Origin of the sequence: Jiangella ureilytica (genome assembly GCF_004348545.1) — a bacterium.
Lineage (GTDB): Bacteria > Actinomycetota > Actinomycetes > Jiangellales > Jiangellaceae > Jiangella > Jiangella ureilytica.
Genome location: NZ_SMKL01000022.1, coordinates 1 through 56,061, shown reverse-complemented (window position 1 = coordinate 56,061; position 56,061 = coordinate 1). Strand labels below are relative to the sequence as shown.

General features: G+C 73.1%; 55 protein-coding genes (1 of these 55 only partly in view). 23 read left to right on the top strand and 32 right to left on the bottom strand.

Annotated elements, in window-relative coordinates; all coding sequences use genetic code 11:
* From E1212_RS11980 to E1212_RS11965, 4 genes are all read left to right on the top strand, one after another.
* A protein-coding gene (locus E1212_RS11980; protein WP_131982634.1) for a fumarylacetoacetate hydrolase family protein crosses the window boundary here: on the top strand, window positions 1-480 show its 3' portion. It extends 444 nt beyond the left edge of the window; only the last 480 of its 924 coding nucleotides appear in the window; its start codon lies beyond the left edge, outside the window; its stop codon occupies window positions 478-480.
* The gene (locus E1212_RS11975) at window positions 477-1,475 is read left to right on the top strand and encodes a LacI family DNA-binding transcriptional regulator (protein ID WP_131982632.1); all 999 of its coding nucleotides are present in this window, start codon (window positions 477-479) and stop codon (window positions 1,473-1,475) included. The genes E1212_RS11980 and E1212_RS11975 overlap by 4 nt, the downstream gene beginning before the upstream one ends.
* A 24-nt stretch (window positions 1,476-1,499) precedes the next feature.
* Entirely contained in the window at window positions 1,500-4,268 is a 2,769-nt protein-coding gene (locus tag E1212_RS11970; protein ID WP_131982630.1) for an ATP-binding protein, read from the top strand.
* A 150-nt stretch (window positions 4,269-4,418) separates the two neighbouring features.
* Window positions 4,419-5,732 (top strand): FAD-binding oxidoreductase, encoded by a 1,314-nt coding sequence (locus tag E1212_RS11965; RefSeq protein WP_131982628.1) that lies wholly within the window; start codon window positions 4,419-4,421, stop codon window positions 5,730-5,732.
* Between the two features lie 130 nt (window positions 5,733-5,862).
* On the opposite strand, the gene E1212_RS11960 is transcribed toward E1212_RS11965, so the two are convergent.
* Window positions 5,863-6,843, bottom strand: a complete 981-nt coding sequence (locus E1212_RS11960) for an o-succinylbenzoate synthase (RefSeq protein WP_131982626.1) — start codon at window positions 6,841-6,843, stop codon at window positions 5,863-5,865.
* A 65-nt stretch (window positions 6,844-6,908) separates the two neighbouring features.
* On the opposite strand from E1212_RS11960, the gene E1212_RS11955 reads away from it, so the two are divergent.
* Window positions 6,909-8,357, top strand: coding sequence for a lipase maturation factor family protein (locus E1212_RS11955; protein WP_131982624.1), 1,449 nt, complete (start codon window positions 6,909-6,911; stop codon window positions 8,355-8,357).
* Window positions 8,358-8,388: 31 nt separating this feature from the next.
* Here the strand turns inward: E1212_RS11955 and E1212_RS11950 are convergent, their stop codons facing one another.
* Entirely contained in the window at window positions 8,389-8,676 is a 288-nt protein-coding gene (locus E1212_RS11950; RefSeq protein WP_131982622.1) for a WhiB family transcriptional regulator, read from the bottom strand.
* Between the two features lie 220 nt (window positions 8,677-8,896).
* On the opposite strand from E1212_RS11950, the gene E1212_RS11945 reads away from it, so the two are divergent.
* Both E1212_RS11945 and E1212_RS11940 read left to right on the top strand, forming a co-directional pair.
* A complete protein-coding gene (locus E1212_RS11945) occupies window positions 8,897-11,368 on the top strand; it encodes a transglycosylase domain-containing protein (RefSeq protein ID WP_131982620.1) in 2,472 nt (823 codons plus the stop codon).
* A 140-nt stretch (window positions 11,369-11,508) separates the two neighbouring features.
* Window positions 11,509-11,946: a hypothetical protein gene (locus E1212_RS11940; RefSeq protein WP_131982618.1), complete on the top strand. Its 438-nt coding sequence runs from the start codon at window positions 11,509-11,511 to the stop codon at window positions 11,944-11,946.
* A gap of 6 nt (window positions 11,947-11,952) precedes the next feature.
* Here E1212_RS11940 and bagB read toward each other — a convergent pair whose 3' ends face one another.
* The 5 genes from bagB to E1212_RS11920 form a co-directional block, all read right to left on the bottom strand.
* The gene (gene bagB / locus E1212_RS29980) at window positions 11,953-13,110 is read right to left on the bottom strand and encodes an ArsA family ATPase (protein ID WP_203416774.1); all 1,158 of its coding nucleotides are present in this window, start codon (window positions 13,108-13,110) and stop codon (window positions 11,953-11,955) included.
* Complete coding sequence (bagA, locus tag E1212_RS29975) at window positions 13,107-14,084, bottom strand: ATPase BagA (RefSeq protein ID WP_203416773.1); 978 nt, start codon at window positions 14,082-14,084, stop codon at window positions 13,107-13,109. The genes bagB and bagA overlap by 4 nt, the downstream gene beginning before the upstream one ends.
* A gap of 134 nt (window positions 14,085-14,218) precedes the next feature.
* Entirely contained in the window at window positions 14,219-15,034 is an 816-nt protein-coding gene (locus E1212_RS11930; protein WP_203416772.1) for a phosphatase PAP2 family protein, read from the bottom strand.
* Window positions 15,035-15,073: 39 nt separating this feature from the next.
* On the bottom strand, window positions 15,074-16,723 hold the full coding sequence (locus E1212_RS11925) for an ABC transporter permease (RefSeq protein WP_131982616.1): 1,650 nt from the start codon (window positions 16,721-16,723) through the stop codon (window positions 15,074-15,076).
* The gene (locus E1212_RS11920) at window positions 16,720-17,646 is read right to left on the bottom strand and encodes an ABC transporter ATP-binding protein (protein ID WP_131982614.1); all 927 of its coding nucleotides are present in this window, start codon (window positions 17,644-17,646) and stop codon (window positions 16,720-16,722) included. The genes E1212_RS11925 and E1212_RS11920 overlap by 4 nt, the downstream gene beginning before the upstream one ends.
* Window positions 17,647-17,733: 87 nt before the next feature.
* Here E1212_RS11920 and E1212_RS11915 point away from each other — a divergent pair, with 87 nt between their 5' ends.
* A complete protein-coding gene (locus tag E1212_RS11915; RefSeq protein ID WP_131982612.1) occupies window positions 17,734-18,258 on the top strand; it encodes a GbsR/MarR family transcriptional regulator in 525 nt (174 codons plus the stop codon).
* Here the strand turns inward: E1212_RS11915 and E1212_RS11910 are convergent.
* Entirely contained in the window at window positions 18,215-19,048 is an 834-nt protein-coding gene (locus E1212_RS11910; RefSeq protein ID WP_131982610.1) for a DMT family transporter, read from the bottom strand. The two genes, E1212_RS11915 and E1212_RS11910, sit on opposite strands and share 44 nt — an antisense overlap.
* Before the next feature lie 209 nt (window positions 19,049-19,257).
* Here E1212_RS11910 and E1212_RS11905 point away from each other — a divergent pair, with 209 nt between their 5' ends.
* Window positions 19,258-19,755 (top strand): GbsR/MarR family transcriptional regulator, encoded by a 498-nt coding sequence (locus E1212_RS11905; protein ID WP_131982608.1) that lies wholly within the window; start codon window positions 19,258-19,260, stop codon window positions 19,753-19,755.
* Window positions 19,756-19,794: 39 nt separating this feature from the next.
* Here the strand turns inward: E1212_RS11905 and E1212_RS11900 are convergent, their stop codons facing one another.
* From E1212_RS11900 to pdhA, 3 genes are read right to left on the bottom strand one after another with little or no spacing between them, the layout of a single operon-like run.
* Window positions 19,795-21,018, bottom strand: coding sequence for a dihydrolipoamide acetyltransferase family protein (locus tag E1212_RS11900; protein ID WP_131982704.1), 1,224 nt, complete (start codon window positions 21,016-21,018; stop codon window positions 19,795-19,797).
* A gap of 59 nt (window positions 21,019-21,077) precedes the next feature.
* Entirely contained in the window at window positions 21,078-22,088 is a 1,011-nt protein-coding gene (locus E1212_RS11895; protein WP_131982606.1) for an alpha-ketoacid dehydrogenase subunit beta, read from the bottom strand.
* The gene (pdhA, locus tag E1212_RS11890) at window positions 22,085-23,209 is read right to left on the bottom strand and encodes a pyruvate dehydrogenase (acetyl-transferring) E1 component subunit alpha (protein WP_131982604.1); all 1,125 of its coding nucleotides are present in this window, start codon (window positions 23,207-23,209) and stop codon (window positions 22,085-22,087) included. The genes E1212_RS11895 and pdhA overlap by 4 nt, the downstream gene beginning before the upstream one ends.
* A 113-nt stretch (window positions 23,210-23,322) precedes the next feature.
* Between pdhA and E1212_RS11885 the strand changes: the two genes are divergently transcribed.
* The 5 genes from E1212_RS11885 to E1212_RS11865 are packed head-to-tail and all read left to right on the top strand — an operon-like array spanning window position 23,323 to window position 25,936.
* Window positions 23,323-23,835, top strand: coding sequence for an Lrp/AsnC family transcriptional regulator (locus E1212_RS11885; RefSeq protein WP_203416771.1), 513 nt, complete (start codon window positions 23,323-23,325; stop codon window positions 23,833-23,835).
* Between the two features lie 25 nt (window positions 23,836-23,860).
* Window positions 23,861-24,019 (top strand): Sp36 family protein, encoded by a 159-nt coding sequence (locus E1212_RS11880; protein WP_119659507.1) that lies wholly within the window; start codon window positions 23,861-23,863, stop codon window positions 24,017-24,019.
* Window positions 24,016-24,480, top strand: a complete 465-nt coding sequence (locus E1212_RS11875) for a RidA family protein (protein ID WP_131982600.1) — start codon at window positions 24,016-24,018, stop codon at window positions 24,478-24,480. The genes E1212_RS11880 and E1212_RS11875 overlap by 4 nt, the downstream gene beginning before the upstream one ends.
* An 11-nt stretch (window positions 24,481-24,491) precedes the next feature.
* Window positions 24,492-25,178 (top strand): NUDIX hydrolase, encoded by a 687-nt coding sequence (locus E1212_RS11870; protein ID WP_131982598.1) that lies wholly within the window; start codon window positions 24,492-24,494, stop codon window positions 25,176-25,178.
* Between the two features lie 56 nt (window positions 25,179-25,234).
* Window positions 25,235-25,936: an MBL fold metallo-hydrolase gene (locus E1212_RS11865; RefSeq protein ID WP_131982702.1), complete on the top strand. Its 702-nt coding sequence runs from the start codon at window positions 25,235-25,237 to the stop codon at window positions 25,934-25,936.
* A gap of 7 nt (window positions 25,937-25,943) precedes the next feature.
* Here the strand turns inward: E1212_RS11865 and E1212_RS11860 are convergent, their stop codons facing one another.
* The gene (locus E1212_RS11860) at window positions 25,944-26,621 is read right to left on the bottom strand and encodes a Crp/Fnr family transcriptional regulator (RefSeq protein ID WP_238992323.1); all 678 of its coding nucleotides are present in this window, start codon (window positions 26,619-26,621) and stop codon (window positions 25,944-25,946) included.
* A gap of 360 nt (window positions 26,622-26,981) precedes the next feature.
* On the opposite strand from E1212_RS11860, the gene nth reads away from it, so the two are divergent.
* From nth to E1212_RS11845, 3 genes are read left to right on the top strand one after another with little or no spacing between them, the layout of a single operon-like run.
* Window positions 26,982-27,686 carry an endonuclease III gene (gene nth, locus E1212_RS11855; RefSeq protein WP_131982698.1) on the top strand — a complete coding sequence of 235 codons (705 nt, stop codon included), beginning with the start codon at window positions 26,982-26,984 and terminating at the stop codon, window positions 27,684-27,686.
* Window positions 27,683-28,360 (top strand): NUDIX hydrolase, encoded by a 678-nt coding sequence (locus E1212_RS11850; RefSeq protein WP_131982596.1) that lies wholly within the window; start codon window positions 27,683-27,685, stop codon window positions 28,358-28,360. The genes nth and E1212_RS11850 overlap by 4 nt, the downstream gene beginning before the upstream one ends.
* Window positions 28,357-29,550, top strand: coding sequence for a MarP family serine protease (locus tag E1212_RS11845; RefSeq protein ID WP_131982594.1), 1,194 nt, complete (start codon window positions 28,357-28,359; stop codon window positions 29,548-29,550). The genes E1212_RS11850 and E1212_RS11845 overlap by 4 nt, the downstream gene beginning before the upstream one ends.
* Window positions 29,551-29,557: 7 nt before the next feature.
* Here the strand turns inward: E1212_RS11845 and E1212_RS11840 are convergent, their stop codons facing one another.
* The 5 genes from E1212_RS11840 to E1212_RS11820 form a co-directional block, all read right to left on the bottom strand.
* A complete protein-coding gene (locus tag E1212_RS11840) occupies window positions 29,558-30,523 on the bottom strand; it encodes an aminoglycoside phosphotransferase family protein (protein WP_162605434.1) in 966 nt (321 codons plus the stop codon).
* Window positions 30,524-30,537: 14 nt separating this feature from the next.
* Entirely contained in the window at window positions 30,538-31,473 is a 936-nt protein-coding gene (locus E1212_RS11835; RefSeq protein ID WP_203416769.1) for an alpha/beta fold hydrolase, read from the bottom strand.
* Window positions 31,470-31,883: a phage holin family protein gene (locus tag E1212_RS11830; protein WP_131982590.1), complete on the bottom strand. Its 414-nt coding sequence runs from the start codon at window positions 31,881-31,883 to the stop codon at window positions 31,470-31,472. The genes E1212_RS11835 and E1212_RS11830 overlap by 4 nt, the downstream gene beginning before the upstream one ends.
* Window positions 31,884-32,005: 122 nt before the next feature.
* Window positions 32,006-33,295: a Na+/H+ antiporter NhaA gene (gene nhaA, locus E1212_RS11825; protein ID WP_131982694.1), complete on the bottom strand. Its 1,290-nt coding sequence runs from the start codon at window positions 33,293-33,295 to the stop codon at window positions 32,006-32,008.
* A 92-nt stretch (window positions 33,296-33,387) separates the two neighbouring features.
* Complete coding sequence (locus E1212_RS11820) at window positions 33,388-33,861, bottom strand: pyridoxamine 5'-phosphate oxidase family protein (protein WP_131982588.1); 474 nt, start codon at window positions 33,859-33,861, stop codon at window positions 33,388-33,390.
* A gap of 64 nt (window positions 33,862-33,925) precedes the next feature.
* Between E1212_RS11820 and E1212_RS11815 the strand changes: the two genes are divergently transcribed.
* The gene (locus E1212_RS11815; protein ID WP_131982586.1) at window positions 33,926-34,891 is read left to right on the top strand and encodes a helix-turn-helix transcriptional regulator; all 966 of its coding nucleotides are present in this window, start codon (window positions 33,926-33,928) and stop codon (window positions 34,889-34,891) included.
* A 333-nt stretch (window positions 34,892-35,224) separates the two neighbouring features.
* Here the strand turns inward: E1212_RS11815 and acs are convergent, their stop codons facing one another.
* The 8 genes from acs to E1212_RS11775 all read right to left on the bottom strand — a co-directional run bounded on the left by acs (window position 35,225) and on the right by E1212_RS11775 (window position 45,190).
* A complete protein-coding gene (gene acs, locus E1212_RS11810; RefSeq protein ID WP_131982584.1) occupies window positions 35,225-37,189 on the bottom strand; it encodes an acetate--CoA ligase in 1,965 nt (654 codons plus the stop codon).
* 149 nt (window positions 37,190-37,338) lie between these two features.
* The gene (locus tag E1212_RS11805) at window positions 37,339-38,955 is read right to left on the bottom strand and encodes a solute symporter family protein (RefSeq protein WP_131982582.1); all 1,617 of its coding nucleotides are present in this window, start codon (window positions 38,953-38,955) and stop codon (window positions 37,339-37,341) included.
* Complete coding sequence (locus E1212_RS11800; RefSeq protein WP_131982692.1) at window positions 38,955-39,230, bottom strand: DUF485 domain-containing protein; 276 nt, start codon at window positions 39,228-39,230, stop codon at window positions 38,955-38,957. The genes E1212_RS11805 and E1212_RS11800 overlap by 1 nt, the downstream gene beginning before the upstream one ends.
* Before the next feature lie 325 nt (window positions 39,231-39,555).
* Window positions 39,556-41,283 carry a sodium/solute symporter gene (locus E1212_RS11795; RefSeq protein WP_238992320.1) on the bottom strand — a complete coding sequence of 576 codons (1,728 nt, stop codon included), beginning with the start codon at window positions 41,281-41,283 and terminating at the stop codon, window positions 39,556-39,558.
* Window positions 41,280-41,639: a hypothetical protein gene (locus E1212_RS11790; protein WP_420814367.1), complete on the bottom strand. Its 360-nt coding sequence runs from the start codon at window positions 41,637-41,639 to the stop codon at window positions 41,280-41,282. The genes E1212_RS11795 and E1212_RS11790 overlap by 4 nt, the downstream gene beginning before the upstream one ends.
* Before the next feature lie 7 nt (window positions 41,640-41,646).
* Entirely contained in the window at window positions 41,647-42,384 is a 738-nt protein-coding gene (locus tag E1212_RS11785) for a LytR/AlgR family response regulator transcription factor (RefSeq protein ID WP_131982578.1), read from the bottom strand.
* 62 nt (window positions 42,385-42,446) lie between these two features.
* Window positions 42,447-43,634 carry a sensor histidine kinase gene (locus tag E1212_RS11780; protein WP_131982576.1) on the bottom strand — a complete coding sequence of 396 codons (1,188 nt, stop codon included), beginning with the start codon at window positions 43,632-43,634 and terminating at the stop codon, window positions 42,447-42,449.
* Window positions 43,635-44,200: 566 nt separating this feature from the next.
* Complete coding sequence (locus E1212_RS11775; RefSeq protein WP_131982574.1) at window positions 44,201-45,190, bottom strand: threonine ammonia-lyase; 990 nt, start codon at window positions 45,188-45,190, stop codon at window positions 44,201-44,203.
* 84 nt (window positions 45,191-45,274) lie between these two features.
* Here E1212_RS11775 and E1212_RS11770 point away from each other — a divergent pair, with 84 nt between their 5' ends.
* Window positions 45,275-46,246: a LysR family transcriptional regulator gene (locus E1212_RS11770; protein ID WP_131982572.1), complete on the top strand. Its 972-nt coding sequence runs from the start codon at window positions 45,275-45,277 to the stop codon at window positions 46,244-46,246.
* On the opposite strand, the gene E1212_RS11765 is transcribed toward E1212_RS11770, so the two are convergent.
* The 4 genes from E1212_RS11765 to E1212_RS11750 form a co-directional block, all read right to left on the bottom strand.
* Window positions 46,230-47,036, bottom strand: coding sequence for an ABC transporter ATP-binding protein (locus E1212_RS11765; RefSeq protein ID WP_131982570.1), 807 nt, complete (start codon window positions 47,034-47,036; stop codon window positions 46,230-46,232). The two genes, E1212_RS11770 and E1212_RS11765, sit on opposite strands and share 17 nt — an antisense overlap.
* The gene (locus E1212_RS11760; RefSeq protein ID WP_131982688.1) at window positions 47,029-47,997 is read right to left on the bottom strand and encodes a FecCD family ABC transporter permease; all 969 of its coding nucleotides are present in this window, start codon (window positions 47,995-47,997) and stop codon (window positions 47,029-47,031) included. The genes E1212_RS11765 and E1212_RS11760 overlap by 8 nt, the downstream gene beginning before the upstream one ends.
* Before the next feature lie 98 nt (window positions 47,998-48,095).
* Window positions 48,096-49,157: a FecCD family ABC transporter permease gene (locus tag E1212_RS11755; RefSeq protein WP_131982568.1), complete on the bottom strand. Its 1,062-nt coding sequence runs from the start codon at window positions 49,155-49,157 to the stop codon at window positions 48,096-48,098.
* A 68-nt stretch (window positions 49,158-49,225) separates the two neighbouring features.
* A complete protein-coding gene (locus tag E1212_RS11750; RefSeq protein WP_131982566.1) occupies window positions 49,226-49,951 on the bottom strand; it encodes a class I SAM-dependent methyltransferase in 726 nt (241 codons plus the stop codon).
* A gap of 94 nt (window positions 49,952-50,045) precedes the next feature.
* Here E1212_RS11750 and E1212_RS11745 point away from each other — a divergent pair, with 94 nt between their 5' ends.
* Complete coding sequence (locus E1212_RS11745) at window positions 50,046-50,663, top strand: PadR family transcriptional regulator (protein ID WP_131982564.1); 618 nt, start codon at window positions 50,046-50,048, stop codon at window positions 50,661-50,663.
* Window positions 50,660-51,235 carry a DUF1707 SHOCT-like domain-containing protein gene (locus E1212_RS11740; RefSeq protein ID WP_131982562.1) on the top strand — a complete coding sequence of 192 codons (576 nt, stop codon included), beginning with the start codon at window positions 50,660-50,662 and terminating at the stop codon, window positions 51,233-51,235. Before E1212_RS11745 ends, E1212_RS11740 begins: the two co-directional genes overlap by 4 nt.
* 125 nt (window positions 51,236-51,360) lie before the next feature.
* Here E1212_RS11740 and E1212_RS11735 read toward each other — a convergent pair whose 3' ends face one another.
* Complete coding sequence (locus E1212_RS11735; RefSeq protein WP_131982560.1) at window positions 51,361-52,368, bottom strand: phosphotransferase; 1,008 nt, start codon at window positions 52,366-52,368, stop codon at window positions 51,361-51,363.
* A gap of 76 nt (window positions 52,369-52,444) precedes the next feature.
* Between E1212_RS11735 and E1212_RS11730 the strand changes: the two genes are divergently transcribed.
* Window positions 52,445-53,161: a Fic family protein gene (locus tag E1212_RS11730; RefSeq protein ID WP_131982558.1), complete on the top strand. Its 717-nt coding sequence runs from the start codon at window positions 52,445-52,447 to the stop codon at window positions 53,159-53,161.
* Between the two features lie 232 nt (window positions 53,162-53,393).
* On the opposite strand, the gene E1212_RS11725 is transcribed toward E1212_RS11730, so the two are convergent.
* Complete coding sequence (locus E1212_RS11725; RefSeq protein WP_131982556.1) at window positions 53,394-54,308, bottom strand: hypothetical protein; 915 nt, start codon at window positions 54,306-54,308, stop codon at window positions 53,394-53,396.
* A gap of 101 nt (window positions 54,309-54,409) precedes the next feature.
* On the opposite strand from E1212_RS11725, the gene E1212_RS11720 reads away from it, so the two are divergent.
* The gene (locus E1212_RS11720) at window positions 54,410-54,874 is read left to right on the top strand and encodes a tetratricopeptide repeat protein (protein WP_131982554.1); all 465 of its coding nucleotides are present in this window, start codon (window positions 54,410-54,412) and stop codon (window positions 54,872-54,874) included.
* A 215-nt stretch (window positions 54,875-55,089) separates the two neighbouring features.
* Here the strand turns inward: E1212_RS11720 and E1212_RS11715 are convergent, their stop codons facing one another.
* A complete protein-coding gene (locus E1212_RS11715) occupies window positions 55,090-55,899 on the bottom strand; it encodes an HAD family hydrolase (RefSeq protein WP_203416768.1) in 810 nt (269 codons plus the stop codon).
* Window positions 55,900-56,061 lie beyond the last annotated feature (162 nt).

The following is a 56,061-nucleotide window of genomic DNA, read 5'->3' as shown; positions in this document are numbered from 1 at the left end:
GAGATCGCCGGCTACACCGTCTGCAACGACGTCTCCTCGCGCACCATCGAGGGCGAGAACCCGCTCTACCTGCCGCAGGCCAAGGCCTATCTGGGCGCGTGCGCCGTCGGCCCCGGCATCCGGCCCGCGTGGGAGGTCCCGGACCCGTACGCGCTGCCGGTGTCGATGTCGATCACGCGCGACGGCGCCGAGGACTGGTCGGGCACGGCGAGCACCGGCCAGCTGCGGCGGCGGTTCGACGAGCTGGTGTCGTACCTGCTGCGTGCCGACGTGTTCCCCGACGGCGCCGTGCTCACGACGGGCACCTGCCTGGTCCCGGCCGCGCCCTGGACGCTGCGGACGGGCGACGTCGTGCGCATCGAGGTCGGCGGCGTCGGTGTGCTGGCCAACCCCGTCGTCGAGGGCGTCGAGGCGATGTCGTGGCTGGTCGACGCGCGCGACGACGTCCGGCTGCGGGCCGCGGGCAGGCCGGCGCCGTGACGAACACGCGGGTGACCATCGCCGAGATCGCGCGCGAGGCCGGGGTCTCCGAGGCGACGGTCAGCAAGGTGCTCAACGGCCGCACGGAGGTCGCGCCGGCCACCCGCGCGCGGGTGCAGGAGCTGCTCGACGCGCGCGGCTACGAGCGCCGCGGCACCCGGGTCGAGGAGCGCACCGGCCTCATCGACCTCGTCATCTCCGAGCTCAACACGCCGTGGTCCATGGACGTGCTGCGGGGTGCGGAGCAGGAGGCCCGCCGGGCCGGCGCCGCCGTCGTCGTCACCTCCACCGAGGGCCGCAGCGACGAGAGCTGGCTCGACCGCGTCACCGAGCGGCGCTCCGACGGCGTGCTGCTGGTGCTGTCGCCGCTGCCCTCCGGCGCGGCCCGCCGGCTCACGGCGGCCGGCATCCCGTTCGTGCTGGTCGACCCGGTCGGCGGGTTCGACCCCGCCATCCCCACCGTCGGCGTCACCAACTGGGCCGGGGGGCTGGCCGCGACGGAGCACCTCATCGGCCTCGGGCACCGGCGCATCGGCATCGTCACCGGGCCCACTGACCTCGTCTGCAGCCAGCAGCGGCTCGAGGGGTACCGCGCGGCGCTCGGGCGGGCCGGGCGGCCCGTCGACGACACGCTCGTCCGTTACGGCGACTTCCGCGCCGACGGCGGTGCGCGCGAGGTGCGGGCCCTGCTGGACCTGCCCGACCCGCCGACCGCCGTCTTCGCCGGCTCGGACCTGCAGGCCACAGGCGTGTACGCCGAGGCGCACCGGCGCGGGCTGCGGATACCCGACGAGCTCAGCGTCGTCGGCTTCGACGACGTCGCGCTGTGCGAGTGGGTGTCGCCGACGCTCACCACCGTGCGGCAGCCGCTGCTCGAGATGGCCCGCATGGCCATCCGCTCCGTCCTCGACCCGACGGAGTCCGACCGGCCGCTGCGGCTCGAGCTCGCCACCAGCCTGGTCACCCGCGCGAGCACGGCGCCGCCTTCGGCGTGACGCCCGATGGGTGAGAATGGCGGCGTGGTGCGGCCGGAGATCTCCGCGCGCGAGGCCGAGGTCCTCGCCGCGCTCGGCGAGCACCTGACCAACGCCGAGATCGCGGCCCGGTTCGTCATCTCCGTCCGCACGGTCGAGAGCCACGTCTCCGCCCTGCTGCGCAAGTTCGGCGCGGGCGACCGGCGAGCGCTGGCCGCGCTGGCGCCGTCGGTGCCGGGTCCCTCTGATGCGGCGGCGGGTCCGGCGGCAGCTCCGGCGCTGCCGGTGCCCCTGACCTCGCTGGTCGGGCGCGTGTCCGAGCGCGCCTCGGTCGCGTCGGCGCTGGCGGAGCAGCGGCTGGTGACGGTCGTCGGTGCCGGCGGCGTCGGCAAGACCCGGCTGGCGCTGGCCGTCGCGGCCGACGTCGCGGACCGGTTCGGCGGCGGCGTCTGGTACGCCGACCTCGTCCCCGTGCCCGACGGCGAGGCGCTGCCGGCCGCGGTGGCGGCGGCGCTGGGCCTCGGCGAGCAACCGGGCCGCAGCGCGCTCGAAACCGTGCTCGCCTGGGCGGCCGGCCAGCAGGCGCTGCTCGTGCTGGACAACTGCGAGCACGTCGTCGACGGGGTGGTCGCGTTCGTCGAGCTCCTGCTGGCCGCGGCGCCCGGGCCGACGGTGCTCGCCACCAGCCGGTCCCGACTGCTGCTGCCGTTCGAGTGGGTGGTGCCGATCGGCGGCCTGGGCGACGACGCGGTGGCGCTGTTCGAGCAGCGTTCCCGGGCGGCCGGGGCGCTTCCCGTCGGTTCCGGCGCTGAGACCGAGCGGGTGGCGGCGATCTGCGCCGCGCTCGACGGCAGCCCGCTGGCGATCGAACTGGCCGCGGCCCGGCTGCCGTCCGTCGGACTGGACGGGCTGGAGCACGGGCTCGGCGACCGGCTCCGGCTGCTCGACGGCGCCCGGCGCGGCGGCGGGCGGCACGGGTCGCTGCGCTCGGCGCTGGACTGGAGCCACGACCTGCTCGACGAGCCCGGGCGCGTGGTGCTGCGCCGGGTCTCGGTGTTCGCGGCGCCGTTCTCGGTGGCCGCCGCGGACGCCGTCGTGGCCGGCGACGGGGTCGCGGCCGAGCTCGCGGCGCTGGCCGACCACAGCCTGCTGGTCCCGGTGGGCGGGCCCGGCGGGACCCGGTACCTCGCGCTGGAGACGATCCGCCAGTACGGCGCCGAGCGGTTGATCGAGGCCGGCGAGGACGCCGTCGTCCGGGCCGCTCACCTGCGCTGGTGCACGGACAAGGGGACCGCACTGCTGGCAGCCGATCCGGCCGCACCGGACTGGCGCGGCCGCGTCGACCGGCTCGCCGACGACCTGCACGCCGCGCTCGGCTGGGTGACGTCATCGGCCGCGGCATCGTCGGAACCGTCTGATCCGTCCGCCATGGAGGTGGCCCTGCTCGTCGGGCGACTCTGCCACCGGCGCGGGCTGCAGGGCGAGGCGCAGCGCCGGTTCGAACAGGCCGCCGACCTCGCCCCGGACGCCGCCGGCGAGGTGGGGGCGCTGCGGCTGGCCGCCGGCTCGGCCCGGGCCCGGCTGGCCGGCGGCGATGCCCTGCGGCTGCATCGGGCCGCGGCGGCCGTCGCCGAACGCGCCGGCGACGGCGTCACCGCGGCCGGCCAGCTGGCCCAGGCCGCCGAGCTGGTGCATCGCTCGGCCGGCATCCTGGCCGAGGTGCCGGCCGCCGCGACCGCCGCCGGCTGGCTCGCCGACGCCCGCCGGCTGGGCGGCGACGATCCCGGCGTGCTGGCCCGCATCGCCGTCGTCGAGGCGTTCGCCGCCGCCGATGACGACCGGGACGCCGCCGCTCGCACCGAGCGGGCGCTCGAGCTGGCCCGCGCGAGCGGCGACGCCGTCGTCGAGAGTGCGGCCCTGGACCAGCTCACCGGCCTGCGGCTGGCCCGTGGCGAGGCCCGGGCGGCGCTGGCGAGCGCGCTGCGGCGGACCGAGCTGCTGGCCGGGCCGCTCGACCCTCAGCAGGGCTTCGAGCTGTCCGACGCCTACGGCATGGCGACGGAGTCCGCGATCGCCGCCGGCGACCTGCGGCTGGCCCGGCAGACCGCCGAGACGCTGCGCGACCTGCCGTCGCAGCGCGAGGTCGCCCACGTCGGCACCGCCCGGCTCGCCGTCGTCATGGTGCTGAGCGGCGACTGGGCCGAGGCCGTCGCCGTCGGCGAGCTGTTCCGCGAGAGCTGGGAGCGGGCGGGCCGGCCGCGCATCCCGTCGATGCGCCGGGTCGCTGCCGCGCTCGGTTCCGTGCACGGCGCGCGCGGTGACGTCGCGCAGCAGGAGGTGTGGCGCGACGTCGAGGCCGGAGTGGCCTCGGCCGACCACCGCCCGCACGACCAACGCGCCGTCGAGAGCGTCTTCGCCGCGCTCGAGGCCCTGCACCGCGACCGCATGGACGACGCCGTCGCCGTCCTGCGCCGCGAGCCCGAGGAGTTCCGCGGCTGGTTCGAGCTGATCTGGCGGCCCTGGTACGCGGCCGCGTGGGCCGAGGCCGCGGTGCTGGCCGGGCGGCCCGACGCCGTGGAGCGGATCGACCGCGCGCGTCTGTTCACCACCGACAACGTCGTGGCCGCCGCCCTGGTCGACCGGGCCGCGGCGCTGGCCGCCGGCGACGTCGACGGCATCCTCGCCGCGGCCGAGACGCTCGACGCCGCCGCGTCCCGGTACCAGTGGGCGCGCAGCCTGCTGCTGGCCGGCGGCGCGCACCGGACCCGCGGCCTCGCCGCCCTGGCCGAGCTCGGCGCCCCCGTCACCTACTGACCACGTTCCGTGGTCGATCCGTGCTCGGCACGGATGTCCGTGCCCACCCCTCGGCGCGATCGTGAAGTCGCCGGAAGAAATCTCGCCGGCGATGTCGAAAACCGGTCCCGCCGCACGACGTACCGGTAGACCGCACCGAGGGAGCACACGATGACGATCACGATCCAGCACCAGCAGTCCACCGCCGCCGTCGCGCTGCGCGGCGCCATCGCGGGCACCGTCCACGAGCCGGGCGACGCCGGGTACGACGCGCACCGCAAGGCGCTGCTGCCGACGCTGGACCCGCGGCCGGCCGTCGTGGTCGAGGCGCGGTCGACGGCGGACGTGCAGGCCGCGGTGCGCACGGCCCGCGAGCACGGCCTGCCGTTCTCCGTGCAGTCGACCGGCCACGGCACGTACGTCCCGAACGACGGCGGGCTGCTGCTGAAGACGACGGCGATGTCCTCGGTCTTCGTGGACCCGCGGCGCCGGGTGGTCCGGGTCCGGCCCGGCACCGTCTGGGGCGACGTGCTCGAGGCGACCCGGCCCTACGGGCTGGCGCCGCTGTCCGGGTCGTCGCCGACGGTCGGCGTCACCGGCTACACGCTCGGCGGCGGCATGGGCTGGCTGGCCCGCAAGCACGGGTTCGCCGCCGACAGCGTCATCAGCGCCGACATCGTCACCGCCGACGGCGCCCTGCTGACGGTGACCGCGGACCGGCACCCGGAACTGTTCTGGGCGATCCGCGGCGGGGGCGGCGGCTTCGGCGTCGTGACGTCGCTGGAGTTCCGCGTGTACCCGGTCGCGCAGGTGTACGGCGGCATCTCCTGGTTCGACGTGGACAACGCCGCGGCCGCGCTGCGGGTCTACCGCGACTGGGCCGCTGCGGCGCCCGACGAGATGAGCAGCGCGGTCGTGCTGTCGCGCATCCCCGACGTCGAGTCGGTGCCGGCGCAGCTGCGCGGGCGCCGTGCCGTCGGCATCAAGGCCCTCTACACCGGCCGCGCCGACGACGCCGAGCGGCTGCTCCGCCCGCTGCGCCTGGCGGCCGGCCCGGCGCTGGTCGACGGCTACCGGAGCATGGACTACGCCGACGCGGCCATGGGCGGCACGCCGGCGCGGTTCTTCGACTTCTTCCCCGTCCTCGGCGACGAGGTCGTCGACACCGTCGTGGCCGCCGCCGAGGCGGGCTCGACCGTGGAGATCCGGCACTGGGACGGCGCCACCGGGCGTCCCGGCCCCGGAGCCGGCCCGGCCGGACACCGCGGCGTGCCGTTCAGCATCATCCTCGACCAGCCGAGGCCGGAGTTCGTGCAGCCGCTGCGGCCGCACGGCATCGGCGGTGCGTTCCTCAACTTCCTCTCCGACCCGGCCCGCACCGCCGACGCCTACACCCCGGCCGGCTACGCGCGGCTCTGCACGGTGAAGGCCACCTACGACCCGAACGGCTTCTTCGCCCAGGGCCACGCCGCCCTCGGCCACTGACCGCCGTACGACGAGTTCCGCCGCCCCGCCCCGGAATGATCACGTTCAGCACGGGATCTCGTGCCGCACTACGCCTGCAATCGTGGTGCGACAGGGGATTTCGTACTGAACGTGATCATTCCCAGGCAAGTCAGAGCGAGGCGAGGGCGCGGACGCGGGACAGGCGGTCGCGCCACCAGCGTTCGCGTGCGGGGTCGGCCAGGCGGTACTCCGCCAGCCGCGCGGGGTCGGGCGACGGCGGCGCCGGCGGGACGGGGAGCGAGCCACTGACCGGCCGCAGGCTGACGCCGTCGTCGACCAGGTCGCCGGTGAGCAGCGAGAGCGTGCCGAGCCCGCAGGCGTACGGCAGCTCCGGCAGTGCGCCGGCCAACGCCAGCTGGCCCGCCAGCCCGACGCTGGTCTCGAGGGCGGACGACACCACGCACGGCAGCCCGGCGGCCTCGGCCACCCGGAGCGCGCGCCGCACCCCGCCGAGCGGCGTCCCCTTGATGACCGCGATGTCGGCGGCGCCCGCGACGGCGACCTTCAGCGGGTCGTCGGCGCGGCGGATCGACTCGTCGGCCGCGATCGGCACGTCCACCGCGCGGCGCACGGCGGCCAGTTCGTCCAGCGTCCGGCAGGGCTGCTCCGCGTACTCCAGCCCACCCGCCGCCCGGTCCAGCGCGCGCAGCGACGTGATTGCGGTGTCGACGTCCCAGGCGCCGTTGGCGTCGACCCGGACCCGCCCGTTCCGCCCGAGCGCAGCACGCACCGCCTCGACCCGCGCCGCGTCCTCGGCCAGCGAGCCGGGGTGGTCGGCGACCTTCACCTTCGCCGTCGTGCAGCCGGACGCCGCGACGATCTCGTGCGCCCGCTCCGGCCCGACCGCGGGGACCGTGCAGTTGACCGGGACGCGGTCGCGGACCGGCGCCGGCGGCGGCACGGTGGCCTGTTCGACGGCGGCCCGGAGCCAGGGCACGCACTCGGCGTCGTCGTAGTCGGCGAACGCGCAGAACTCGCCCCAGCCGGCCGGACCACTGAAGACCAGTCCTTCGCGAACGGTGATGCCGCGGAACCGGGTGCGCATGGGGATCGCGTAGACCACCGCACCCGCGAAGTCGACGTCAGCCACCGGTCCATGCTGTCAGGGGTTTGCCTGCGTCGCGGCAGGGCACCCTACCGCTGAGGCGCATTGTCATGAACTGGTTCACCGCGGAGGGTTACTGGCTGAGCCGGCTGGTGTTCCAGCGGGCCCTGGCAGCGATCTACCTGGTCGCCTTTCTCAGCGCCGTCACCCAGTTCCGCGCGCTCATCGGCGAGCGCGGCCTGACGCCGGTGCCGAGGTTCGTCGGCCGGGTGCCGTTCCGCCGCGCGCCCAGCCTGTTCCAGCTGCACTATTCCGACCGATTCTTCGCCGTCGTCGGGTGGCTGGGTGTCGCGTGGTCGGCGGCGCTGCTGGTCGGACTCGCCGACGACCTGCCGCTGTGGGCGCATCTGCTCGCGTGGGCCGTGCCGTGGGCGCTCTACCTGTCGATCGTGCACGTTGGGCAGGTCTGGTACGGCTTCGGCTGGGAGACCCTGCTCTGTGAGGCCGGCTTCCTGGCGATCTTCCTGGGGCCGTCGACGGTGGCGCCGCCGCTGCTCGTGCTGGTGGCGCTGTGGTGGGTGCTGTTCCGGCTGGAGTTCGGCGCCGGGCTGATCAAGCTGCGCGGCGACCGGTGCTGGCGCGACCTGACCTGCCTGTACTACCACCATGAGACGCAGCCGATGCCGAACCCGCTGAGCTGGTGGTTCCATCACCTGCCGCGGTGGGCGCACCGCGTGGAGGCGGCGGCCAACCACGTGACGCAGCTGGTGGTGCCATTCCTGCTGTTCGCGCCGCAGCCCGTGCGCACCGGCGCCGCGGCCGTCGTCATCGTGACGCAGGGCTGGCTGGTCCTCAGCGGCAACTTCGCCTGGCTGAACGTGCTGACCATGGTGATCGCGACGACTGCGGTCGGCGGGGACGCGTGGGCGTGGCTGCTGCCGGTGACGGCGCCGGCCGGGCTCGACGACCCGCCGGCCTGGTACGCCGCCGTGGTCCTCGCCCTGGCGGTGGTGGTCGCCGTGCTCAGCTACTGGCCGGTGCGCAACCTCATCTCGCGCGAACAGGTCATGAACACCAGCTTCAACCCGTTGCTGCTGGTCAACACGTACGGCGCGTTCGGCAGCGTCACCCGGATCCGGCACGAGGTCGTCATCGAGGGGACCGCCGACGCCGTGATCCGCCCGGACACCGTCTGGCACGAGTACGAGTTCAAGGGCAAGCCCGGCGACCCGCGCCGGCTGCCGCGCCAGTTCGCGCCGTACCACCTGCGGCTGGACTGGCTGATGTGGTTCGCCGCCATCTCGCCGAGCTACGCGCAGGCCTGGTTCCCGGCGCTGCTGTCGAAGCTGCGCGACGACGACCCGGTGACCGCCCGGCTGCTGCGGCACAATCCGTTCCCGCACCTGCCCCCGGCGCACGTGCGGGCCCGGCTGTACCGGTACCGGTTCACCGACCGGGCCGAGCGCCGTGAGACCGGCGCCTGGTGGCACCGGACGCTGGTCGGCGACTACTGGAGCGTGGGCGAAAGCCCTGCGGACATACGCCGGCCCCGGGCGTGATGCCCGGGGCCTCGGCGTTCTCTGTGTGGGTCTAGCCGGCCTTGATCAGGTACTCGTCGCGGGCGGCCTCGAGCAGGCCCCGCCACGAGTCGACCTCAGGACGCCGCCGGAGCAGCGCACGGCGCTCGCGCTCCGTCATGCCGCCCCAGATACCGAACTCCGTCCGGTTGTCCAGTGCGTCGGCCAGGCACTCCGTGCGCACCGGGCAGCCGAGGCACACCGCCTTCGCCCGGTTCTGGGCCGCGCCCTGAACGAACAGCTCGTCGGGCTCGCTACTGCGGCACGCCGCCAAGCTGGTCCAGTCATCGATCCATGTCATCCGGCTGTCACCCCCGTCAACTTGGTGAGCACACCAAACCCTCTCTAGTTCACCCCGATGACGTGACGCTATGCAAACATGTGGGTCATGACCAGACCCTGATCGACCGAAAATAGATCAGCCGGTTGGACGATGGCCGCGGCGTGGCGATTCTGGTAGCTGCTGGCGCGCCGGCTGTCGGTTAGAGACAGTGTGGCATAACGACGTAAGCTTGCCGTCCATGGCGATACGTCCCTCCGCCGTCGTTGCCACGGTACGCCGTGTTCTCCTCGTTGCCGGGGTTGCCGCGCTGTGCGGTGTGCTGCTGGCCGGCCTTGCCCTGCCCGTGGTCGCGGGCCTCGGCCTGACCGCGCGTGAGAGTGCCGACACCTTCGCCGCCATGCCGGCCGACCTCGAGCCCGGCCCCATGGCCCAGACCTCCTACATGGTCGACGCCGACGGGCAGCCGCTCGCCACGTTCTTCGAGGAGAACCGCGTCGAGGTCGGCCTCGACGAGATCTCGCCGGTCATGAAGGACGCCATCCTCGCCATCGAGGACGACCGCTTCTACGAGCGCGGCCCCATCGACATCCAGGGCACCCTGCGCGCGTTCCTGCGCAACGTCGAGGCCGGCGAGACCCAGGGCGGTGGCTCCACGCTCACCCAGCAGTACGTCAAGCAGGTGCGCATCTCGCAGGCCACCTCACCCGAAGAGGTCGCCGACGTCCAGGCCAGCACTGGTGTCGAGGGCTACCGCCGCAAGCTCGAAGAACTGCGCATGGCCGTTCAGGTCGAGCAAGAGCTGACCAAGGACGAGATCCTCCAGCGTTACCTCAACATCGCCTTCTTCGGCTCCCGTTCCTACGGCATCGAGGCGGCGGCCAGGACGTATTTCTCCACCACCGCCGCGAACCTCACGCTCACGCAGGCCGCGCTGCTCGCCGGCATCGTGCAGCAGCCGGTCGCCTACGACCCCACCCGCGACCCCGAGGCCGCGCTCGGGCGCCGCAACGTCGTGCTCAACCGCATGGCCGCCACCGGCCGCATCACCGAGCAGGAGGCCGCCGAGGCCCGCGCCACCGACCTCGGCCTGGTGCCCAGCGCCACGCCCAACGGCTGCGTGCCGTCCTACGCCGGCTACTTCTGCGACTACGTCGTGCACGAGCTGCTCACCATGCCCGAGCTCGGCGAGACGCCCGAGGAGCGGCAGAACCTGCTCGAGCGCGGCGGCCTGCGGATCGAGACCACCATCAGCCCGGCGGCCCAGGCGGCGGCCCAGGACGCGGTGTCCGACCGGGTCGCGCCCACGGACGGTGCCATCGGCTCGCTGGCCACGGTGCAGCCCAACAACGGCTACATCCGCGCCATGGCCAACTCGCGCACCTACGGTGTCGAGGGCGACGGCGTCAGCAGCATCAACTACGCCGCCGACGAGGTCATGGGCGGCGGCAACGGCATCCAGTCCGGGTCGACGTTCAAGGCGTTCGTTCTTGCCGCCGCCATCGAGCAGGGCATCCCGCTCAACACGTCGATCAACTCGCCGCAGCAGGTGAGGCTGCGGGTGAACTCGTTCAGCACGTGCGAGGGCCGTATCCGCAGCAGCGAGGTCTGGGAGCCGAAGAACTCCACCGGCAGCGGGACGTTCAACCTGCGCACCGGCACCGAGCGCTCGGTCAACACGTTCTTCGCCCAGCTCGAGCAGCGCACCGGTCTCTGCCTCCCGGCCACCATCGCGCAGGGCGCCGGCGTCATGCGCGCCGACCTCGACGAGGCGAACGCGGTGCAGCCGCTCAACCAAGTGCCCTCGTTCACCCTGGGCGCCAACGAGGTATCGCCGCTGTCCATGGCCGCGGGCTACGCCATGTTCGCCAACCGCGGCGTGCACTGCCCCACCACTTCCGTCGTCCGGGTCACCGACAGCGCGGGCAACGTGCTGGTCGACCACACGCAGCCGACCTGCGAGAAGGTCATCGAGCCGGCCGTCGCCGACGCCGTCAACTCGGTCCTGCAGGGCGTCATCTACAACTCCGGCGCCACCGGCAACCGCATGCAGCTCGACGGCGACCGACCTGCCGCGGGCAAGACCGGTACCACCAACAGCGCCATCGCCGTCTGGTTCGTCGGCTACACGCCGCAGCTGTCCACCGCGGTGGCGGTCGCCGACGTCGACGGCCGGCTCGAGACGCTGGACGGCCGCACCTACAACGGCGAGCGCATCCGCGAAGCCTGCGGTGGCTGCATCCCCGGTCCCATCTGGAAGCAGATGATGGACGCCGCGCTGGACGGCGCTGATGAGATTCCGTTCACCGCTCCTGACCCGCAGACCATCCAGGGCGTGACGGTGCGCGTGCCGGACGTGCGCGGCATGGACTCCGACGCTGCCATCGAGACCCTTGCGGACGCGGGTTTCAGCGCCTCCGTCTCCGGTGAGGTGAACTCCGACTTACAGGAGGGCCTCGTCGTCACCACCGATCCCGGTGCCGGCGCCGAGGTCGCGTCGGGCAGCAACATCGGCCTCGTCATCAGCAACGGCGAGGCCCCGGCCGACGACGACATCTCCGGCGGTCCCGCCACTCAGCCGCCGACCTTCGGCGGCGAGGACGGCGACGAAGAGGGCGACGGCGACGGCTGGCGCGACACCTTCACGTTGCCGCCGGGCGAGGTGTTCTCGCCGGGCGGGGTGCTGCCAGGGGAGCTGCTGCCGGCGCGCTAGCGCCGACGGCCGTGCGGGGGTCGCGCCTCACGAGGCGCGGCCCCCGCGCCACCTCCCGGTCGCCGGCCCGGAGCGAAGCGCACCCGAGGGGGCCGACCGCCGCCGTGGACAGCCGCACGTGGAGACGCATCGGCCGCGCGATGGCCGCACTCGCGGTCGTCCTCGTGCTGCTCGTCACGACGCTCGTCATCGTCATCTGGTACCAGTGGCGGCAGGGTGAGCAAGAGGTCCTCGACGAGCAGGCGGCCGAGGCGGAGATCATGCGCGGCAGGCTGGAGCGAAACCGCGATGCCGGCGAGTTCGACGAGGCCGTCGGTGCCCGCCTCGAGGACATCGTCGAAGACCTCGTGACGCGCACTCAGGACGGCGAGCTGGTCTCGGTGACGGAGCGGCCGGACGACCTCCAGGTGGTCGCGGTGGTGGGCGTGCCCCCGGCCATCGCGATCAGTGCGCAGAGCGGCGTGGACAAGGCCTGCTTCGAGTTCACGGTGCCGCCGTCGCCCGCACCGGTCATCGTCGAGCGGCTGTCACCCGACGAGGGCCGCTGGCCGGACGAGTGCTACGGCTTCAGTAGCTGACAGCCGTCAGCCGGCGTCGAAGAGGGCGCCGATCTGGCGCAGGCCGTCGAGGTCGTGGACGTCGCCGGCGAGGGCCGGGATGCGCGTCACGGGCACGTCGGGGTGCGTCGTGCTGAACCGCTCGCCGATGCGCTCGTCGCGGGTCGCCAGCTTGAGCCGGTCGGCGTGCAGGCGCAGCAGGGCCGCCGTCAGCACATGGTCCTCGTCGGACGCCGACTCCAGCCGTTCGGCCGCGGCCACCGCCTGCTCCGCGCCGATGCCGGCCGCCCCCGACGCGTGCACCCGGTTGAGCAGCAGCCCGGCCAGCGGCATGGCGTCGCGGGAGAGCCGGTCGACGAAATAGGAGGCCTCGCGCAGGGCGTCGTGCTCAGGTGCTGCGACCACGATGAACGCCGTCTCGGGGCGCTTCAGCAGCGCATAAGTCTGCTCGGCCCGTTCGCGGAAGCCGCCGAACATGGTGTCGAGCGCGTTGACGAAGGTCGAGACGTCCTTGAGCAACTCGCCGCCGAGGATCTTGGTGAGAGTCGACGTCACGACGTTGAAGCCGGCGTGCAGCACCTTGAGGTAGGTGCGCCCGCCCGCCCGGGCCGTCCCGCCGAGCAACCGGATCAGGCGCCCGTCAAGGAAGGAGCCGAGCCGCTCCGGGGCGTCGAGGAAGTCCAGCGCCGACCGCGACGGCGGAGTGTCGACGACGATGAGGTCCCAGTCGGGCCGGGCGCGCAGCTGTCCGAGCTTCTCCATGGCCATGTACTCCTGCGTCCCGGCGAAGGACGAGGAGAGCGCCTGGTAGAAGGGGTTGGCCCGGATCTGCCTGGCCCGCTCGGGCGTGGTGTGTTCCTCGACCACCTCGTCGAAGGTCCGCTTCATGTCCAGCATCATCGCGTCGAGGCTGCCGCCGGCCTCGCCGTCGACGCCCTTGACGGCGCGCGGGGTGTTGTCGAGCTCGGACAGTCCCATGGACTGCGCCAGCCGCCGGGCCGGGTCGATGGTCAGCACGACGGCCTTGCGGCCCCGCTCGGCCGCCCGTAGCGCGATGGCCGCCGCCGTCGTCGTCTTGCCGACGCCGCCGGAGCCGCAGGTGACGACGATGCGGATCCGGCGGTCGTCGATGAGGCGGTCGACGTCGAAGTGCGGCGGCCGGGCCGCCCGAGGTCCTGGGTTCACACGGCACCCTGCTCGGCCAGGGCGTCGGCAAGCTCGTAGAGCGCGGTCGGATCGATGCCGTCGGCGATGCGGGGCAGCTCGTAGACCGGCCGGCCGAGGTCGTCGACCAGCGCGCGCTGGGTCTTCTCGAGCGCCGTGCGCTCGGCGTGGTCGGCGGCCTCGCGGGTGAGCAGGGCGACGACGGCGTCGGTGGCGGGCAGCCCGGCGGCGCGCAGGCCGGCCAGCACCGCCTCGTGGTCGAGCCGGCCCCGCCGGGCCGCGGGCAACGACCGCGCGGCGAGGTGTGGCGGCCGGACCTGGTTGACGACCACGGCGCCCACCGGGATGTGCGCGGCCTGCAGGTCGGCGACGGCGTCGGCGGTCTCTTGCACGGGCATGTCCTCGAGCAGCGTGACCACGTGCACGGCCGTGCGGGGGCTGTGGATGAGGTCGGTGATGGAATTGGCCTGCCGGTTGATGGGACCGACCCGGGCCAGCGACGACACCGACGTGGTGACGTCGAGGAAGCGGACCACCCGGCCGGTGGGCGGCGCGTCGAGGACGACGGCGTCGTAGGTGTGGTGGTCGGCGGTGCGCCGCCGGGTGGCCTCGTAGGCCTTGCCGGTCAGCAGGACGTCGCGCAGCCCGGGGGCGATGGTGGTGGCGAAGTCGACGAAGCCGAGCTTGTCGAGCGCCCGCCCGGCCCGGCCGAGCCGGTAGAACATGGCGAGGTACTCGTGCATGGCTTCGCGTGCATCGATGGCCAGTGCGTACACCTCGCCACCGCCCGGCGCCGAGGCCACCCGGCGCTCCTCGTAGCTCAGCGGCGGGACGTCGAACAGCTGGGCCAGGCCCTGCCGCTCCTCGACCTCGGCGACCAGCACGCGACGGCCCCCGGCCGCCAGCGCCATGGCGAGCGCGCCGGCCACCGTCGTCTTGCCGGTGCCGCCCTTGCCCGTGACGACGTGCAGCCGCACGCCCTCCCAGTCGCCCATGAACCGTGCCCCTACTCGAACCTCGTGTCATGCAAGGATACGAAACGCACCCTGGTCGACGTCCGGATGGACCGAAACCTCAGGGAGACGTTCCGGCCCCCATCGGCCGTCGGTTCGCATGACCCTCGTGAGGCCTACGGAACCGCCGCTACGTGCTGCGTGAAGGCGCGGACCGAACGGCCGTGCAGCAGCCGCTGCAGGGCGAACCCGGCGGCCAGCGTGGCCCAGCCACCGACGGCGTCGAGCACGTAATGGTTGGCGGTGGCGGTGATGACCAGCACGGTGGCCAGCGGGTACAGCACGCCCAGCACCTTCACCCAGTGCCGGCGGGCGAACATGACGATGGCGATGCCGCACCACATGGACCAGCCGGCGTGCATCGAGGGCATGGCGGCGTACTGGTTGGACAGGTTCTGCAGGTCGCCCGACGTCAGCGCGCCCACGGTCTCGTGCAGGGCGACGGTGTCGTAGAACAGCCCGGAGGGCAGCAGCCGCGGCGGCGCCAGCGGGAACAGGTAGTAGCCGAACAGCGCCAGCGCGGTGGTGACCGCCAGCACCGTCCGAGCGGCCCTGTAGCGGCCCGGATGCCTGAGGAACAGCCAGACCAGCACCGCGCCGGTGACCACGAAGTGCAGGAACACGTAGAAGTAGTTGATGGTGACGGTCAGCCACTCGACGGCGTGCACGGTGTGGTTGAGCCACAGCTCGAAGTCGATGTTGAGGCTCTGCTCGGCAGTCCAGACCTGCACGCTGTTGGCCATGGCGCGGGCCTGGTCGTCGGGCACGCTGTTGCGGATCAGCGAGTAGATGCCGTAGACGGCGGCGAGGATGACCATCTCGACGATGAGGACGGGGCGCCGCGGCGTGCGGACGCGCCGTAGTGCCCACCGGATGTAGTCGGACGGGGTGTGCGGAGCGACCGGCGCAGGAGCCTGCGCCGGTTCGTCCACGACTGACGGATGTGCCACCTGGCTCCCCCAGCTACCGGTTCAGGTCGTCGTCATGTCACGCCGGCGGAAGCCGAGCAGACCGATCCCGAAGAGGGCGACCGCTAGCACAACCATTATGACAACCGCTACCGTCCCGAGGTCTCCTCCTGGAAGAGGAGAAGCGGCCTGGAAGGGCGAGATCTTCGTCACCCAGCCGGGGAACTGGAAGAAGCCGCCCAGCACGCCCACCACCACACCGTAGGTCAGCACCACCCAGGACAGATGCACCAGCTGCGGCGCCAGGCCGACCAGCGCGACGGCGACGGCGATCACCAGCCAGATGCCCGGCAGGTGCGCCACGGCGGCGCCCAGCAGCGTGCCGAACACGCTCGCGTCGTCCAGCGCGAGCGACGCCGTCAGCGCCAGGCTCAGCCCGCCGGCCAGCATGAGCAGCAGGCTGCCGCCCACCGCGACCGCGAGATGGCTACCTGCGAACCGGACCCGCGACACCGCCGTCGCCAGCACCGGCTCGCCCCGGCCGGACGTCTCCTCGCTGCGCAGCCGCAGCACCGCTGTCAGCCCGTAGGCGGCCGCGAGCAGCGCCATCATGAGCACGACGATGGCCATGAAGCCGTCGATCAGGGTGCCGGAGTCGCCCAGCATGTCCTGCAGCGTCGAGTTGTCCGAGACGAACTCCTCGATCGACGACGCCAGGCTGCCGTAGGCGAGACCGAACACCACCAGGCCGACACCCCAGCCGATGAGGCCGCCGCGCTGCAGCCGCAGGGCCAGCCCGAACGGCGTTGAGAGCCCGGCGCGGCCCCGCGGACTACCGGGACGCGGCGGGACCAGCCCGGCGCCGACGTCGCGGCGGCTGGTCGTGGCGAACGCCAGGGCGACCAGCACCACCGTCAGACCCACCGCGAGCAGCAGTGGCCACCAGCGGTCGTCGACGTAGACCCGGGTGCGCTGGGCCCAGCCGATGGGCGACATCCAGGACAGCGCCGCGTTGCCGACATCGCCGATGGCACGCAGCGCGAACGCCACGCCCACGGCGGCCGCGCCGATCCCCGTCGCCGCCCGAGCGTGCTCGGTGACCTGCGCGGCCAGCGCACCGACACCGGTGAAGACGAGGCCGACGGAGGCCACGGCGGCGCCGAACAGCAGCGAGCTCGACGCGGACAGCTCGGCCAGCGTGGCCGGCATCAGCACCGCGAGCAGCAACCCGATCAGCAGGTTCGCGCCGGCGACGACGACGAATGCCGCGGTCGTGGGGGCGTGCCGGCCCAGGACGCCGGCGCGCAGCAGCTCGGTACGGCCGGTCTCCTCTTCGGCGCGGGTGTGCCGGACCATGAGCAGCACGCTCATCAGGGCGACGGCGATGGCGACGAAGCCGAGCAGCTCGTTCGCCGTCATGGCGCCGAAGGTGTAGTCGTCGGTGCCGTAGGCGGGGCCGGTCAGAGCGACGGTGGCCGGGTTGTCCAGCAGCGCGGCCCGGGCCTGCCGGTCGGCCGCCGTCGGGTAGGTCTCGGGGAACGCCGGCAGGCTGCCGACGACCGAGAGGACGATGGCGCCGATCCAGATGGGCAGCCGGACGCGGTCGCGGCGCAGGACGAAGCGGATCATCGTGCCGGTGCCGGTCAGCGTGCTCCCGCCGGACCTCGCGGCGGCGTGATGGCCGGGCCGCGGGCCGGCGGTCGCGACGCTCACGACGAGGCCCCTGCCTCGGCCACGGCCTCCTCGGCGGCGAGCTCGTCGCCGTAGTGGCGCATGAACAGTTCCTCGAGCGTCGGCGGCTGGCTGGTGAGCGTCTGGATGCCGAACTGTGTGAGGTGCTTCATGGCGCCGTCGAGCTGGGCGGTGTCGACGCTGAACCGCACCCGCCGGCCCTCGGCGTCGAGATCGTGAATGCCGGGCAGCCGCTCCAGCCCGGTGGCCGGCTGCTCGGTCTCGGCCGCGATGGCGGTGCGGGTGAGGTGGCGCAGCTCGCTCAGCGTCCCGGCCTCGACGATCGTGCCGGCCCGGATGATGCTGACGCGGTCGCACAGCTTCTCGACCTCGGTCAGGATGTGGCTGGACAGCAGCACGGTCTTGCCGTCGTCCTTCCACTCGTCGATGACCTCGTTGAACACGGCCTCCATCAACGGGTCGAGGCCGGAGGTCGGCTCGTCGAGGATGAGCAGCTCGACGTCGGAGGCCAGTGCCGCGACCAGCGCCACCTTCTGCCGGTTGCCCTTCGAGTAGGTGCGGCCCTTCTTCGCCGGGTCGAGGTCGAACCGCTCGAGCAGCTCCTGGCGGCGCTTCTCGTCCAGCCCGCCGCGCAGCCGGCCGAGCAGGTCGATCGCCTCGCCGCCGGTGAGGTTGGGCCACAGGTTGACGTCACCGGGGACGTAGGCGAGCCGGCGGTGCAGGGCGACGGCGTCGTTCCAGGGATCGCCGCCGAGCAGCCGCGCGGTGCCGGAGTCGGCCCGCAGCAGCCCCAGCAGGACCCGGATCGTCGTCGACTTGCCGGCCCCGTTGGGGCCGAGGAACCCGTGGACCTCGCCGGTGGAGACCTTCAGGTCCAGGCCGTCGAGGGCGCGGACCGGTCCGAAGGTCTTGACGACGCCGGCGACGTCGATCGCAGTGGTCATGCTCGCGACACTACACACTCTTCACATTTTTGTGAATTGCTTAAAGTCCGTTATGGTCGAGAACATCGTGATGGGGGTGGGAGGACCGTGACCGACGCCGCCGCCGAGCAGGCCCGCAGCCGGTTCGTCGAGCAGTTCGCCGTGCTCCTGAACGACGCCGGCCTGCAGCGCATGCCGGCCCGGGTGTTCGCCTACGTCCTGGCCTCCGACGCCGAGACGCATACGGCGGCCGAGCTCGCCGCGGGCCTGCGAGTGAGCCCGGCGGCCATCTCCGGCGCCGTACGAGTGCTGACCGGCATCGGCATGCTGGTCAAGGACCGCGTGCCGGGCGACCGCGCCGACCACTACCGTCTGTACAGCGACGACGTCTGGGCGACGATCATCGGCCGGCAGGAGCCGATGTTCAGGCGCGTCGACCAGCTGTTCGCCGAGGGCCAGACGCTGCTGCCGCACGACCGCGCCGGGTACCGGCGCATCCACGAGACGCGCGAGTTCTACCGGTTCGTGTCAGCGCAGCTCGAGGTCGCCGCCGCCCGGTGGCGCGCGCATCGGGCCGCGTTGGTGGAGCTCAGGTCGGAACCGGTACGCGCTCGCGTCGCGCCGGGCGGGTGACCGCAGCCCGGCTGCCGCGCGCCAGCAGCACGACGCCGGCCGCGGCGGTCAGCGCGGCGGCCACGGACAGCGTCACCTCGGCCGGGCCGCCGGAGAACCGCTCGCCGAGCAGCCCGATGCCGATGGCCGACGCCGTCACGGGATTGACGATGGTGGCGGTGGCCAGCGGGGCACCGAGGCCGCCGCGATAGGCGCGGCGCGAGAGCAGCAGCCCCGTGGCCGCCAGCACCAGCACGACGGCGCTGGCGGGCTGCAGGACGGCGGCGGTGCCGGTGTCGGTGACCCGGATGGTCACCGTCTGGGTCAGCGCCGACGAGACGCCGAAGGTCGTGCCGGCGGCCAGCGCGAACAGCAGGCTGCGGCGCACCGGCCGCAGCGGCAGCCGCGAGGCGCCGACGACGGCCACGGCGATGAGGGAGACGACGGCGAGGGTGAGGAGGAGGATCTGCGTGGAGCTCAGCTCGCTGCGTGGCCGCGTCGGCGCGGCCAGCAGCAACAGGGCGGCGAGCCCGGCCATGCTGAGCGCCATGCCGGCCCACTCGAGCCGGCTGACCCGGCGGCGCGTGACGGCCCACGAGAGGATCAGCGCGAACGCCAGGCTGAGCACTCCCAGCGGCTGCACCAGCGTGAGCGGGCCGAAGTGCAGGGCGCACACGTGCAGGCCCGACGCGGCGATGGTCAGCGCGGTCGGGTACCACCAGCGGAGCTGCGCGACCATGCCGAGGGCGGCCAGTGCGTGCAGGCCGGCGGCGCCGGCGGCGAACGCGACCGCCAGGCCCGTGCTGCTCACCGCGCGTCCTCCGATCCGATGCCGGTCGGGCGCGGTATGACCGCGGCGCCCCAGGCTCCACCGAGAATACTGCTTCGTCGAGAAGCCGGTGGCTCACCGGGGCGCGCGGTCTCGGGCACCCCCGCCTGGGTGCCAACCTAGTCGCCGTTCACAAAATTGTGAACTGGATAAAACGTATGATGGTGCTCACAGTGAAAGGGGACGGCCACATGACGGCTCCGGCCACCGGTCCGGACGACGACGCGTTGCTGCGGTTCGTGGAGCAGTTCGCCCTCGTCCTCACCGAGTCCGGGCTGCCCCGGATGCCGGCCCGGGTGTTCGCCTACGTGCTGGCCGAGGACGCGGAGCGCTACACCGCCGCGGAGCTCGCCGAAGGCCTGCGGGTGAGCCCCGCCGCCATCTCCGGCGCCGTCCGCACGCTGGTGCAGGCGGGCCTGCTGGCGCGCGAGCGCGAGCCCGGGTCGCGCGCCGACCACTACCGCATCTACGACGACGACGTGTGGGCGCACATCATCATGCAGCGCGAGCCCCTGCTGCGCCGCTACAGCGCCGTGCTCAGCGACGGCATCGCCAAGCTGCCGCCCGGGCGGGGCGCCCACCGGCTCGTCGAGACGCTCGACTACATGGAGTTCATGCGCGCCGAGCTGCCGCTCATGATCGAGCGCTGGCGCAAGCACCGCGCCGAACACCCCCTTCATCAGGACTGACGTCAGACCTCGGGGTCGGCGACAAGGCCTTCTGACCCCTCAGAGGTCGAGCAGTAGCCCCAGTGGCCGCTCGACGCAGTCGGCCACGTAGCGCAGGAACCCGCCGGCGACGCCGCCGTCGCACACCCGGTGGTCGAAGGTCAGCGAGAGCTGCGTCACCTTGCGCACGGCCAGCTGCCCGTCGACGACCCACGGCTTGTCGACGATGCGCCCGACGCCCAGCAGCGCCGCCTCGGGATGGTTGACGATCGGCGTGGAGCCGTCGACCCCGAACACACCGTAGTTGTTCAGCGTGAACGTGCCGCCGGTGAGCTGCTCCGGGGTCAGCGCGCCGGCCCGGGCCGCCTCGGTGAGCCGGGCCAGCTCGGCCGCGAGCTCGGCGGTGCTGAGCCGGTCGGCCTCGTGGACGACGGGGACGACGAGCCCGCGCTCGGTCTGGGCGGCGAAGCCGAGGCCGACGTGGCCGTGGCGGACGAGGACGAGGTCGTCGCCGTCGTGCTCCACCGACGCGTTGAGCTCGGGGAACCGGGTCAGCGCGGCGACGCTGATGCGGCCGAGCAGCGCCAGCAGCCCGACGCCGAGGGCCTCGCGCGCCTCCATCAGTCCGGTGGCGTCGACGTCGACCCAGGTCGTCGCATCCGGGATCTCGCGCCGGCTCCGGGCCGACTTCTCTGCGATGGCCCTGCGAATTCCGTGGAGGGTCTGTCTGCTTTGCACCGACGGCGTTGGGTGCGACTCCCGCTGTGGTCGTGCCGGGGGGCCGTTCGGGGAGCGCTCGGCCGCCGCCGCCGGGGCCGCTTCGACGTCGCGCCGCAGGATGACGCCGTCAGGCCCCGAGCCGCTGAGCACCCGGACGTCGACGCCGCGGTCGCGTGCCAGCCGGCGGACCACCGGCGATAGCACCCGCGGCGCACTACCGCCGGCCGCCACCACGGTCCGGCTGCGCGAGCGCCGTCGCATCGTCGCGTTCTCGGTGCCGTAGCCGACGAGGACCGCCCCTGACCCCGTCGCCGCCGGTTCGGCTGTGGCGCCGGCGACGGTGATGAGCGGCGCGCCGACGGCGACCATCGTGCCTGGCGCGCCGTGCAGCCTCGTCACCCGGCCGGCATGCGGGCAGGGCACCTCGACCGTCGCCTTGGCGGTCTCGACGTCGACCACCACGTCGTCGACACCGACCTCGTCGCCCTCGGCGACCCGCCACGCGACGATCTCGGCCTCCGTCAGGCCCTCACCGAGGTCGGGAAGAACGAAGGTGCGCTCCACCGGCTGTTCCCCGTCCTCGACGGAGGAGCGTGTCTCGGCCGCGGGGATCGGGTAGTCCGTCACGTCGCCTGCTCCGGCACCAGGAAGCGCGGGTCGGGCACGTCGTCCCACTGCAGCCGGTCGACGGTGTCGAGCACGCGGTCGACGCCGGGCAGGTGGTACTTCTCCAGCACCGGTGGGGGGTACGGCACGTCCCAGCCGGTGACGCGGAGCACGGGCGCCCACAGCGAGTGGAAGCAGCGCTCCTGCACGCGGGCGGCGATCTCGGCGGACACGCCGGCGAACCCGGTGGCCTCGGCGACCACGACGCAGCGGCCGGTCTTGCGCACCGACTCGGCCACGGCCGAGTCGTCGAACGGGACCAGCGTGCGCAGGTCGACGACCTCGAGCGAGCGTCCGTCCTCCGCCGCCGCGGCGGCCGCCTCGAGCGCCACCGGGACGGCCGGGCCGTAGGCGACCAGCGTCGCGTCGGTGCCCTCGCGCCGTACCTCGGCGGTCCCGAACGGCGCCGTCGTCACCGGCAGCGACACCTCGTCCTTGGCCCAGTAGAGCTTCTTGGCCTCCATGAACACGACCGGGTCGGGGTCGGCGATCGCCTCGCGCAGCAGCGAGTAGGCGTCGGCCACCGTCGCCGGCGTGACGACCTTGAGGCCGGGCGTGTGTGCGTAGTACGCCTCGGAGGAGTCCGAGTGGTGCTCGACGCCGCCGATGCCGCCCGCGTACGGCACGCGGATGACCATGGGCAGGTTGACGGCGCCGCGGGTGCGGTTGCGCATCTTGGCGACATGCGACGCGATCTGCTCGAACGCCGGGTAGGCGAACGCGTCGAACTGCATCTCGACCACCGGCCGGAAGCCGTTCATCGCCATGCCGACGGCCATGCCGACGATGCCGGCCTCGGCCAGCGGCGTGTCGAAGCAGCGGTCGCCGAACTCCGCCGCCAGGCCGTCGGTGACCCGGAAGACCCCGCCCAGCGCGCCGACGTCCTCGCCGAACATCAGCACGGTGTCGTCCTCGCGCATCGCGTCGCGCAGCGCCGCGTTGAGGGCCTTGCCAATGCTCAGCGTCATCGGGCGAGCTCCTCGGCCAGCCACCCGGCCTGCTCGCGCAGTTGCGGCGTCGGCGCGGCGTAGACGTGGGCGAACAGGTCGGCGGGGTCGCCAGAGGGCTCCTCGCCCAGCCGGGCGCGGACGTCGGCGGCGTACGCCTCCGCCGCCTCGCGCGCCGCGCTCACGTCGTCGTCGGTCAGCTCGCCCTGCGACCGCAGGTACGCCTCGAGCCGTGCGATCGGGTCGCGCCGCTTCCACGTCTCGACCTCGTCGTGGTCGCGGTAGCGGGCGTCGTCGTCGGCATTCGTGTGCGGCTCGATCCGGTAGGTGTGGGCCTCGACGAGGACGGGGCCGCCGCCGGCCCGCGCGGACTCGACGGCCTCGGTGAGCACGGCCAGGACGGCGAGCGGGTCGTTGCCGTCGACGCGCTCGCCGCGAACGCCGTAGCCGGCGCCCTTGTGCGCCAGCGACGGCGCCGCCGTCTGCCGGGACAGCGGGACGGAGATGGCGTATCCGTTGTTCTGCACGAGGAAGACGACCGGCGCGTGGAAGACGGCGGCGAAGTTCAGTGCCTCGTGGAAGTCGCCCTCGCTGGTGCCGCCGTCGCCGATGAGCACCAGCGCGACGGTGTCCTCGCCGCGCCGCCGGGCGGCGTAGGCGACGCCGACGGCGTGCGGGGCGTGCGTGGCCAGCGGCGTGCACTGGGGCGCGGTGCGGGTGGCCATGGGGTCGTAGCCGCAGTGCCAGCTGCCGCGCAGCAGCGTCAGCGCGTCGGCCGCGTCGATGCCGCGAGCGGCCAGCGCCATGGTGTCGCGGTAGGTCGGGAACAGCCAGTCGGCTTCGCGCAGCGCCAGCACGGCGCCGATCTGGCAGGCCTCCTGGCCACGGCTGGACGGGTAGACCGCGAGGCGGCCCTGTTTCGTCAGCGCCGTGGCCTGGGCGTCGAACCTGCGGCCGAGCACCATGGCGGCGTAGGCGCGGCGCAGCAGTTCCGGCGCCGGCCGCTCGTACCGGCCGTGGGCGTCGCCCGGCGCGGGGCCGCCGTCGTCGTCGAGGAACCGGATCGGTTCGGCCGACGGCAGCAGGTCGGCGTCGGCGGGCAGCGTGGCGGGAGGCATCCGGTGCTCGGCCTGCGTGGTCATGGGTCAGTCACCTCTGTCGGCAGGCGGACGCTGTATCCCTGAATGGTGCCCCTGTGAGATGGTCATCTCCAGATCCGGCAGAAATCGAGGACAGCTGGTAGTCAGGAGGCGCGATGAGCGACCAGATGTCTCAGAGTGACCGCGGTCACACCTGGAATACCGGCCGATCGTCCGCGCGCGACCTCGACGACGTCGACCGCCGCATCCTCGCCGAGCTGGTCGAGCAGGGCCGGCTGTCCATCCGCCAGCTGGCCGAACGGGTGCACGTGTCGCGTGCCAACGCCTACGCGCGGGTCGACCGCCTGCTCGCCGACGGCGTCATCACCGGGTTCGCCGCACAGGTCAACCCGGAGCGGGCGGGCCTCGCGACCAGCGCCTACGTCATGCTGTCGATCCAGCAGAACGCCTGGCGCGAGGTGGCGGCGGCGCTCGGCTCCCTGCCCTACGTCGAGCACTTCGCCCTGGTCGGCGGCGACTTCGACGTGCTGGCGCTGGTCCGCGCTCCCAACAACAGCGAGCTGCGCCACGTCGTGCTCGAGCACATCCAGGACGTGCCCGGAGTGCTGAGCACCCGCACCTGGCTGGTCTTCGACGAGCATCCTGGCCAGGGGTCGCGCTGGGCCTGACCCCCCGCCCAGTAGGCTCGCGCCCATGGCCAAGTGGGAGTACGCGACCGCGCCCGTGCTGGTGCACGCGACCAAGCAGATCCTGGACAACTGGGGCGAGGACGGCTGGGAGCTGGTCCAGATCGTGCCCGGCATGAACCCCGAGAACGTCGTTGCCTACTTCAAGCGGGAGAAGCCCGAATGACGGGGACTCCGGAGGAGCGGCTGACCGCGCTGGGCCTGAGCGTGCCCGACGTCGTCAAGCCGGTCGCCGCCTACGTGCCGGCCGTGCGCAGCGGCTCGTTCGTGTTCACCGCCGGCCAGGTGCCGGTCCGGGGCGGCGAGCTCATCCATAAGGGCAAGGTCGGCGCCGACGTCACGCCCGAGCAGGCGTACGAGTGTGCCCAGCAGTGTGCCCTCAACGCGCTGGCCGCCATCCGCGCCGAGGTGGGCGACCTGTCCGCCGTCACCCGCGTGGTGAAGCTGCTCGGCTTCGTGGCGTCGACGGTGGACTTCACCGGCCAGCCGCAGGTGATCAACGGTGCCAGTGACCTGCTCGGCAAGGTCTTCGGCGACGCCGGGCAGCACGCCCGCAGCGCCGTCGGCGTCCCGGTGCTGCCGCTCGACGCGCCGGTCGAGGTCGAGATGATCGTCGAGGTCGGCTGAGGTCCGTTCGAGTGAACGACGGCCGACGGCGGGCGCTGCCGGGTCCGCTCGCGGAGCGGGCCCGGGCGTTCCTGGCCGGCGGGCTGCCGGTCGTGGCGCCACGGCCGGCGTCGACGGTCGCACTCCTGCGCCCGGCGGGCTCGGGGGACGGCGTCGAGGTGTACGTCCACGTCCGGCACACCGGCATGGCGTTCGCCGGCGGCATGGTCGCCTTCCCCGGCGGAAAGGTCGACCCGGTCGACGGCGCCGATCCCGCGGAGGCGTTCGTGCGTACGGCCATCCGCGAGACGCACGAGGAGACCGGCGTGCTGCTGACGCCCGGCGACCTCGTTCCGTGGGCGCACTGGATCACGCCACGGTTCGAGGAGCGCCGCTACGACACCTGGTTCTACCTGGCGGGACTGCCGCACGGCCAGGAGGCGGCCGATGTCTCCGGCGAGGCGTCCGAGGTCGGGTGGGTGCGGCCGGCCGACGTGCTGGAGCGGGCCGCGCGCGGCGAGGTGGTCATGCTGCCGCCGACGGCGGTGGTGTTGACGTCGCTGCTCCCGTTCGCGACGGTGGCCGAGGCGCTCGCCGCGGGCGACGGCCGGCCCATCGAGACCGTCGTGCCCGGCTGGCTCGACGACGGCGCCGAGGTCTGGGGGCTGCTGCCCGACGACCCCGAGTATCCCGGCGACGACCCGGGAGAGCAGCCGTGACCGGCGTGGTCCTGCCGGAGTGGTGCCGGCTGGTGCTGGCGGACAACCCCGGCCCCATGACGCTCGACGGCACGAACACCTATGTGCTGCGGACGGGCGACGGGATCGTCGTCATCGATCCCGGGCCGTGGCTCGAGGAGCACCTCGACGCGGTCCTGTCGCTGGGGTCGGTCTCGCTCGCGCTGATCACGCACCACCACGCCGACCATTGCGGCGGCATCGAGCTGTTCCGCGAGCTCACCGGCGGCGCGCCCGTGCTGGCCCGCGACCCGGCCGCCAGCGGCGCCGACGCCGAGCTGCCCGCCCACGGCGAGCGGCTGGACGACCTCGGCCTGCTGGTGCTGGACACGCCGGGTCACACCGCGGACTCGGTCTCGTTCGTCGCCGACGACGGCGAGTCCGTGCTGCTGTTCACCGGCGACACGGTGCTCGGCCGGGGTACCACCATCGTGTCGCACCCCGACGGCGATCTCGCCGCCTACCTCGCGTCGCTGGAGCTGTTGCGCACGGCCGTACCGCGCGGGGCGCTGTTGCTGCCGGGCCACGGCCCCACGCACGCCGACGCCGTCGCCGTCGTCGATCAGTACCTCGCCCACCGGCGGCAGCGGATCGAGCAGGTGCGGGCCGCGCTCGACGGCGGGGCACGGACCGCCCGCGACGTCGTCGAGGTCGTCTACGCCGACGTCGACCGCGCGCTCTGGCCGGCCGCTGAGCGCACCGTCGAGGCGACGCTGGCCTATCTGCGTGCGACGGGCTGAGCCGGCGTCAGCGGGCGCGGCGGCGCAGGCGGTCGACGTCGAGGACGACGACGGAGCGCTGCTCGAGCCGCAGCCAGCCGCGCGACACGAAGTCGGCCAGCGCCTTGTTCACCGTCTCGCGCGACGCGCCGACCAGCTGGGCCAGCTCTTCCTGCGTGAGGTCGTGGACGACGCGCATGCCCTCTTCGGACGGCACGCCGAAGCGCTGGGAGAGGTCGAGCAGCTGCTTGGCCACCCGGCCCGGCACGTCGGAGAAGACGAGGTCGGTCTGGATGTCGTTGGACCGGCGCAGCCGCGACGCCAGCTGCAGCAGCAGGCCGCGGGCCACCTCGGGCCGCCCGGTGAGCCAGGGGGTGAGGTCGGCGTGGCTGAGGCTCCACAGCGTCGTGTCGGTGACCGCCGTGGCCGTCGCCGAGCGCGGGCCGGGGTCGAACAGCGACAGCTCGCCGAACATCTGGCCGGGACCGAGCAGCGCCAGCAGGTTCTCGCGTCCGTCGGGTGCGGTGCGGCCGAGCTTGATCTTGCCCTCGGTGACGACATAGACGCGGTCGCCCTCGTCGCCTTCGCGGAAGAGCGTCTCGCCGCGGCTCAGGTGCACCTCGGTCATCGACGCGCGCAGCGCGCCGGCGGCCTCGTCGTCGAGTTCGCGGAACAGAAGTGCGCTCCGTAGAGCGTCGTCAGACACTGCCAGATCCTCCTTGCCGTCGAGCCACGCGCGGTCAACCGTCCGGTGTTTCGCGTCACGTCGGCCGCGACCTATTGTGCCTGCGGCCCATCATGGCTCACCATGCACCCCTACGACTGCGAATCGCCCCGCGGGACCCGCACGGATGCACGCCGAGTCCTCGGGCGACTGCGAATCGCCCCGCGGGACCCGCACGGATGCACGCCGAGTCCTCGGGCGACTGCGAATCGCCCCGCGGGACCCGCACGGATGCACGCCGAGTCCTCGGGCGGATCGGATTCACTCATCGAACACCGGCGGCGGGTCGCCTCTTCCGCGACTCGGACTGTCGGCGCGGGAACGTAGAGTGAAGTGGTGTCGATGGCCGCTACCGAGTCCAAGCTCGCCCTCACGCGGCGGGCGCGCAAGATCAACCGTGAGCTCGACGCCACCTATCCCGACGCGCACTGCGAGCTCGACTTCACCAGTCCGTTCGAGCTGCTGATCGCCACGGTGCTGTCCGCACAGACCACCGACGTTCGGGTCAACGGCGTCACGCCCACGCTGTTCGCGCGCTACCCCGACGCCGTCGCGCTGGCGGCCGCCGAGCGCGACGACGTCGAGAAGATCATCCAGCCCACCGGCTTCTTCCGAGCCAAGACGCAGTCCATCCTGGGGCTGTCGCAGGCCATCGTCGAGCGGTTCGGCGGCGAGGTCCCCGGCACGCTGAAAGATCTCGTCACGCTGCCCGGCGTGGGGCGCAAGACCGCCAACGTCGTGCTCGGCAACGCGTTCGGCGTCCCCGGCATCACGGTCGACACCCACTTCGGCCGGCTGGTCCGCCGGTTCGGCTGGACCAGCCAGACCGATCCGGACAAGGTCGAGGCCGAGATCGGCGCGCTGTTCCCCAAGAGCGAGTGGACCATGCTCTCGCACCGGGTCATCTGGCACGGGCGCCGACGATGTCACGCCCGGCGGCCGGCCTGCGGGGCCTGCCCGCTGGCCCGGCTGTGCCCGTCGTTCGGCGAGGGCCCCACCGATCCCAAGGTCGCCGCCAAGCTGGTCCGCGAAGGACCGCGTGCATGACCACTCCCGCCGGCCCGCGGCTGCCCGACTGGCTGCGGCGCATCGCCGACGCCGCGGCCGGCGAGTGGGCCAAGCAGGCCGGCCAGTGGGGACCGCCCGACGACACCGCGCGCGAGTCCGCCGTCCTGCTGCTGTTCGGCGAGACCGACGGTGAGCCCGACGTCCTGCTCATCGAACGGGCGGCGGGCCTGCGCAACCACGCCGGCCAGGCCGCGTTCCCCGGTGGCGGCGCCGACCCCGGCGACGGCGGCCCGGTCGGAACGGCGCTGCGCGAGTGCGCCGAAGAGACCGGCGTCGACCCCGCCGGCGTCGAGATCGTCGCCACGCTGCCGCCGTTGTGGGTCTCGGTCTCGAACTACGCCGTCACGCCCGTGCTGGCCTGGTGGCGCGAGCCGTGCGAGGTCCGCGTGGTCGACCCCGCCGAGGTCGCGTCGGTGCACCGGGTGCCGGTCAGCGAGCTCACCGACCCCGCCAACCGCCTGCAGCTGCGCTACCCGTCGGGCCACGAAGGGCCGGCCTTCCGGGCCAGCGGCCTGCTCATCTGGGGGTTCACGGCGGGCGTTCTGTCCACTTTGTTCGATGCTGCCGGAATCGCCGAGCCGTGGGATCGTACTCTCGTCGAGCCCATGCCTACGGGGGCGGGCCTGAGCCGTGAAGGTCGAGGTGGGTCGTGACGCTGGGCTTGAACGCCGTCGACCTCATCATCATCATTCTTGCGGTGGTCGTCGGCTACACCGGCTGGACCCACGGCTTCGTCGTCGGCCTCCTGTCCTTCGTCGGGTTCGTCGGCGGCGCGGCCGCCGGGCTGCTGCTGGTGCCGCTGGTGCTCGGCAGCTTCGACCCGGGCCTCGGGGTGTCGGTGCTGGCGGTCCTGCTGGTGCTCGGCGTGGCGTCCATCGGGCAGGGCGTGCTGGCGTGGGCCGGCGGCTGGGTGCGGTCCAAGGTGTCGTCGCAGCCGGCCAAGAAGTTCGACGCCGCGGGCGGTGCCATCCTGGGGGTGGCCGGCCTGCTGCTGGCCGCGTGGGCGGTCGGGCTGGCCATCTCCACCGCCGCCGTCCCGTACGCCTCGCCGGGCGTGCGCGAGTCGCGGCTGCTCGACCTCGTCGACCAAGCGGTGCCCATCTCGCCCGACAGCCTGCGCGACGCCTTCGAGGACGTCGTGGCGGCCGGCGGCTTCCCGCAGGTCGTCGTGCCGTGGGCGTCCGAGCCCATCGTCGACGTCGGCCCGCCCGGCAGCCTGCTGCGCCGCGACCCCGAGGTCCGCACGGCCGCGAACAGCGTCGTCCAGATCACCGGCCAGGCCGACGCCTGCGAGCGGGTCATCACCGGCAGCGGCTTCGTCGTGGCCGCCGAGCGCATCATGACCAACGCCCATGTCGTGGCCGGCGTCCGCGAGCCCGTCATCACCTTCCCCGACGGCGACCCGCTCGCCGCCACCGTGGTCGCCTTCGACCCCGAGACCGACCTCGCCGTCCTCGCCGTGCCCGGCCTCACGCTGCCGCAGCTCACGCTGACGCCCGACAACCCCGCCAACGGCGACGAGGCCGCCGTCATCGGCTACCCGAACAACGGCCCGCTGCGCAGCGAAGAGGTCCGCGTCCGCGACGTCCACCAGCTCATCGGCCACGACATCTACGACGAGAACACCATCACCCGCGACGTCGTGTCGCTGCGCGGCAGCATCCGGCCGGGCAACTCCGGCGGGCCGCTCATCTCCCCGGACGGCACCGTCCTGGGGGTCGTGTTCGCCGCGTCGCTCACCGACCCCGACACCGGCTACGCACTGGCGCCGAGCGAGTTCACCGAGCTCGCAGCCGGCGCCGCCGAGGCGACCGAACCGGTTCCGACCGGCTCCTGCACCTGAGTCCGCCTCAGCGCACCGGCCGGGCGAGGTCGACGGTCTCGAGGGCGGCCGACGCCCGGCAGACCTGCGTCAGCCGGTCGCGGCCGAGGTCCTCGAAACCGCGGTCACCGACGGCACGGGCGTTGGCGACGTGGTTGACCAGCTCCAGCAGCTCGACGAGCTCGACTCGCTCGGGCCACCGCGGCGGCACGTCCGCCGGGTGGTAGGCCGCCTCGAACGCGGCCCGCGCGCCGGGATAGCGCGGGAACACCTGCCACCGCAGCTTCACCAGGTCGACGGCGGGGTCCCAGGCCTCGGCCCCGTCGAAGTCGACCAGCGCGGCCAGCCCGGCATCGGGCGTGGCGAGCAGGTTGTCCAGGTAGAGGTCGCGGTGGCACGGCGCCGGCGCGACCGCCGCTGAGACCCGCTCGGCCAGGTCCGTGATGCGCCCGGCCAAAGCGGCGAACGCCGCGGGTTGGAACGCGTCCGTCGCGGCCACCCGGCCGGCGACCTGCGGAAGCCGGTACGCGACGTAGCCGGTCCACCGGGCGAACACGGGCGCCGACCCGTCCAGCCGGGACGAGAACGTCTCGAGGTCGATCGCGTGCAGCCGGCGCAACGCCGTGCCGAGGTCGCCGAAGAACCGGCCGACGGCCGCGTCACCGCGGAGCACGGATGCCGGCTCGACGCCGTCGACCCAGGTGAGGAGTCGCATCGCGGCCCCTCCGGCCTCGGGACAGTGCGCCTCGAACGCCGCGAGGCGCGGCGCGGGAACACCGGCCCGGCGGGCGAGGTCGTAGGCCGACGACGCCGCCGACCACTTCTCGGCCGACGCCGGGTCGCCGAACTTCACCAGGAACCGCTCGCCGCCGTCGGCGGTGACCCGCCAGTTCTGGCCGCCCCAGCCGCGTGGCACCCGAGCCGCGTCGCTGGTCTCGCTTCCCAGCGCGCGGGCGGCGGCGGCCAGGACGGCCTTCGCGGCGACGGCGGTCACCCGACTGTCCGGGTTCAGAGTTGGTCGTGGCGGGCGCGCTGCTTGACCAGCCAGTCGAGCAGCGCGTCGGTGACGGCGGCGGGCGCCTCCTCGTGCGGGAAGTGACCGGCGGACTCGAGCGACAGCCAGTGGTACTCGCCGCCCACCATCGTGCGCGACGCCGCGGCGAGGTCGATGTCGACGTTGGAGTCCTGGGCACCGTGCACCTGCAGGACCGGCATGGTGAGCGGGTCCTGGACGCGCTTGGCGAAGCGCCGGCCGTCGCCGCGGAACAGAGAGCGGAACAGCCAGCGCTGGTACTCCAGCGCGCAGTGCGGCGCCGGCCACAACTGCATGGCGGCGCGGTAGTGGCGCGAAGCTTCGTCGTCGGGGAAGGCGGAGCCGGGGGCTGACCAGCGGCGCAGCAGCGTCTCGACGTGCGCGCCGTCGTCGGCGACGAGCCGCCGCTCCGGGGCCATGGGCGTCTGCACCCAGGCCAGCGAGCCACTGTGCCGTAGCCGGCCCTTCAGCAGGTGCCGGCGCAGGATCAGCGGGTGCGGCATCGACAGGACGGCGAGCGCGTCGACGTGCGCGGGCCGCATGGCTGCCGCCGTCCACGCCCCGTAGGCGCCCCAGCCGTGCCCGACGAGGACGGCGCGCCGCTCACCGAGCGAGCGGATGGCGCCGGTGATGTCCGCGGCGAACGTGAACGCGTCGTACCCGCGCGGGGTCTTGTCGCTGCCGCCGGCGCCGCGCAGGTCGAGCGCGACGGCGCGCCAGCCGGCCGCGGCGAGCGCGGGCAGCTGGTGCCGCCAGGCCCACCAGAACTCGGGGAATCCGTGCAGGAGCAGGACCAGCGGCCCGTGGCCCATCTCGGCGGCATGGAACTGGGCGCCGTTGGCGGCGACGGTGCGATGCGTCCATGGGCCCGGGATCTCGACCGTCTGGCGATGTGCGTCGTTGGTGATCACGTGCTGTTGCTCGACCTCGTCAGGGCTCGGGCGGCGTCGCGAGCGGTGACCTTCGTCCGCTCGGCCATGGAGATCCTGCCGAACCGGCCGCGGGCCAGGAGCAGCAGGACGAGTGCGACGAGCACGTAGAAGCCGGCGACCACGAGGAACGACCAGCCGAGCGCCAGGCCCAGCGCGTGCACACCGTAGACCAGCGCGAACGAGCCGAGAATGACCGCCAGCAGGAGGAGGACCGCGGCCGCCCCGGACATCGCGCCGCCGAGGGCCGCGGACTTCGCGTCCTCTTTCAGCTCCGCCTTGGCCAGCGCGATCTCGTCGCGGACCAGGCCGGTGAGGTCGTCCTTGATGGAGCTCACGAGCCGGCCGATGGAGGCGGGCCCGTCGGCCTCACTGGTTGCCCGTGCGGCCATCTGCCAACCCCCTCGTCGCAATACGTCACGAGTCACGACGGCCGCGACGGCGGTGCCGGCGTGGCCTCGTGTTCGACTCTAGAGCAGGTCGGCGAACATGGTCGCGAAGACGGGCCGACGGGTCATCCCTGAGTGTCCTGCCCGTCGACCTCGTAGACGTCAGGGATCCCGTCCCGGTCCTCGTCGCGGGACTCTTCCTCCGCCATGCGCCGGTAGATCGTGTTGCGCCTGGCCAGCAGCACCGTGGCGATGAGAGCGGCGAGTATCGAGCCGACCAGGACAGCGGTCTTGACCAGTTCTTCCATGTGCGGGTCGTCGCGGAACGCCAGCTCGCCTATGAGCAGCGAGACCGTGAACCCGATGCCCGCGATGGTCGCCAGTCCGAAGACGTCGCTCCAGGTGAGGTCGGGGTTCAGCTCCGCCTTGGTGAAGCGCGCGATCAGGTAGGTGCCGCCGAAGACCCCGATCGCCTTGCCCGCCACCAGCCCGAGAACGACACCCAGCGCCACCGGCTCGGTGAACACCTCGCGGATCGACGGGCCGGAGACGGTGACGCCCGCCGCGAACAGCGCGAAGATCGGCACGCACAGGACGGCGGAGAACGGCCGTACCCGATGCTCGATCCGCTCCGCGGGCGCTTGGTGCTCGCCGGCGCGGCGGTGAGCGCGGGTCAGCAGACCGAACGCCACGCCCACGACGGTGGCGTGCACGCCGCTCTCGTGCATGAGTGCCCACGCCACGACGCCCATCGGCACGTAGAGCCACCACGCATGGATGTTGCGGCGCTGCATGAGGTGGTAAGCGACGAGGATGGCCGCCGCGCCGGCCAGCGGCCACAGCCGCACGTCGGTCGTGAAGAAGATCGCGATGAGCAGGATGGCCAGCAGGTCGTCGACCACGGCGAGCGTCAGCAGGAACGCGCGTAGCGCCGACGGCAACTGCGATCCGATGACGGCCAGCACGGCCAGGGCGAAGGCGATGTCGGTGGCGGTGGGCACCGCCCAGCCGTCCGGGCTGCCGCCGCCGATGCCGTTGACCAGGAGGTACACGGCGATCGGGCCGATCATCCCGCAGGCCGCCGCGACGATGGGCAGGATCGCCTCGGCCGGTCGGCGCAGGCTGCCGACGACGAGTTCCCGCTTCAGCTCCAACCCGGCGACCAGGAAGAAGATCGCCAGCAGGCCGTCGGCGGCCCAGGTCGCGAGGTCGAGGTCGAGGTGTAGCGACGCCGGGCCCACCGTCGTTGTCCGGAGGGCCTCGTAGGAGCCGCTTGCGACGTTCGCCCACAGGAGCGCGGCGGCTGCGGCCAGCAGCATGAGGAAGCCGCCAGTCGTCTCGCTGCGCAGCACCGAGGCGACGTACTGGGCCTCGGGCCAGGTGGACCGGGCGAACAGGCGGCGGGGCACGGGCATCACCTTCTGTGTCTGGGCGCGCGACGGCGTGACGCCGACCAGACTTCCCGGCACACCTGCCGTGTACTTTATCGTCCACTCCTGGACCGGTCCTAGCGGGTGAAGGTGCGCACGGGCTGCCCGGGCCGCCAGAGCCGGATCTCCATCCCCGTCCGTGCGTCGTTCAGCCCGGCCAGCACGACGTCGTCGAGGCCGAGCCGGAACAGGTGGAACGGTCCCGGCGGCAGCTGCGCCGCATGGGCGCTGCGATAGGCCTCGTACTCGGCACCGACGACCTCGACGGCCCGGCCGGAGACCTTGAGGTCCGGCGTCGTCATCGACCCGTCTCCGGGGTTGGAATGCAGCGAGTAGCGGGGGTCGCGCTGCAGGTCCCGCGCCTTGAGCGCGCCCGGCATGGATCCCAGCGTCAGGTGCTCGCCCTCGAAGGCGACCTCGGTGCCGCTGACCCGCGGCGAGCCGTCGGCCCGCAGCGTCGCGAGCACGTGGTGCAAGGTGGCGGTGAGCCGGTCGCGGGCGACTTCCGCGAGCTCGGGCGCCTCGTCCTCGAACTGTCTCCAGGTGGCCATGGTCCCCATGGTCGCGCCACATCGCTGACACCTTTTGTCAGCTTCTCCGGGTAGGTTCGGCGGTGTGAGAGCCAGCCGGCTGATGGCGATGATGCTGCTGATCCAGCAGAAGCGGACGGTCACGGCCGCCGAGGTCGCCCGCGAGCTCGAGGTGTCCGTGCGCACGGTCTACCGCGACATCGCCGCGCTGCAGGCGTCCGGCGTGCCGCTGTGGACGGAGTCCGGGCCGGGCGGCGGCATCCGGCTGGTCGAGGGCTGGCGCACCACGCTCGACGGGCTGACCGGCGACGAGGCGGCCGCGCTGTTCGTCGGCGGCGTCCCGAGCGCCGTCGCCGACCTGGGGCTGGGCACCGTCCTGGTCGCCGCACAGACCAAGGTCATCGCCATGCTGCCGCCGGAGCTGCGCGGCCGGGCGGCCCGGTTGCGCGAACGCTTCCACGTCGACGCACCCGGCTGGTTCGACACGTCGGCGCCGCCCGCACACCTGGCGGCGGTGTCCGACGCGGTCTGGTCCGGCAGGCGGCTCGACGTGTCGTACCGGCGCTCGGACCGGACGGTGTCGCGGCTGCTCGACCCGCTCGGGCTCGTGCTCAAGGCCGGCACCTGGTACCTGGTCGCGGCGCACCGCCGGCAGGTGCGCACCTACCGGGTCGGGCGCATCGACGCCGCGACGGTGCGGGCCGAGACGAGCTGGCGGCCCGACGGCTTCGACCTCGCCTCGTGGTGGGCGGCGTCGTCGGCGGAGTTCGACCGGTCGCTGCTGCGCTACCGCTGCCGGGTGCGGCTGTCGCCGTCGGCGCTGCGGCGGCTGCACACGGCGGTCGGCGCGCTGGCGGCCTCTCAGGCCCGGGCGACGGCGTCGGAACCGGACGCGGACGGCTGGTCCGCCGTCGAGCTGTGGACCGAGGCCGAGGAGGTCGCCGCGGCCCAGCTCTTCACCCTCATGAACGGCGTCGAGGTGCTCGAGCCCGGGTCCCTGCGCGCCACCCTGCACACCGTCGCCCTCGAGGTCGCCGCCCACAACGCCTGAGAACCGAGTTCCAGGAAATCTGGAACCTGCCGTGGCCATGTTCTGGTTCGAGGCCCGAAGACGTGAATCTCACCGCGGTGAGTTCCAGCACTCGAGGACGCGATGGACTGCGCCCGATCGGGTCGCTCGTGCCGATGGGTGGAACTGATGGTCGTACCGGCAAGGAGTACGACCACATTGCCTACGTTCCCGCTCGTCGAGCTGCACATCCTCCGGCCGTACGGTGGTGAGCATCCACGGCGTTTCGTTGCAGCAGACGTGCTTTCGGCGATCCAGGGTCGCCGAACCTGATCGGCCGGCCGCGGAGCAGCCCGGCCGGCCGATCAGAGCGGGTCAGTCCTCGGACGAGCTGCTCTGCGACAGGCCCTCGCTGATGAGGTTCATGACCGTCGGGTCGGCGAGCGTCTGGACGTCACCCAGCTCGCGGTTCTCGGCCACGTCGCGCAGGAGGCGGCGCATGATCTTGCCCGAGCGCGTCTTCGGCAGCTCCGGCACGATCATGATCTGCCGTGGCTTGGCGATGGGGCCGATCTCCTTGGCGACGTGGTTGCGCAGCTCCTGCACGACGTCGGCGCCGCCGTCGCCCGCGCTGGCGCGCAGGATGACGAACGCGACGATGCCCTGCCCGGTGGTCGGGTCCGAGGCGCCGACGACGGCGGACTCGGCCACCTTCGGGTGCGAGACGAGGGCCGACTCGACCTCCGTCGTCGAGATGCGGTGGCCGGACACGTTCATGACGTCGTCGACCCGGCCCAGCAGCCAGATGTCGCCGTCGTCGTCCTTCTTGGCGCCGTCGCCCGCGAAGTAGCGGCCCTCGAAGCGCGACCAGTACGTGTCGATGAAGCGCTGGTCGTCGCCCCAGATGGTGCGCAGCATGGACGGCCACGGCTCGGTGAGCACGAGGTAGCCGCCGTGGCCGTCGGGCACCACGTTGCCGGCGTCGTCGACCACGTCGGCCGAGATGCCCGGCAGTGCCTTCTGCGCCGAGCCGGGCTTCGCGGCGGTGACGCCGGGCAGCGGGCTGATCATCACGGCGCCGGTCTCGGTCTGCCACCAGGTGTCGACGACGGGGGTGCGGTCGCCGCCGATGACGCGGCGGTACCAGATCCACGCCTCCGGGTTGATCGGCTCGCCGACGCTGCCGAGGACGCGCAGCGACGACAGGTCGCGCCGGCCCGGGATCTCCTCGCCCTGCTTCATGAACGTGCGGATGGCCGTGGGCGCCGTGTACAGGATGGTGACCTTGTACTTCTCGACGATGTCCCACCAGCGCCCGGGCTCGGGGAAGTCCGGCGTGCCCTCGTACATCACCTGGGTGGCGCCGTTGGCGAGCGGGCCGTAGACGATGTAGCTGTGGCCGGTGACCCAGCCGACGTCGGCCGTGCACCAGTAGACGTCGGTCTCGGGCTTGAGGTCGAAGACGTTGCGGTGCGTGTACGCCGCCTGGAGCAGGTAGCCGCCGGACGTGTGCTTGATGCCCTTCGGCTTCCCGGTGGTGCCCGACGTGTAGAGGATGTAGAGGGTGTCCTCGGCGTCGTGGGGTTCGGGGGTGTGCTGGTCGGACTGCCGGTCGACGATGTCGTGCCACCAGACGTCGTGGCTCCCGTCCCAGTCGACCTCCTGCTCGGTGCGGCGCACGACCAGCACCTTCTCGATGGACGGCGACTTGGCGACGGCCTCGTCGACGGCCGGCTTGAGCGCCGACGGCTTGCCGCGCCGGTACCCGCCGTCGGCCGTGATGACCAGCTTGGCCTGGGCGTCCTCGATGCGGCTGCGCAGCGCCTCGGCCGAGAACCCGCCGAACACGACGGAGTGGATGGCGCCGATGCGGGCGCACGCCAGCATCGAGACGGCCGCCTCGGGGATCATCGGCAGGTAGATCGCGACGCGGTCGCCGTGGCCGACGCCGAGCTCGGTCAGCGCGTTGGCGGCCTTCGAGACCTCGCGCTGCAGGTCGGCGTAGGTCAGTGTGCGGGTGTCGCCCGGCTCGCCCTCCCAGTGGAGCGCGACGCGGTCGCCGTTGCCGGCCTCGACGTGCCGGTCGACGCAGTTGTACGCCACGTTGAGCTTGCCGTCGACGAACCACTTCGCGAACGGCGGGTTGCTCCAGTCGAGCACCTGCGACCACTCGGAGTCCCACGACAGCAGCTCGCGCGCCTGGCGCTCCCAGAACGCCAGCCGGTCCGCTGCGGCCTCCTCGTAGAGGTCCGCCTTGGCGTTCGCCTGGGCGGCGAACTCCTCGGACGGCGGAAAGCTCCGGTCCTCGTGCAGCAGATTGGAGAGAGCGTCATTGGTCACGTTCGTCTGCTCCTCATGTCGGTGATCGTGGTGCCTGCGGGGTCCCGGCGGCGCACCCGGACGCGCTGCCGTCTTACCTCACCATCGCACGTGCCCGCTGGGCAAGGACGACGAGGTCGACGGCAGCGCGCGCCGGGGGCTGGCGCGGGTCAGTGCGAGGAGGTGGCCTTCTCGGCGCCGGCGCCCGAGAGCGACCGGACCTCCATCTCCGCGTACTTCGCCTTGTTGTACTCCTTCGACAGCCGGGTGCCGATGAAACCGAACAAGAATCCGGCCGGAATCGACACGATTCCCGGATTGTCCAGCGGGAACCAGTGGAAGTCGACGTCCTGGATCATCGACAGGCTGCGGCCGGTCTCCGGGTTCTCGGGCTTGCCCGACACCACCGGCGAGAAGACGATCAGCGTCACCGCGGTGAGCAGACCGCCGTAGATGCTCCACACCGCGCCGCTGGTGTTGAACCGCCTCCAGAACAGCGAGTAGAGGATCACCGGCAGGTTCGCGCTGGCGGCGACGGCGAACGCGAGCGCCACGAGGAACGCGACGTTCTGGCCGTTGGCCAGGATGCCGCCGACGATCGCCACCGCGCCGATGACCACGGCCGTGAGCCGGGCGACCCGCACCTCGTCGTTGGCCGCGACCTCGCCCTTCTTGATGACGTTGGCGTACACGTCGTGCGCGAACGAGGCCGACGCCGTGATCGTCAGCCCCGCGACGACGGCGAGGATGGTCGCGAACGCGACGGCCGCGATGATGCCGAGCAGGATGGTGCCGCCCAGCTCGTATGCCAGCAGCGGCGCCGCGGAGTTCACGCCGCCCGGGGCGCCCAGGATCTCCTCCGGCCCGACCAGCGCGCCGGCGCCGTAGCCGAGCACCAGCGTCAGCAGGTAGAACAGGCCGATCAGGGCGATCGCCCAGGTGACGCTGTGCCGGGCGTCGCGCGCCGTCGGCACCGTGTAGAAGCGCATCAGCACGTGCGGCAGGCCGGCGGTGCCGAGCACCAGGGCCAGCGCCAGCGAGATGAAGTCCAGCTTCGAGGTGTCCGTCGCGCCGTACTGGTTCATCGGGTCCAGCAGGCCGGCGGCGCCGCCCGCGCTGTCGACGGCCGCGCCGAGCAGTTGCGACAGGTTGAAGTCGTGCTGCGCCAGCACCCAGATGGTCATGACGAACGCGCCGGTGATGAGCAGGATCGCCTTGACGATCTGCACCCACGTGGTGCCCTTCATGCCGCCGACCAGCACGTAGAAGACCATCAGCGCGCCGACGACGCCGATGACGACGCCCTGCCCGCCGCGGTCGGTGACGCCCAGCAGCAGGGCCACGAGGCCGCCCGCGCCGGCCATCTGCGCCAGCAGGTAGAAGAACGACACCGCGAGCGTCGACGTCGCGGCCGCCGTGCGCACCGGACGCTGACGCATCCGGAACGACAGCACGTCGGCCATGGTGAACCGGCCGGTGTTCCGCAGCAGCTCGGCGACCAGCAGCAGCGCGACCAGCCACGCCACCAGGAAGCCGATGGAGTACAGGAAGCCGTCGTAGCCGTAGACGGCGATGGCCCCGGCGATGCCGAGGAAGGACGCCGCCGACAGATAGTCGCCGGCGATGGCGATGCCGTTCTGCTGGCCGGTGAACGCCCGGCCGCCGGCGTAGTAGTCCGCCGCGGTCTTGTTGTTCCTCGACGCGCGCAGCACGATGACCAGCGTGATCGCGACGAAGATCGCGAAGATCGTGATGTTGACCCCGGGGCTTCCGACATGGGTGTCCATCAGCGCGCCCCTTCCAGCTCGTCGCGGATCTGCGTGGCGATCGGGTCGAGATTGCGGTCGGCGTGGCGGATGTAGAGCCACGTGATCAGGAACGTCGACGCGAACTGGCCGAGGCCGAACAGCAGGCCGACGTTGATGTTGCCGGCCACCCGCTGCGACATGAAGTCGACCGCGTACGTCGACAGCAGGTACCAGGCCAGGAACGCGGCGGTCATGGGGAAGGCGAAGTTGCGGAACCGCTTGCGCAGCTCGGCGAACTCCGGGCTCGCCTGCATGCGCTCGTATTCCTCGGCGGTGGGTATGGCGCGCTCGGGCGGGGGTGTCTCGAGACTGGCCACGTTCCGACCTCCTCGTCGTCATGTGGTCCGGGTCACAGTGATCCGGTTCGAGGCGCCACGGTAGGGCTGTGCGCTGCTGCCTCGGGAGATGGCTCGCGCGGGCCTGCGCCGAGCGGCACGAGAGTGCGGCGTGCGGACGTCCGCCCTGCGACGAACGGTCGGTGCCCTGCGACGAGCGGTCCGGTCCGTCGCCATGATCATGGTCTCTCGCGGCGCGTGAGCACCCGCGAGCGCACATGATCATGAGCGAGATCGCCGCCGGTCACGTGCGCCAGCGGTCCTCGGGATCCCAGTCGCCGCGGTTGAGGTCGAGGTTCTCGGGCGTGTGCAGCCGGACCATGGTGCGGTTCACGCCCGGCGCCAGGTGCTGCTGGGTCCCGAGCGACACGGCGATCATCACGACGAAGGCGAGCGGCATGGTCCATGCGGCCGGCTGGGCCAGCAGCGCGCCCACCCACCCGGACTGCGGCCCGCCCAGAATCGTCACGACGACGGCGGCGGTGGACGCCCCGCCGCCCGCCAGCAGGCCGGCCACCGCGCCCGGCCAGGTCAGCCGCCGCCACCAGATGCCGAGCAGCAGCAGCGGGCAGAACGACGACGCGGCGACGGCGAAGGCGAGCCCGACCACGTCGGCGATCCCGAGGAACGGACTGGTCAGCGCCAGCCCGATGGGGACCAGCAGGGCCAGGAACGCGCCCAGCCGGAAGCCGGTCACCGGGTTGCGGACCCGGCCGTGCAGCAGGTCCTGCGACAGCACGCCCGCCACCGACACCGTCAGCCCGGACGACGTCGACAGGAACGCGGCGAACGCGCCCGCCGTCACCAGCATCGACAGCGCCTCCCCGGCCACGCCGTCGACCAACCGGGCCGGCAGCACCAGCACGACGGCGTCGGTGCGGCCCGTCAGCAGCAGCTCCGGCGTGTACAGCCGCCCCAACGCTCCGTACAGCCCGGGCAGCACGTAGAACACGCCGAGCAGCCCGAGCACCGCCAGCGTCGTGCGCCGCGCGGCCCGCCCGTCGGGGTTGGTGTAGAAGCGCACGAGCACGTGCGGCAGCCCCATCGTCCCGAAGAACAGCGCGATGATCAGCGAGTACGTCGCGTAGAGCGGGTGGTCGCCGCCGGCGGTCAGCGGCAGCGCCCACGACTCGCCGGTCATCGGGGTCAGCGACGACGCGTGCGGGATGGGCGCTCCGGCCGGGAAGTCCAGTACGGTCCCCGCCGAGACCTCGTGGGGCCCCGGTTCCAGCACGAGCGGCTCGCCGTCCGCGACGACGGAGATCTGCGACGGCACGTCCACCGTCACGTCGATGGTGACCTCGACCGACGTCGGCTCCTCGAACACCGGCGAGCCCGGGGTCGCCAGCTCGGGCCGTCCGTCGCCGACCCAGACCAGGAGCAGGAAGAGCGCCGGCACCAGCAGCGCCGTCAGCTTCAGCCAGTACTGGAACGCCTGGACGAACGTGATGCTGCGCATGCCGCCACCGAGCACGCTGACCAGCACGACGACGGCGACGACGACCGGCCCGGCCCACTGCGGCGCTCCGGTGACGGTGCGCAGCGTCAGCCCGGCGGCCTGGAACTGCGGCAGCAGGTAGAGCCAGCCGATGGTGACGACGAGGATGCTCGCCATCCGGCGCGCCGCCGACGACTCCAGCCGCGCCTCGGCGAAGTCCGGCAGCGTGTACGCGCCTGACCGCCGCAGCGGCGCGGCCACGAGCACCAGCAGCATGAGATAGCCCGCGGTGTAGCCGACCGGGAACCACAGCATGTCGGTGCCGTACGCCAGCACCAGCCCGGCAACGCCCAGGAACGACGCCGCGGACAGGTACTCGCCGCCGATGGCCGACGCGTTCCACCACGGCGTCACGGTGCGCGAGGCGACGTAGAAGTCGCTGGTCGTGCGGGCCGCGCGGACGCCGTACATGCCGATGAGCACCGTCGCCAGCGCCGTCAGGACGACGGCGGCGATGCCGGTCGGCGAGCTCACGACCGGTTCACCATGTCGCCGAAGTCGCGCTCGACGCGTTCGGCCGCGCGCACGTAGAACCAGGCAGCCGCGACCAGCGCCGGGTAGATCAGCCCGCCGAGCACCAGCCACGGCAGCGGGATGCCGGCCAGCTCGATCGCGCTGATCCGCGGCGCGAGGGCGAACAGCAGGGGCAACGTCGCGAGCAGCCCGAGGACCACGCCCGCCACGGCCAGGCTGAGCCGGAGCTGGGCCCGCAGCAGCGCCCGCATGTACACCTCGCCGAGCTGCGTCTGCGCGTCGATCTCCGCGGTCACCGCCCGTCGCCGGGCCGGCGGCCGGCGCCGTCGGGGGCCCGTGACGGTGACCCGCTCCATCACCGGGTCACCCCGTTCCGCCGGCCCGCCGGACCAGCCGGTCGCGCAGGTCGCGGGTATGGCGCCGGCTGACGGGGAGCGTGGTGTCGCCGATGACGACGGTGTAGCGCCCGGCGTCGGCGCGCAGCTCCTCGATGGACGTGAGCGCGACGAGGTAGCTGCGGTGGATGCGCACGAACCCGGCCGGCGCCCAGCGGTCCTCGAGCGTCGCGAGCGGCACCCGCAGCAGGTGGCTCCCGCCGTCGGCGGTGTGCAGCCGTGCGTAGTCGCCCTGGGCGCTGACGTAGGCCACCTCGCTGCGGCGGATGAACCGGGTGACGCCGCCGAGCTCGACGGAGATGGTCTCGTCGTCCCCGTCGTCGCCCGCGGATGACCGCGCCCCGTCCACCGCGTCGGTCGCGCGCCGGATCGCCTCGAACAGCCGCTCGCGCCGGTACGGCTTCATGACGTAGTCGACGGCGTGCAGGTCGAACGCGGTGACGGCGTGATCGTCGTAGGCCGTGACGAAGACGACGGCGGGCGGGCGGCGGAACCGGGCCAGCACGCGCGCGAGGTCGAGCCCCGACAGACCCGGCATCCGGATGTCGAGGAAGACGGTGTCGACGTGCTGCTGCTCGAGCAGCCGCAGCGCACCGGCCCCGTCGCCGGCGGTCAGCACCTGGCCGACGTGCTCGTTCTGCTCCAGCAGGAAGGCGAGCTCCGCCAGCGCCGGTGGCTCGTCGTCGACCGCCAGAACGCTGAGCATGGCCGCGAGGCTAGTGCCGGGCGCCCGCCGAAGGCCAGCGTCGCGCGGTGCGACGCCCGGCGTCACGTCGCGTGCACGCCCGGCCGGTACTTCGGCACCCGCAGGCTGACCTTTGTTCCGGCCCCGTTCGCGGTCTCGATGACCAGGCCGTACTCGTCGCCGAAGACCGCACGCAGCCGCTCGTCGACGTTGCCGATGCCCACCCGATCGCCGGCGACGTCGCCGGCCAGCAGGCCGCGCGCGAGCTCCGGATCCATGCCGACGCCGTCGTCGTCGATGCTGATCAAGGCCTCGTTGCCGGCGTCCTCGGCGACGATCGTGATGTGCCCGGGGTCGGAGCGGCCCTCGAGCCCGTGCCGGACGGCGTTCTCGACCAACGGCTGCAGGCACAAGAACGGGACGGCGACGGGGAGCACCTCGGGCGCGACCCGCAGCGTCACCGACAGCCGGTCGCCGAACCGGGCCTTCTCGAGCGTGAGGTACCGCTCGATCGAGCGCAGCTCCTCGGCCAGCGTGGTGAAGTCGCCGTGCCGGCGGAACGAGTACCGGGTGAAGTCGGCGAACTCGAGCAGCAGCTCGCGGGCGTGCTCGGGGTCGGTGCGCACGTACGACGCGATCGCGCCGAGCGCGTTGTAGATGAAATGCGGCGAGATCTGCGCCCGCAGCGCCCGGATCTCCGCCTCGGCCAGCTTGGCTCGCTCGCGGTCGAACTCGGCCAGCTCGAGTTGGCCGGACACGAACCGGGCGACCTCCTCGACGGCGCGGACCAGACCGGCCGACGGCCGCGCCGACGTGTAGGCGATGAGCGCGCCGGCGACGCGGTCGTCCATGGTCAGCGCGGCGGCGACGGCGTGCCGGACGGGGCAGTCGAGGCGGTCACACTCGACGGCGGGCGGCCCCAGGACGTCGGTGTTGCCGCCGTCGAGCGCCCGGGCCGCATGCCGCCGCACGTTGTGGATGTGCTGGTTCGCGCCCACGCCGTCCCAGGTGACGACGCCGTCGCCGTCGGTCAGCGCCAGCGCGGGCGTGGCCAGCAGCTCGCGCAGGTGCCGGACCGCCTTGTCCGCGCCGGCGGCCAGCCCGGCGCGCAGCTCGGGCGAGGCGAGGCTGGTCGTGTGCAGAATGCGGTAGGTCGTCTGGTCCTCGGTCGTCCCCAGTACCAGCCGCGAGCGCACCAGCCGGGTCAGCAGGACGGCCGCCAGCGACACCGCGATGACCGCGACGACGAACACCACGACCTGCGACTCCATGCACCGGACCCTACTGGGCAGCGATGACCTCCTCGGCCCGATCGGCGGCGGCGTCAGCCTGCGGCCCCGCCGTCGGAGCGCGCCCGGACTTGTCGGTTCCCGCCCGTAGGGTGGGGCTCCCTCCCAACCGGGCGGGGTCGGCGGAGGACCAAGCCGGGTCGGCGGAAGGACCAAGCCGGGTCGGCGGAGGACCAAGCCGGGTCGGCGGAGGACCAAGCCGGGTCGGCGGAAGGACCAAGCCGGGTCGGCGGAGGACCAAGCCGGGTCGGCGGAGGACCAAGCGGGGTCGGCGGACGACGGGTGGTGGCCGACCCGACCGGCGGGGGCTGACGTCGTCATCCTCCCGTCGGAGCGCGCCCGACCTGTCGGTTCCCGCCCGTAGGGTGGGACTCCCTCCCCACCGGGCGGGGTCGGCGTAGGACCAAGCGGGGTCGGCGGAGGACCGGGCGTGGCCGACCCGACCGGCGGCGGCTGACGTCGTCGTTCTTCCCCGGAGCGCGCCCCAACATTGTCGGCATTGTCGGTTCCCGCCCGTAGGGTGGGACTCCCTCCCAACCGGGCGGGGTCTACCCCAGACGGGCCGCGACCGGTTCCGTCGTCTCCCGGGCGATGCAGTGGCGCAGCTCGGCCCCGCTCGCGTTGCCGCCGGTGCAGACGACGCCGACCCGGCGGCCGGTGAAGCGGTCCGGGTCGGCCAGCACGGCAGCGGTCGCGGCCGCGCCGGCGCCCTCGGCCAGGAGGTGGGCGTCGTGCAGCAGCCGCCATTGCGCCGCGGCGATCTCGTCGTCGCCGACGAGGACGAAGTCGGCCAGCCGGTCGCGCAGGATCCTCTGCGGCAGAGCGAAGCCGGACCCGGTCGCGAGCCCTTCGACGGCGGTCCGGTTCGGCCGCCGCACCAGCTCGCCGCCGCGCCACGAGTCGCGCGCCGCGGGCGAGTCCGCCGCCTGCACCGCGATGATTTCGCAGCCCGGGGCCAGCGCCGCCGCGACCAGGCAGGCCGCCGCCGCCCCGCTGCCGCTCCCGACCGGGACGACGACGGCGTCCAGGTGCGGCTGCTGCGCGAACAGCTCGGCGTACACCGTCGCGACCCCGGCGATGATGTCCGGCTCGTCGGCCGCGCTCACCAGCCGCATCCCGCGATCCGCCGCCAGCGAGCGTGCGTACGGCGCGGCGTCGTCGAAGGTCGCGCCGTGCTGCACGAGCTCCGCGCCGAGACGCCGGACGGCGTCGGCCTTGGCGCGGTTGGCCTGCTCTGGCATGACGATGGTGCACGGCACGCCGAACAGCCGCGCGGCGTAGGCCAGCGACTGAGCGTGGTTGCCGGTGGAGTAGCCGACCACGCCGCGCTCGCGCACCGCCGGGTCGAGCCGCGACAGCAGCGTGATGCCGCCGCGCACCTTGAACGCGCCGGTGGGCTGGGTGTTCTCGTGCTTCACGAACACCGTCGCGCCGGCCGCGGCGTCGAGCGCGGGGTAGTTCCAGGTCGGAGTCGGCGGCAGGTGCGGGGCGAGCAGCCGCTGGGCGTCGAGGACGTCGGCGAGCGTGGGTGGCTCCATGCGCCCCACGGTCGCCCGACGCGCACCCATAGGTCCAATGCGGGTTTTCTACGTCTTCATCAATGCTGCCTATAGTTCCTGCTCATGCTGGATCTCACGCGGTTGCGTGTGCTGGTCGCCGTCGCCCGCGAGGGATCGGTCACGGCGGCCGCCGACGCCCTGCACTATGCGCAGCCCTCCGTCAGCCACCACCTCGCCCGGCTCGAGGCGGAGGTCGGGATGCCGCTGACGCAGCGGGCCGGCCGCGGGCTGCGGCTGACCGAGGCGGGGGAGCTGCTGGCCCGTCGCTCCGCGGAGATCCTGGGCCAGGTCGAGGCGGCCGAGGCCGAACTGTCCGCCCACGCCGGCCTGCGCACCGGCCGGGTGCGGCTGGCGGCGTTCCCGTCGGCGCTGGCCACGCTGGTCCCGGCGGCCGCGGCCCGGTTCAGCGCGGCGCACCCGGACATCGAGCTCGCGCTCACCGAGGCCGAGCCACCCGCGGCGCTGACGGCGTTGCGCACCGGCGACGTCGACGTGGCAGTCGTGTTCGCCTACGGCCCGCTCGAGGAGCGCGACGTCACCGTCGAGCCGCTGCTCACCGAGCCGCTGTACCTCGTGACGCCCGCCGGTGTCGTGCCCGTCGGTGTCGCGGGGTACGGTCCCCGCCCGGCTGGGAGGGTGCCCACCCTACGGGCGGGCACCGACAGAATCGCGCGTGCCGCGCCCGCCGACGGCCTCGCCGCGCACGCGAACGCTCGCTGGATCGCCGGCTGCGAGCGGTGCCGCGCGCACCTCGTCGAGTCGTGCGAGCGGGCCGGGTTCAGCCCCGCCATCGCGTTCGAGACCGACGACTACGTGGCGGTCCAGTCGCTGGTCGCGGCCGGGCTGGGCGTGAGCACGCTGCCCGGGCTGGCGCTGACGGCGAACCGGCATCCCGGCGTCGTCGTCGAGGCGCTGCCGGACGACCGCCGCACCGTCGCCGTCGCCACCTACGGCCGCTCGCCCGCGCCGCTTCCCGTCCAGGCGTTCCTGACGGCGCTGCGCGCGACGGCCGCCGGCTTCACGAACTGGTGCTGAGGGCCTGCCGTGCGGCGGGGATGACCAGCGGCGTGCCGGTCTCGGGGTCGTCGATGATGCGGCAGTTCAGCCCGAAGACCTCGCGGACCAGCGTCTCGTCGACGATCGCGCCCGGCGCGCCCTGGGCCACGATCTCGCCGTCGCGCATGGCGATGAGGTGCGAGGCGTAGCGGCAGGCGTGGTTGAGGTCGTGCAGCACGGCGACCAGCGTGCGGCCGTGCGAGACGTGCAGATCGTGGCAGAGGTCGAGCACCTCGATCTGGTGCGCGATGTCGAGGAACGTCGTCGGCTCGTCGAGCAGCAGGATCGGCGTCTGCTGGGCCAGCACCATGGCCAGCCAGACCCGCTGCCGCTGCCCGCCGGAGAGCTCGTCGACGCGGCGGTGCCGCAGGTCGGTGACGCCGGTGTTCGCCATGGCCTCGGCGACGGCCTCGGTGTCGGCCGCCGACCACTGCCGGAACAGCCGCTGGTGCGGGTAGCGGCCGCGGGAGACGAGGTCGGCGACGGTGATGCCCTCGGGCGCGACCGACGACTGCGGCAGCAGCCCGAGCCGGCGGGCCGCCTCCTTGGTCGAGTACCGGGTGATCAGCTGCCCGTCGAGGTGGACGGCCCCGGCCGACGGCTTGAGCATGCGGGCCAGCGCGCGCAGCAGCGTCGACTTGCCGCAGGCGTTCGGCCCGACGATGACGGTGAACGAGCCGTCGGGAATCGAGACGGACAGCCCGCGCGAGATGACCCGCTCGTCGTACGCGAGTGTGAGGTCGTTCCCGTGCAGCCGGGGTTCAGACATGGTTGCGCCGACCTTCCCGCGCGAGGAGCCAGACGAGGTACAGACCGCCGATGCACACCGTCACCACGCCGACCGGCAGCGGCGACGGCAGCACCCACTGCGCGACGAGGTCGCTGGCGCCGAGCAGGGCCGCCCCCATCAGCGCCGCCGAGCCGACCGCCGCCCCCGCGGCGCCGGTCAGCCGCCGGGCCAGATGCGGCGCCGCCAGCGCGATGAACGCGATCGGCCCGGCCGCCGCGACGCTGATCGCGGCGAGCACGGTGGCGGCGATCAGCATGCCGAGCCGGACCCGTTCCGCGTCGACGCCCAAGCCGGTCGCGGCGTCGTCGCCCATCTCGATCATGCGCATCGGCCGGGACAGGACGGCGAGCAGCGGCGCGATGACGGCGACCCCGATGCCGACGGCCGTGACGTGGTCCCAGGCGCGGGTGTTCAGCGACCCGGTCAGCCAGACCTGCGCGCTGGCGGCCTGGATGAGCTCGGCGCGCATGAGCAGGTAGTGGACGCCCGACGTCAGCATGGCGCCGGCCGCGATGCCGACGAGGATGAGCCGGAAGCCCTGCACGCCGCGCTTGTAGGCGAGCAGGTAGACGGCGACCGCGGTGACCACGCCGCCCGTGACGGCGCCGCCGGCGACCTGCAGCATGCCGCCGCCGGCGACCAGGATGACGAACACCGCGCCGGCCGACGCGCCGGAGGTGAAGCCGATGACGTCGGGGCTGCCCAGCGGGTTGCGCGACAGGCTCTGGAACACCGCGCCCGACGCTCCGAGCGCGCCGCCGACCAGGAACGCGACCAGCACCCGGGGAAGCCGGCGGCCGTTGACGATGAAGTCGGCCAGCGGGTCCGGCGGGTTCCCGAACAGCGTGCGCACCACGTCGGCCGCGGAGATCGTGTAGTCGCCGACCGCCAGCGACGTGAGGAAGACGGCCACCATGACGGCGACCAGCAGCGAGCACATGAGCAGGACGCGGCGGTCGAAGCGGACGGACGCGTCGCGCGGGCCGCGCAGCACGTACGCCGTCGGCGACAGGCCGGTCGGCTCGACGGTGAGGCGGCTCACGACGACACCATCCGCCGACGGCGCACCAGCGCGATGAGGACCGGGCCGCCGACGACCGTCGTGACGATGCCGACCGGAAGCTCGCCGGTGCCCAGGACCACCCGGCCGACGATGTCCGACACCAGCATGAGGATCGGGGCGACCACCAGGCAGAACGGCAGGATCCAGCGCTGGTCCGGGCCGGTGAACGCGCGCACGACATGCGGCACCATGAGCCCGACGAACGCGACCGGCCCGATGGCGGCCGTGGCGGCGCCGCACAGCAGCGTCACCGCGAGCACCCCGACGATGCGGGCGAGCATGACGTTCACGCCCAGGGCGGCGGCGGTGTCGTCGCCCAGCGCCATCGCGTCGAGGGTGCGGGCCAGGCCGAGCGCCAGCAGCACGCCGACGACGATGAACGGCAGCACCGCGCCGACGGTCTCGACGTCGCGGCCGGCCAGCGAGCCGACCTGCCAGAACCGGAACACGTCGAGCACGTGCGGGTTCGAGATGATCATCGCGTCGGTGAAGCCCAGCAGGACCGCCGCGAGCGCGATGCCGGACAGCGCCAGCCGCACGGGCGAGGCCTGCCCCCGTCCGACCATCGCCAGCGCGTAGACGACGACGCTGGCCAGCGCAGCCCCGGCGAACGCGAACCAGATGTAGCCGGTCAGGCCCATCGACCCGAACAGCGTCACTCCCAGTACGACGGCGAACGCGGCACCGGCGTTGACGCCGAGGATGCCGGGGTCGGCGAGCGGGTTGCGGGTGAGCGCCTGCATGAGCGCGCCGGCCAGCCCGAGCGCGATGCCGCACACCAGCCCGAGGATGGTCCGGTTGACCCGCATGTCGCCGACGATCACCTGGTTGTCGGCGTCGCCGGTCTCGAACAGCGCCCGCACCACGTCGTCCAGCGGGATGTACTTCGCGCCGATGGCGATGCTGGCCAGGCACGTCACCGCCAGCGTCACCGCGCAGACGGCCAGCCAGAACAGCCGGCCGCGGGTGGTGCGCACCAGCCCCGCAGCAGCGGTCCGGGCGTCGCCGACCGGCTGCTCGACGGTGGGGACTGGCATGAGCAGAGGCTAACCTTAGTAGGGCAGAGCGCGCGAATCGTCGCCCTCGCCGTGCCCGGCGCCGGCCGTCAGCCGCGGCGGGAGCGGAAGCAGTACGTCAGGTAGGGCAGGACGACGCCGTCGGGCGCGGCGACCCGGTCGTAGAGCTCGCCGACCCGGACGAGCAGGGCGGCGCGCTGGTCCCTCGGCAGGACCGCGACATAGGAGCGCGACTCCACCAGCCCGAGCAGGCCGTCGCGGTCGAGGCGCTGCTCGTGCCGGAACGTGCGCGGCTCGACCGGGCCGAACGGCGGGATCACTTGGGGATCGTCGGCCCGCCGGCCCTCGTGGTCGCCGAACATCGACCAGAGCTCGTCGACCCAGCCGACGGAGTCGTCGCGCAGGTTCCAGACGATGCCCAGCCGGCCGCCCGGGTGCAGCACGCGCGCGATCTCGGGCAGCGCGACCGCCGGGTCGAACCAGTGGTACGCCTGCCCGGCCGTGACGACGTCGACCGACGCGTCCTCGAGCGGAAGCCGTTCCGCCGACCCCACTCGAGCGTCGACCGCCGGCAGCGCCGTCCGCAACTGCGCCAGCATGGGCTCGGACGGGTCGACGGCGACGACGTCGTGACCGGCGGCGACGAGCGACCGGGTCAGCTTGCCGGTGCCCGCGCCGAGGTCGAGGACACGGACCGGAGTGTCGCCCGTCAGCCAGGCGACCGCCTCGGCCGGGTAGCCGGGACGGGCGCGCTCGTAGACGTCGGCGACGCCGCCGAACGACGTGGCTCGCCGGCGGAACTCGTCGGTCGTCACCTCGTGACTCTAACGCTCTTCGGGGCCTTGTTCTCAGAACGGTCACGATATATCGTCAGAGTATCGCGACAGTTCGACGGAGTGGGTGACGGAGATGCACGGACGACGCGGAGGCCACGGCTTCGGGCCGTGGGACATGTTCGGAGGCAGCGGCGGTGGCCGCGGGTCCTGGGGCGGCGGCCCGCCGTGGGCGGCCGGTCCGTGGAGCGGCCCGCCGCCGTGGGCCCGGCGCGGTCCGAAGGCGCGGCGCGGCGACATCCGCGCGGCGATCCTCGGCGTGCTGGCCGACCAGCCGATGAACGGCTACCAGATGATCCAGGAGATCGCCGAGCGCAGCGGCGGCGCGTGGAAGCCGAGCCCCGGCTCCATCTACCCGACGCTGCAGCAGCTCGAGGACGAGGGCCTCGTCCGCGCCGAGGACCACGGCGGCCGCCGCGTCTTCCGGCTGACGCCCGAGGGCGAGGAGTACGTCCGGGCGCACGCGGCCGAGGTCAACGCGCCGTGGGAGGCGATGTCGGCGAACGCCGAGGGCGACGACGCCGCCGGGTTGCGGCCGCTCATCGGCCAGACGGCGTCGGCGCTGTGGCAGATCATGGCGACCGGCAGCCCCGACCAGCAGGCCCGAGCCCGCGACGTGCTGTCCGACACCCGGCGCAAGCTCTACGGCATCCTTGCCGACGGCGACGACGACGCCGAGGGTGACCCGCGATGACCGGCCAGGTGCCCGGCGCGTTCCGGGTCGGCGACGCCGAGCGCGACGCCGCGGTGTCGGCCCTCGGCGAGCACTTCGCCGCCGGCCGCCTCACCAAGGACGAGTTCGACGAGCGGTCCGGCCGCGCCTGGTCCGCCCGCTACGCCGGCGACCTCGACGAGCTCTTCACCGACCTCCCGCAACCGGTCGCCGTCAGCGCCGAGTCCCGGCCGTCGGGGCGCCCGGCCGGCGCGGCTCGGCCTCCGTGGCCGAAGCTCCTGGTCATGCTCCCGCTGGCGATCATGGCGATCGGCGGGCTGCTGTTCCTCATCGTCGTGACGGCGCCCTGGCTGCTGTTCATCGTCGGCATGCTGTTCCTGTTCGGCGGGCCTGGCCGCCGCCGGCGCCGGCACGGTCAGTGGCACGGTGAGTGGCACGGCAACGGGCACGACGGTGGCGCGCGTCCCGGCTGGGGTCCCGCCCCGCGCGGCGCCCGTCCGGGCTGGGGTCCCTCGAGCGGCGCTCCGTGGGGCCGGGCGGCGCACGAGTGGCGTCAGGCCGCCGGCGCCGGCTGGGGCTGCGGGCGCTACTGAGCGCCCCACCCGAGCAACCACGACGACGAACCGAGAGCCGGTCCCGGACCTCCGGACCGGCTCTCGCCCTGCTCGCCTGCGGCCGCGTCGACCCGATCAATCAGGCGTCACGCCCCAGCCGGCGGTCAGGCGCCGAGGTCGAAGGGCGACTCGGCGAGGATCGCGGCCAGCGCCTGCACCGGTGCCCGCTGGAACGGCTCGGCGTTCTCGAAGCCCTGCGGCCGGAGCCCGCGCAACCAGACCAGCACGCGGGCGACCTTCCCGGCACGGCAGGCGAGATCCAGCTCCGCGACCAGCTCGTCCCGCGAGCCGAGGTCGCCGAACGCCTCGAGATAGGCGTCGCGGACGCGCCGCACGCCGGGGTCGTCGTCGGGCCGGTGGTGCTGCAGGCGGAGGAATCCGAGCGTGACGAGCATGCTCGTGAACGGATGCGCCACGACGCTGTCGCCCCAGTCGTAGAACCGCGGCGTTCCTCCGGGCGTCACCAGGACGTTCCAGGCATGCAGGTCGTGGTGGTCGAGGCTGGCCGGCACGGCGCCGGAGGCCAGCCGGTCGCACCAGTCCTCGACGAGCGGCCGCGCGGCGGCGGCCCGGCGCAGCACCTCGCGGTCGTCGTCGGTGGCGTGGTGGCCGAGGTAGGCGCCGACGGCCTCGAGGGCCTGGTCCAGTCGCTCGGGCAGCGCCGGCGGGCGCATGTCGGCCAGCCCGAACGACAGCAGCTCGGCGACGTTCCCGGACAGGTCGCGCTGCAGCTCGGCGTAGTGCGGGATCGCCTCGGCGAGGGCGCCGGGCAGGTCGTCGGCGCAGACCTGCTCGCCGAGCGGGGTGCCGCCGTCGGGGAGCAGCAGCCAGCCGCGCTCGACGTCGGCGGCGAGGGGCACGAGCACCCAGCGGGGCGCGGCCTGCGCCAGGAGTCCGTAGAGCGGCACCTCGAACGCCGTCTCGGAACCGGGTGCCTTGAGCCAGACCGGTCCGGCGTCGGTGGGCGCCCGGAGCGCCGTGGCCCAGAGCCGCACGTGCGGCTGGGTGACGGGACCGGTGCGCGTGCGACCGGCCGCCGCGAGCTGCTCGTCGAGCCAGCCCGTCGCGGCCGCGAGCCACTCGGCGGACGTCCAGGGCTCGATGGTCGTCACGCATCCTCCGTTCTTCGCGGGTCCGCGCCATCGTGCCAGGCGACGCCGACGACCGCGCGCTCCCTAGGCTGTCGGCATGGACGATCCGTTCGCGGGGGTGCTGACGCTCACCGGCGTGGGCGCCGCCGCCGCGCAGGCCCGCAGCTCGATCGACGCGCTGCTGCGGCATCGGGCGTTGCGCCGCGACGCCGGCCGGGTCGCGTCGGAGTCGGCGCTGCGAGGTGCGCGAGCGTCGGCGACCCTCGACGGAGGCGACCCGGACGCCGTCGACGATCCGGTGCTCCAGGGTGCGCTGCGCGTGACGGCCGAGGTGCCCGAGCTCGCGCAGGTGTGGAGCCGGTCGCCGCGGCAGGCGCTGGCGCGGCTGCACGTGCTGGCCGCACGCGACCTCGTCGACGATCCCGACCGGCTGGGCCGGCCGCGGGCCGGCGCCGACGCCGTCCGGCTCGACCAGTTGTTGCGGCTGGCGACGGCGCCGACGGCGGCTCCGGGGGTGGTCGTCGCCGCGCTGGCGCACGGCGAGCTGCTGGCGCTGCGGACGTTCGGGACGGCCGACGGCGTGGTGGCGCGGGCCGCCGAGCGGGTCGTGCTCGTCGCGCTGGGCGTCGACACGAAGGCGGTGAGCGTCCCCGAGGCCGGACACCTCGCGCTGGCCCGCGCCTACGAGCCGCTGGCCCAGGCCTACGCGGACGGCCGGCCCGACGGCGTGAGCGCCTGGATCCGGCACTGCGCCGACGCGTATGCCCGTGGGGCCGAGGCGGGGCTCACGCTGGCCGAGGCGACGCGGGCCTAGGTCCGGCGCACATGCGAGCGGCGCCCCGCGTGAGGTAGGGCGCCGCCGCTGACACGGCTGAACAGGGGTACCAGAGCGTGCATCTCGTCCGTCGCCCCGGCATTCCCGGAACGACTGCCCGTACATGGGTTGATCGCCGCGTGGGTTCCCTCCGCCGTGCTGTGGACCTTTCGGTCCGTACCTCATGTGTAGGCCATCGCGCGGCGTGGGCGAAAGGGCAACGGGGAGATCTTTACGTTTCGCAGACCCGGACGGCGAGCCGGACCAGTTCGATCAACGTCGGATTGTCCAGCGGCTGCGACACCCGGGTGTCCATGGACTCGTTGTGGATGTTGACGGCGACGGTCGCCTCGGAGAACCGCGCGGCGGCCTCGCAGTCCGTCACCGTCCACAGCGTCTCTACCTGCACGGTGCCGCCGGCCTCGACATCGACCGGCAGCGGGTCGGTCTGCATGGTGAAGCCCGGGGTCGTCGTCTCCATGGCCGTGACGGTGAGCGGGTCCTGGGCGCCGTTGGTCACCGGCAGCATGATGCGGGCCCCGCTGGCATCGGCCTCGATGGTCCGGGTGTCGCCGATGAAGACGCCCGTGCCGGCGGAGGAGTCGCAGCCGCCCTGCCAGGCCCAGATCAGCTGGTCGTCGCCGGGCTGACCGGCCACGACGACGGTCTGCTCGCCGGTCCCGGTGCGCACGTGGACCCGCAGCGTCCCCGGCGGGCGGGTGTCGCAGTCGGCCTCGACGTCGGTCCCCACCCGGACCCACTCGCCAGGCGCGGCGGTGACGGACTGCTGGTCCTCGTCGCCGTCCTCGCCCGTGACCGCGGTGAAGCCGTCGACGTCGACGGAGAGGATCTCGACCTCGCGCGGCCCGCTGTTGACGAGGTTGACGGTGAGCCGCTGCGCATTCGACGAGAGCGGCGAGCCGTACTCGACGTCGACCGTGCCGCGGACGAGGTCGACCTCGCTGTACTCGGCGGCGTCGTTGCGGGCGTTGTTGGCGACGATCCCGATGACGGCGCCGAGGATCAACGCGGCGCCCAGGCCGCCCCACCGCTGCCAGGCCGGCGTCGGGCCGGCGTCGTCGTCCCGGTCGTCGGCCGGACGCATGGTGCCGAGCTGGAGCGGCTCGGAACGGTCGTCCTCGCTCATGAAACCGATTGTTGCGCGAAGTGGCTCGTTTCGCACAGCACAGAGGGGTCACGGTTCGTTCCGTTTGCGAGGTCTGCCCTTGGGGGCCATGATCGGAAACCATGGTGAACCGGGGGAACCGGCTCAGATACGTCATGTGGATCGTTCTGGCCGGCGTCGTGCTGCTGCTCGCTGCCCTGATCGTGGCCATCGCGATGGACGTCCAGATCTCCACCGCCGCCTCGGCGGCGATCCTGGCGGCCTGCGGTGTCATCTCGGCGGCGCTCATCATCAGCAGCTCGCGGCTGCCGGTGAGACGCGCGGTCGGTCCGGCTCAGTCGGCTCACGACTCGGGACAGGTCACGGACCCGTCCGCGGGCAACATCTCCAACTGGATGTTCCTCGCCGACGCGTACGTCGAGCGGCGTGAGTACGAGTCGGCGGAACGGTTCTACCGCCGCGCCGCCGACGCGGGCCACGGTCCGGCCATGGCCCGCCTCGGCGAGGTGCTGTACGAGCTCGGACGCGACGACGAGGCCGCCTACTACCGCGATCGGGCGCGCGAGATCGGCGAGGTGGGCGATTAGTCCGGTCGATTGTGGTCGCGCAGCGGGTTGCGCGCTCGGCGCGAGCGCGACGGCGACGCGGCGACGGCGGACGCGGCGGCTGGGGACGCGGCGGCTGTGGCGGACGTCCGCCCGGCGGGCTGTGTCAGCGGACGCCGCGGCTGCAACGAACGTGGTCCCGGGTTGAACCTCTCAGGTGACCACGGCGGCACCGCGGGTTGCGCCGTGACTCCTCATCAGGATCGCCGGCGGCGGACGGCGTACCACGCCAACCCGGCTGCGGCTGCTCCGGCGCTGATCGCCGCCGCGGCGATCGCGGGCTTCGGCGCGTCGCGGATCGAGGCGCGCTGGCGCAGCGCGACCGGCTTCGAGAAGACGATGGCGGGCCAGCCGTGGTCGGCGGCGGCCTTGCGCAGCGCGCGGTCGGGGTTGACGGCGTACGGGTGGCCGACCGCCTCGAGCATGGGCAGGTCGGTCACGGAGTCGGTGTAGGCGTAGCTGCGGGCGAGGTCGTAACCCTGGTCCTTGGCCAGCTCGCGGATGGCCTCGGCCTTGTTCGCGCCGTACGCGTAGTAGTCGATCTCGCCGGTGTACCTGCCGTCGTCGCCGACGACCATGCGGGTCGCGATGACGCGGTCGGCGCCGAGCATCTCGCCGATCGGTTCGACCACCTCGGCACCGCTCGACGAGACCACGACGACCTCGCGGCCGGCGAGGTGGTGCTCCTCGATGAGCGTGACCGCCTCGTCGTAGACGATGGGGTCGACGATGGTGTGCAGCGTCTCGGCGACGATGTCCTTGACGACCTGCACGTCCCAGCCGGTGACCAGGCCGGACAGGTACTCGCGCATCCGCTCCATCTGGTCGTGGTCGGCGCCGCCCACGAGGTAGACGAACTGAGCGTACGCGCTGCGCAGCACGGCTCGGCGGTTGATCAGACCGCCCTGGTAGAAGCTCCTGGAGAAGGCCAGCGTGCTCGACTTCGCGATGATCGTCTTATCGAGGTCGAAGAACGCCGCGGTCGCGGGGTGGTCGTCGTTGTCCACGAGGTACGAGGATATCGATCTGGATCCGAGACCGCCCCGCAACAGGTCGGTCGCGCCTCCCGGATTAAAAGTTCCTCACGTGTGTTTGGCCCCTCGGGACGCTGGGCACGATGCCTCTCGGCGGCACCCCCCCGCCGCCTTTTGACCCGGCCAGGGGGGCGG

Coding starts and splice junctions, on each gene's coding strand:
- nth (WP_131982698.1), top strand. CDS start 26,982: ATGGCCGCTACCGAGTCCAAGCTCGCCCTCACGCGGCGGGCGCGCAAG.
- E1212_RS11790 (WP_420814367.1), bottom strand. CDS start 41,639: ATGGAGCGGGTCACCGTCACGGGCCCCCGACGGCGCCGGCCGCCGGCC.
- E1212_RS11965 (WP_131982628.1), top strand. CDS start 4,419: ATGACGATCACGATCCAGCACCAGCAGTCCACCGCCGCCGTCGCGCTG.
- E1212_RS11830 (WP_131982590.1), bottom strand. CDS start 31,883: ATGGCCGCACGGGCAACCAGTGAGGCCGACGGGCCCGCCTCCATCGGC.
- E1212_RS11945 (WP_131982620.1), top strand. CDS start 8,897: ATGGCGATACGTCCCTCCGCCGTCGTTGCCACGGTACGCCGTGTTCTC.
- E1212_RS11770 (WP_131982572.1), top strand. CDS start 45,275: ATGCTGGATCTCACGCGGTTGCGTGTGCTGGTCGCCGTCGCCCGCGAG.
- E1212_RS11940 (WP_131982618.1), top strand. CDS start 11,509: ATGGCCGCACTCGCGGTCGTCCTCGTGCTGCTCGTCACGACGCTCGTC.
- E1212_RS11730 (WP_131982558.1), top strand. CDS start 52,445: ATGGACGATCCGTTCGCGGGGGTGCTGACGCTCACCGGCGTGGGCGCC.
- nhaA (WP_131982694.1), bottom strand. CDS start 33,295: ATGCCCGTGCCCCGCCGCCTGTTCGCCCGGTCCACCTGGCCCGAGGCC.
- E1212_RS11755 (WP_131982568.1), bottom strand. CDS start 49,157: ATGCCAGTCCCCACCGTCGAGCAGCCGGTCGGCGACGCCCGGACCGCT.
- E1212_RS11850 (WP_131982596.1), top strand. CDS start 27,683: ATGACCACTCCCGCCGGCCCGCGGCTGCCCGACTGGCTGCGGCGCATC.
- E1212_RS11765 (WP_131982570.1), bottom strand. CDS start 47,036: ATGTCTGAACCCCGGCTGCACGGGAACGACCTCACACTCGCGTACGAC.
- E1212_RS11760 (WP_131982688.1), bottom strand. CDS start 47,997: ATGTGCTCGCTGCTGGTCGCCGTCATGGTGGCCGTCTTCCTCACGTCG.
- E1212_RS11950 (WP_131982622.1), bottom strand. CDS start 8,676: ATGACATGGATCGATGACTGGACCAGCTTGGCGGCGTGCCGCAGTAGC.
- E1212_RS11780 (WP_131982576.1), bottom strand. CDS start 43,634: ATGGAGTCGCAGGTCGTGGTGTTCGTCGTCGCGGTCATCGCGGTGTCG.
- E1212_RS11875 (WP_131982600.1), top strand. CDS start 24,016: ATGACGGGGACTCCGGAGGAGCGGCTGACCGCGCTGGGCCTGAGCGTG.
- E1212_RS11920 (WP_131982614.1), bottom strand. CDS start 17,646: ATGACCACTGCGATCGACGTCGCCGGCGTCGTCAAGACCTTCGGACCG.
- E1212_RS11775 (WP_131982574.1), bottom strand. CDS start 45,190: ATGGAGCCACCCACGCTCGCCGACGTCCTCGACGCCCAGCGGCTGCTC.
- E1212_RS11745 (WP_131982564.1), top strand. CDS start 50,046: ATGCACGGACGACGCGGAGGCCACGGCTTCGGGCCGTGGGACATGTTC.
- E1212_RS11725 (WP_131982556.1), bottom strand. CDS start 54,308: ATGAGCGAGGACGACCGTTCCGAGCCGCTCCAGCTCGGCACCATGCGT.
- E1212_RS11885 (WP_203416771.1), top strand. CDS start 23,323: ATGAGCGACCAGATGTCTCAGAGTGACCGCGGTCACACCTGGAATACC.
- E1212_RS11905 (WP_131982608.1), top strand. CDS start 19,258: ATGACGGCTCCGGCCACCGGTCCGGACGACGACGCGTTGCTGCGGTTC.
- E1212_RS11820 (WP_131982588.1), bottom strand. CDS start 33,861: ATGGCCACCTGGAGACAGTTCGAGGACGAGGCGCCCGAGCTCGCGGAA.
- E1212_RS11740 (WP_131982562.1), top strand. CDS start 50,660: ATGACCGGCCAGGTGCCCGGCGCGTTCCGGGTCGGCGACGCCGAGCGC.
- pdhA (WP_131982604.1), bottom strand. CDS start 23,209: ATGACCACGCAGGCCGAGCACCGGATGCCTCCCGCCACGCTGCCCGCC.
- E1212_RS11955 (WP_131982624.1), top strand. CDS start 6,909: ATGAACTGGTTCACCGCGGAGGGTTACTGGCTGAGCCGGCTGGTGTTC.
- E1212_RS11800 (WP_131982692.1), bottom strand. CDS start 39,230: ATGCAGGCGAGCCCGGAGTTCGCCGAGCTGCGCAAGCGGTTCCGCAAC.
- E1212_RS11805 (WP_131982582.1), bottom strand. CDS start 38,955: ATGGACACCCATGTCGGAAGCCCCGGGGTCAACATCACGATCTTCGCG.
- E1212_RS11895 (WP_131982606.1), bottom strand. CDS start 22,088: ATGACGCTGAGCATTGGCAAGGCCCTCAACGCGGCGCTGCGCGACGCG.
- E1212_RS11865 (WP_131982702.1), top strand. CDS start 25,235: ATGACGCTCGACGGCACGAACACCTATGTGCTGCGGACGGGCGACGGG.
- E1212_RS11720 (WP_131982554.1), top strand. CDS start 54,410: ATGGTGAACCGGGGGAACCGGCTCAGATACGTCATGTGGATCGTTCTG.
- E1212_RS11785 (WP_131982578.1), bottom strand. CDS start 42,384: ATGCTCAGCGTTCTGGCGGTCGACGACGAGCCACCGGCGCTGGCGGAG.
- E1212_RS11880 (WP_119659507.1), top strand. CDS start 23,861: ATGGCCAAGTGGGAGTACGCGACCGCGCCCGTGCTGGTGCACGCGACC.
- bagA (WP_203416773.1), bottom strand. CDS start 14,084: ATGGGCGACTGGGAGGGCGTGCGGCTGCACGTCGTCACGGGCAAGGGC.